Annotated in this window: 56 protein-coding genes, 4 tRNA genes and 1 pseudogene (1 of these 61 cut by a window edge); 24 read left to right on the top strand and 37 right to left on the bottom strand. The window is 61.5% G+C overall.

The features are described 5' to 3' along the window. The 5 genes from QWZ03_RS01680 to QWZ03_RS01660 all read left to right on the top strand — a co-directional run. Positions 1-9: the final stretch of a DUF4398 domain-containing protein gene (locus QWZ03_RS01680; RefSeq protein WP_290331135.1), read on the top strand. 369 nt of this gene lie to the left of the window's left edge; the window shows 9 of its 378 coding nt (coding positions 370-378); its start codon lies beyond the left edge, outside the window; its stop codon occupies positions 7-9. Positions 10-91: 82 nt separating this feature from the next. Next, entirely contained in the window at positions 92-982 is an 891-nt protein-coding gene (locus QWZ03_RS01675) for an OmpA family protein (RefSeq protein ID WP_290331134.1), read from the top strand. Positions 983-1,021: 39 nt separating this feature from the next. Then, complete coding sequence (locus QWZ03_RS01670; RefSeq protein ID WP_290331133.1) at positions 1,022-1,312, top strand: ElaB/YgaM/YqjD family protein; 291 nt, start codon at positions 1,022-1,024, stop codon at positions 1,310-1,312. 9 nt (positions 1,313-1,321) lie between these two features. Continuing rightward, the gene (locus tag QWZ03_RS01665; RefSeq protein ID WP_290331132.1) at positions 1,322-1,720 is read left to right on the top strand and encodes a phage holin family protein; all 399 of its coding nucleotides are present in this window, start codon (positions 1,322-1,324) and stop codon (positions 1,718-1,720) included. 25 nt (positions 1,721-1,745) lie between these two features. Continuing rightward, on the top strand, positions 1,746-2,108 hold the full coding sequence (locus tag QWZ03_RS01660; RefSeq protein WP_290331131.1) for a hypothetical protein: 363 nt from the start codon (positions 1,746-1,748) through the stop codon (positions 2,106-2,108). On the opposite strand, the gene QWZ03_RS01655 is transcribed toward QWZ03_RS01660, so the two are convergent. Next, on the bottom strand, positions 2,105-2,920 hold the full coding sequence (locus tag QWZ03_RS01655) for a DUF429 domain-containing protein (protein WP_290331130.1): 816 nt from the start codon (positions 2,918-2,920) through the stop codon (positions 2,105-2,107). The two genes, QWZ03_RS01660 and QWZ03_RS01655, sit on opposite strands and share 4 nt — an antisense overlap. Positions 2,921-3,121: 201 nt before the next feature. On the opposite strand from QWZ03_RS01655, the gene QWZ03_RS01650 reads away from it, so the two are divergent. Next, the gene (locus QWZ03_RS01650) at positions 3,122-4,306 is read left to right on the top strand and encodes a branched-chain amino acid ABC transporter substrate-binding protein (protein WP_290331129.1); all 1,185 of its coding nucleotides are present in this window, start codon (positions 3,122-3,124) and stop codon (positions 4,304-4,306) included. Between the two features lie 82 nt (positions 4,307-4,388). Here the strand turns inward: QWZ03_RS01650 and QWZ03_RS01645 are convergent, their stop codons facing one another. Continuing rightward, the gene (locus QWZ03_RS01645; protein ID WP_290331128.1) at positions 4,389-5,633 is read right to left on the bottom strand and encodes an EAL and HDOD domain-containing protein; all 1,245 of its coding nucleotides are present in this window, start codon (positions 5,631-5,633) and stop codon (positions 4,389-4,391) included. A 103-nt stretch (positions 5,634-5,736) separates the two neighbouring features. Here QWZ03_RS01645 and QWZ03_RS01640 point away from each other — a divergent pair, with 103 nt between their 5' ends. Further along, positions 5,737-7,245, top strand: a complete 1,509-nt coding sequence (locus QWZ03_RS01640; RefSeq protein ID WP_290331127.1) for a mechanosensitive ion channel family protein — start codon at positions 5,737-5,739, stop codon at positions 7,243-7,245. 60 nt (positions 7,246-7,305) lie between these two features. On the opposite strand, the gene prmB is transcribed toward QWZ03_RS01640, so the two are convergent. Further along, entirely contained in the window at positions 7,306-8,211 is a 906-nt protein-coding gene (prmB, locus tag QWZ03_RS01635) for a 50S ribosomal protein L3 N(5)-glutamine methyltransferase (RefSeq protein WP_290331126.1), read from the bottom strand. Between the two features lie 203 nt (positions 8,212-8,414). Here prmB and QWZ03_RS01630 point away from each other — a divergent pair, with 203 nt between their 5' ends. Further along, entirely contained in the window at positions 8,415-9,827 is a 1,413-nt protein-coding gene (locus tag QWZ03_RS01630; RefSeq protein ID WP_290331125.1) for a DEAD/DEAH box helicase, read from the top strand. Between the two features lie 100 nt (positions 9,828-9,927). Beyond that, complete coding sequence (locus QWZ03_RS01625; RefSeq protein ID WP_290331124.1) at positions 9,928-10,377, top strand: YiiD C-terminal domain-containing protein; 450 nt, start codon at positions 9,928-9,930, stop codon at positions 10,375-10,377. 414 nt (positions 10,378-10,791) lie between these two features. Here the strand turns inward: QWZ03_RS01625 and QWZ03_RS01620 are convergent, their stop codons facing one another. Both QWZ03_RS01620 and QWZ03_RS01615 read right to left on the bottom strand, forming a co-directional pair. Further along, positions 10,792-11,025: a hypothetical protein gene (locus QWZ03_RS01620; protein ID WP_290331123.1), complete on the bottom strand. Its 234-nt coding sequence runs from the start codon at positions 11,023-11,025 to the stop codon at positions 10,792-10,794. A gap of 358 nt (positions 11,026-11,383) precedes the next feature. Next, positions 11,384-12,859, bottom strand: a complete 1,476-nt coding sequence (locus QWZ03_RS01615) for an inorganic phosphate transporter (protein ID WP_290331122.1) — start codon at positions 12,857-12,859, stop codon at positions 11,384-11,386. A 413-nt stretch (positions 12,860-13,272) separates the two neighbouring features. On the opposite strand from QWZ03_RS01615, the gene QWZ03_RS01610 reads away from it, so the two are divergent. After that, positions 13,273-13,683 (top strand): hypothetical protein, encoded by a 411-nt coding sequence (locus QWZ03_RS01610; RefSeq protein ID WP_284194422.1) that lies wholly within the window; start codon positions 13,273-13,275, stop codon positions 13,681-13,683. 73 nt (positions 13,684-13,756) lie between these two features. Here QWZ03_RS01610 and QWZ03_RS01605 read toward each other — a convergent pair whose 3' ends face one another. After that, positions 13,757-14,110, bottom strand: a complete 354-nt coding sequence (locus QWZ03_RS01605) for a hypothetical protein (protein ID WP_290331121.1) — start codon at positions 14,108-14,110, stop codon at positions 13,757-13,759. A 126-nt stretch (positions 14,111-14,236) separates the two neighbouring features. Here QWZ03_RS01605 and QWZ03_RS01600 point away from each other — a divergent pair, with 126 nt between their 5' ends. Continuing rightward, on the top strand, positions 14,237-14,626 hold the full coding sequence (locus tag QWZ03_RS01600; protein ID WP_284194420.1) for a DUF2185 domain-containing protein: 390 nt from the start codon (positions 14,237-14,239) through the stop codon (positions 14,624-14,626). 79 nt (positions 14,627-14,705) lie between these two features. Further along, on the top strand, positions 14,706-15,713 hold the full coding sequence (locus tag QWZ03_RS01595; protein WP_284194419.1) for a nucleoid-associated protein: 1,008 nt from the start codon (positions 14,706-14,708) through the stop codon (positions 15,711-15,713). Between the two features lie 36 nt (positions 15,714-15,749). Here QWZ03_RS01595 and QWZ03_RS01590 read toward each other — a convergent pair whose 3' ends face one another. From QWZ03_RS01590 to QWZ03_RS01580, 3 genes are all read right to left on the bottom strand, one after another. Continuing rightward, positions 15,750-16,172 carry a BLUF domain-containing protein gene (locus QWZ03_RS01590; protein WP_290331120.1) on the bottom strand — a complete coding sequence of 141 codons (423 nt, stop codon included), beginning with the start codon at positions 16,170-16,172 and terminating at the stop codon, positions 15,750-15,752. Positions 16,173-16,182: 10 nt separating this feature from the next. After that, on the bottom strand, positions 16,183-16,902 hold the full coding sequence (gene folE, locus QWZ03_RS01585) for a GTP cyclohydrolase I (RefSeq protein WP_290331119.1): 720 nt from the start codon (positions 16,900-16,902) through the stop codon (positions 16,183-16,185). A gap of 229 nt (positions 16,903-17,131) precedes the next feature. Beyond that, entirely contained in the window at positions 17,132-17,776 is a 645-nt protein-coding gene (locus QWZ03_RS01580) for a YceH family protein (protein WP_284194416.1), read from the bottom strand. A 160-nt stretch (positions 17,777-17,936) separates the two neighbouring features. Here QWZ03_RS01580 and QWZ03_RS01575 point away from each other — a divergent pair, with 160 nt between their 5' ends. Next, the gene (locus QWZ03_RS01575) at positions 17,937-18,302 is read left to right on the top strand and encodes a hypothetical protein (RefSeq protein ID WP_284194415.1); all 366 of its coding nucleotides are present in this window, start codon (positions 17,937-17,939) and stop codon (positions 18,300-18,302) included. A gap of 336 nt (positions 18,303-18,638) precedes the next feature. Here the strand turns inward: QWZ03_RS01575 and QWZ03_RS01570 are convergent. The 16 genes from QWZ03_RS01570 to QWZ03_RS01495 form a co-directional block, all read right to left on the bottom strand. Further along, positions 18,639-18,712: transfer RNA gene (locus QWZ03_RS01570), tRNA-Cys, on the bottom strand. A 52-nt stretch (positions 18,713-18,764) separates the two neighbouring features. Continuing rightward, positions 18,765-18,840 (bottom strand) — tRNA-Gly (locus tag QWZ03_RS01565). Between the two features lie 24 nt (positions 18,841-18,864). Continuing rightward, a tRNA-Gly gene (locus QWZ03_RS01560) sits at positions 18,865-18,940 on the bottom strand. A gap of 30 nt (positions 18,941-18,970) precedes the next feature. Then, a tRNA-Gly gene (locus QWZ03_RS01555) sits at positions 18,971-19,046 on the bottom strand. Positions 19,047-19,226: 180 nt separating this feature from the next. Beyond that, positions 19,227-20,240 (bottom strand): GTP 3',8-cyclase MoaA, encoded by a 1,014-nt coding sequence (gene moaA, locus QWZ03_RS01550; protein ID WP_290331118.1) that lies wholly within the window; start codon positions 20,238-20,240, stop codon positions 19,227-19,229. Positions 20,241-20,463: 223 nt separating this feature from the next. Then, a complete protein-coding gene (locus QWZ03_RS01545) occupies positions 20,464-21,033 on the bottom strand; it encodes an NTP transferase domain-containing protein (RefSeq protein WP_284194413.1) in 570 nt (189 codons plus the stop codon). Between the two features lie 136 nt (positions 21,034-21,169). After that, on the bottom strand, positions 21,170-21,916 hold the full coding sequence (gene cobA / locus QWZ03_RS01540; RefSeq protein WP_290331117.1) for a uroporphyrinogen-III C-methyltransferase: 747 nt from the start codon (positions 21,914-21,916) through the stop codon (positions 21,170-21,172). 20 nt (positions 21,917-21,936) lie between these two features. Beyond that, positions 21,937-24,654 carry a nitrate reductase gene (locus QWZ03_RS01535; protein ID WP_290331116.1) on the bottom strand — a complete coding sequence of 906 codons (2,718 nt, stop codon included), beginning with the start codon at positions 24,652-24,654 and terminating at the stop codon, positions 21,937-21,939. Between the two features lie 4 nt (positions 24,655-24,658). Further along, complete coding sequence (locus QWZ03_RS01530; protein WP_290331115.1) at positions 24,659-25,120, bottom strand: GNAT family N-acetyltransferase; 462 nt, start codon at positions 25,118-25,120, stop codon at positions 24,659-24,661. Continuing rightward, positions 25,117-25,437 (bottom strand): nitrite reductase small subunit NirD, encoded by a 321-nt coding sequence (nirD, locus tag QWZ03_RS01525; protein WP_290331114.1) that lies wholly within the window; start codon positions 25,435-25,437, stop codon positions 25,117-25,119. Before nirD ends, QWZ03_RS01530 begins: the two co-directional genes overlap by 4 nt. A 76-nt stretch (positions 25,438-25,513) precedes the next feature. Next, positions 25,514-27,940 (bottom strand): nitrite reductase large subunit NirB, encoded by a 2,427-nt coding sequence (nirB, locus tag QWZ03_RS01520; protein ID WP_290331113.1) that lies wholly within the window; start codon positions 27,938-27,940, stop codon positions 25,514-25,516. 3 nt (positions 27,941-27,943) lie between these two features. Continuing rightward, the gene (locus tag QWZ03_RS01515; RefSeq protein ID WP_290331112.1) at positions 27,944-29,722 is read right to left on the bottom strand and encodes a bifunctional protein-serine/threonine kinase/phosphatase; all 1,779 of its coding nucleotides are present in this window, start codon (positions 29,720-29,722) and stop codon (positions 27,944-27,946) included. A 4-nt stretch (positions 29,723-29,726) separates the two neighbouring features. After that, on the bottom strand, positions 29,727-30,938 hold the full coding sequence (locus QWZ03_RS01510; protein WP_290331111.1) for a nitrate/nitrite transporter: 1,212 nt from the start codon (positions 30,936-30,938) through the stop codon (positions 29,727-29,729). Positions 30,939-31,347: 409 nt separating this feature from the next. Then, complete coding sequence (locus QWZ03_RS01505; protein WP_290331110.1) at positions 31,348-32,139, bottom strand: ABC transporter ATP-binding protein; 792 nt, start codon at positions 32,137-32,139, stop codon at positions 31,348-31,350. 162 nt (positions 32,140-32,301) lie between these two features. Beyond that, positions 32,302-33,192, bottom strand: a complete 891-nt coding sequence (gene ntrB, locus QWZ03_RS01500; protein WP_290331108.1) for a nitrate ABC transporter permease — start codon at positions 33,190-33,192, stop codon at positions 32,302-32,304. A 10-nt stretch (positions 33,193-33,202) separates the two neighbouring features. Further along, complete coding sequence (locus tag QWZ03_RS01495) at positions 33,203-34,465, bottom strand: CmpA/NrtA family ABC transporter substrate-binding protein (protein WP_290331107.1); 1,263 nt, start codon at positions 34,463-34,465, stop codon at positions 33,203-33,205. 711 nt (positions 34,466-35,176) lie between these two features. Between QWZ03_RS01495 and QWZ03_RS01490 the strand changes: the two genes are divergently transcribed. From QWZ03_RS01490 to QWZ03_RS01480, 3 genes are all read left to right on the top strand, one after another. Next, the gene (locus tag QWZ03_RS01490) at positions 35,177-35,428 is read left to right on the top strand and encodes an ACT domain-containing protein (protein ID WP_284194402.1); all 252 of its coding nucleotides are present in this window, start codon (positions 35,177-35,179) and stop codon (positions 35,426-35,428) included. Positions 35,429-35,640: 212 nt separating this feature from the next. Then, positions 35,641-36,915 (top strand): hypothetical protein, encoded by a 1,275-nt coding sequence (locus tag QWZ03_RS01485; protein WP_290331106.1) that lies wholly within the window; start codon positions 35,641-35,643, stop codon positions 36,913-36,915. A gap of 13 nt (positions 36,916-36,928) precedes the next feature. Further along, a complete protein-coding gene (locus tag QWZ03_RS01480; protein WP_290331105.1) occupies positions 36,929-37,351 on the top strand; it encodes a hypothetical protein in 423 nt (140 codons plus the stop codon). Positions 37,352-37,393: 42 nt separating this feature from the next. Here the strand turns inward: QWZ03_RS01480 and QWZ03_RS01475 are convergent, their stop codons facing one another. After that, the gene (locus QWZ03_RS01475; RefSeq protein WP_284194397.1) at positions 37,394-37,978 is read right to left on the bottom strand and encodes an ANTAR domain-containing response regulator; all 585 of its coding nucleotides are present in this window, start codon (positions 37,976-37,978) and stop codon (positions 37,394-37,396) included. Positions 37,979-38,261: 283 nt separating this feature from the next. Here QWZ03_RS01475 and QWZ03_RS01470 point away from each other — a divergent pair, with 283 nt between their 5' ends. After that, a complete protein-coding gene (locus QWZ03_RS01470) occupies positions 38,262-38,672 on the top strand; it encodes a low affinity iron permease family protein (RefSeq protein ID WP_290331104.1) in 411 nt (136 codons plus the stop codon). 71 nt (positions 38,673-38,743) lie between these two features. On the opposite strand, the gene QWZ03_RS01465 is transcribed toward QWZ03_RS01470, so the two are convergent. From QWZ03_RS01465 to QWZ03_RS01455, 3 genes are read right to left on the bottom strand one after another with little or no spacing between them, the layout of a single operon-like run. Further along, positions 38,744-39,658, bottom strand: a complete 915-nt coding sequence (locus tag QWZ03_RS01465) for a ribose-phosphate pyrophosphokinase (protein WP_290331103.1) — start codon at positions 39,656-39,658, stop codon at positions 38,744-38,746. After that, a complete protein-coding gene (locus QWZ03_RS01460; protein WP_290331102.1) occupies positions 39,645-41,165 on the bottom strand; it encodes a thymidine phosphorylase family protein in 1,521 nt (506 codons plus the stop codon). The genes QWZ03_RS01465 and QWZ03_RS01460 overlap by 14 nt, the downstream gene beginning before the upstream one ends. Next, the gene (locus tag QWZ03_RS01455; protein WP_308447498.1) at positions 41,162-42,529 is read right to left on the bottom strand and encodes an MBL fold metallo-hydrolase RNA specificity domain-containing protein; all 1,368 of its coding nucleotides are present in this window, start codon (positions 42,527-42,529) and stop codon (positions 41,162-41,164) included. Before QWZ03_RS01455 ends, QWZ03_RS01460 begins: the two co-directional genes overlap by 4 nt. Before the next feature lie 292 nt (positions 42,530-42,821). Here QWZ03_RS01455 and QWZ03_RS01450 point away from each other — a divergent pair, with 292 nt between their 5' ends. From QWZ03_RS01450 to QWZ03_RS01425, 6 genes and pseudogenes are all read left to right on the top strand, one after another. Beyond that, positions 42,822-43,001 (top strand): hypothetical protein, encoded by a 180-nt coding sequence (locus QWZ03_RS01450; RefSeq protein WP_290331101.1) that lies wholly within the window; start codon positions 42,822-42,824, stop codon positions 42,999-43,001. A 9-nt stretch (positions 43,002-43,010) separates the two neighbouring features. Then, positions 43,011-43,217 (top strand): hypothetical protein, encoded by a 207-nt coding sequence (locus tag QWZ03_RS01445; RefSeq protein WP_290331100.1) that lies wholly within the window; start codon positions 43,011-43,013, stop codon positions 43,215-43,217. A gap of 566 nt (positions 43,218-43,783) precedes the next feature. Further along, complete coding sequence (locus QWZ03_RS01440) at positions 43,784-44,227, top strand: hypothetical protein (protein WP_290331099.1); 444 nt, start codon at positions 43,784-43,786, stop codon at positions 44,225-44,227. Positions 44,228-44,796: 569 nt separating this feature from the next. Further along, positions 44,797-45,270, top strand: a complete 474-nt coding sequence (locus QWZ03_RS01435; protein WP_290331098.1) for a polymorphic toxin-type HINT domain-containing protein — start codon at positions 44,797-44,799, stop codon at positions 45,268-45,270. Positions 45,271-45,508: 238 nt separating this feature from the next. After that, positions 45,509-45,988 (top strand): annotated as a pseudogene (locus tag QWZ03_RS01430) (IS5 family transposase); the annotation flags it as partial. A gap of 174 nt (positions 45,989-46,162) precedes the next feature. Next, positions 46,163-46,999 carry a universal stress protein gene (locus QWZ03_RS01425; protein ID WP_290331097.1) on the top strand — a complete coding sequence of 279 codons (837 nt, stop codon included), beginning with the start codon at positions 46,163-46,165 and terminating at the stop codon, positions 46,997-46,999. A gap of 141 nt (positions 47,000-47,140) precedes the next feature. Here QWZ03_RS01425 and QWZ03_RS01420 read toward each other — a convergent pair whose 3' ends face one another. The 8 genes from QWZ03_RS01420 to dnaX all read right to left on the bottom strand — a co-directional run bounded on the left by QWZ03_RS01420 (position 47,141) and on the right by dnaX (position 54,279). Further along, positions 47,141-48,865 carry a Sel1-like repeat-containing protein kinase family protein gene (locus QWZ03_RS01420; RefSeq protein ID WP_290331096.1) on the bottom strand — a complete coding sequence of 575 codons (1,725 nt, stop codon included), beginning with the start codon at positions 48,863-48,865 and terminating at the stop codon, positions 47,141-47,143. Positions 48,866-48,954: 89 nt separating this feature from the next. Next, positions 48,955-49,215: a cell division topological specificity factor MinE gene (gene minE, locus QWZ03_RS01415; protein WP_284194383.1), complete on the bottom strand. Its 261-nt coding sequence runs from the start codon at positions 49,213-49,215 to the stop codon at positions 48,955-48,957. Positions 49,216-49,218: 3 nt separating this feature from the next. Further along, the gene (gene minD / locus QWZ03_RS01410; RefSeq protein WP_284194382.1) at positions 49,219-50,028 is read right to left on the bottom strand and encodes a septum site-determining protein MinD; all 810 of its coding nucleotides are present in this window, start codon (positions 50,026-50,028) and stop codon (positions 49,219-49,221) included. Between the two features lie 31 nt (positions 50,029-50,059). Then, positions 50,060-50,791, bottom strand: a complete 732-nt coding sequence (gene minC, locus QWZ03_RS01405; protein ID WP_290331095.1) for a septum site-determining protein MinC — start codon at positions 50,789-50,791, stop codon at positions 50,060-50,062. A gap of 282 nt (positions 50,792-51,073) precedes the next feature. After that, a complete protein-coding gene (gene recR, locus QWZ03_RS01400; RefSeq protein ID WP_284194380.1) occupies positions 51,074-51,670 on the bottom strand; it encodes a recombination mediator RecR in 597 nt (198 codons plus the stop codon). Next, positions 51,667-52,128 (bottom strand): Rv1443c family protein, encoded by a 462-nt coding sequence (locus QWZ03_RS01395; RefSeq protein WP_290331094.1) that lies wholly within the window; start codon positions 52,126-52,128, stop codon positions 51,667-51,669. Before QWZ03_RS01395 ends, recR begins: the two co-directional genes overlap by 4 nt. A 2-nt stretch (positions 52,129-52,130) precedes the next feature. Beyond that, the gene (locus QWZ03_RS01390) at positions 52,131-52,460 is read right to left on the bottom strand and encodes a YbaB/EbfC family nucleoid-associated protein (RefSeq protein ID WP_290331093.1); all 330 of its coding nucleotides are present in this window, start codon (positions 52,458-52,460) and stop codon (positions 52,131-52,133) included. A 37-nt stretch (positions 52,461-52,497) separates the two neighbouring features. Next, positions 52,498-54,279, bottom strand: a complete 1,782-nt coding sequence (gene dnaX / locus QWZ03_RS01385; RefSeq protein WP_290331092.1) for a DNA polymerase III subunit gamma/tau — start codon at positions 54,277-54,279, stop codon at positions 52,498-52,500. A 57-nt stretch (positions 54,280-54,336) separates the two neighbouring features. On the opposite strand from dnaX, the gene QWZ03_RS01380 reads away from it, so the two are divergent. Continuing rightward, positions 54,337-54,537 carry an oxidoreductase-like domain-containing protein gene (locus tag QWZ03_RS01380; RefSeq protein WP_290331091.1) on the top strand — a complete coding sequence of 67 codons (201 nt, stop codon included), beginning with the start codon at positions 54,337-54,339 and terminating at the stop codon, positions 54,535-54,537. Positions 54,538-54,766: the final 229 nt, after the last annotated feature.

Raw genomic sequence — 54,766 nt, 5'->3', positions numbered from 1 at the left:
GCCAAGTAGGCCATGCGTAACTTCTGTTTACCTACTACTGCGACCGCTGCAACGCCACATGGGGCTGCTGCAATTTTATAAGGACAAGATCATGAAAGCATTCCACCTGAGCCCTGCCTTGCTGGGGGTGACTTTACTCATCGGCGCTTGTAGCAGCATGCCGACCACCACCAGCTTGCTGGAACAGACGCGCAGCGATTTTCTAGCAGCGCAGAGCAACCCGGATGTGGCGCGCTATGCCAGCCTGGAACTGACGCAGGCGCGTGATGCCCTTGGGCTGGCCAATGATGCGGCCAGCCGCAACGACAGCACAGAGGCTATCAACCTGCAGGCCTATATGGCCAAGCAAAAGATTGCCCTGACGCAGGAAGTGGCCAAGCAGAAAGCGGCTGAGGCCGATGTGACCAATGCCGGCAAACAGCGCGACCAGATGCGGTTGGATCAACGCACCATCGAAGCTGACCAGGCCAATCTGAGCGCAGCCCAAGCCAGAGCGGCGGCACAACAGGCACAGGATGCCACCAGTGCCGCACAGGGCCAGGCTTTGGCAGCCCAGTCGCGCAATGCTCAGCTGGAGGCCCAATTGGCGGAACTGGCCGCCAAGAAGACCGAGCGCGGCATGGTGATTACCTTTGGCGACATGTTGTTTGGCACCGATCTGGCACGGCTGAACGCGGAGGGTATGCGTACTGCGCAGAAAGTAGCCTTGGTATTGCAACAAAACCCCTCGCGCTCGGTGTTGGTGGAAGGTTTTGCCGATAGCACCGGTACAGCCATGCACAACCAGGCTTTATCCGAACGACGGGCCGCAGCCGTATGGGGCGCACTGCAGGAGATGGGCGTCAGTAGTAACCGGGTGATCGTGCGTGGCTATGGTGAATCCCACCCCGTGGCTGGCAACGATACGCCGGAAAACCGGCAACTCAACCGGCGGGTAGAGATAGTCCTGTCAGATGAAAACGGCAAGGTCAGCCAACGCTGAGCTTGTACTTGTATTACCCAACCACCCTAGGAGTCAATCATGAATGAAGTTCGCTCGAATGCGGTAGACCACGACCTGAAGACCTTGGTAACGGACGCACAGGCGTTGTTTCAGTCTGCTGCCGCCCTGACTGGCGAAAAGGCAGAAGAGGCGCGCACTCGCGGTATGCGCCTGCTTGATAGCGCCTTGACCAAAGCCCAGGAAGTGCAGGCCGGTGGCAAGAAGATCATTGCGTCGACCGATCACTATGTGAAGGAAAACCCATGGCGTGCCATCGGCATGGCAGCCGGCGCAGGCTTGCTGGTAGGTGTGTTCCTGGGCCGGCGATAAGCCATCCTGGTGAGCGATCTCGTGGATACGCCCACAACAACCAGGCCGGTGGCGGGCTTGCTAGCCGGCCTGGCTGGCCTGGCCCGCAACAGCCTGGGCCTGCTGCTTACCCGCCTGGAACTGGCCGCATTGGAGCTGTCTGAGGCACGCAATCAGCTATTCAAGCTGACTATGGTGTGTGCGCTTGCGCTGATGTCGGGCTGGTTTGCCATCGCTTACAGTACGATGCTGATCGTGTACCTGACCTGGGCCCAGTTGAGCTGGGTGATACTGGCCGTCATGGCGTCCGTGTTTGGCTGCCTGACGGTTGCATTGCTACTGTATGCCCGCAATATGTTGCGCCAGGGAAAACTGTCGCTGCCGGCAACCATGGTAGAGCTGAGAGCGGATAGAGAAACCCTGCTGTAGCACAGCGTTGCACAAGGAGTTGGGCATGTCGTATCCCGCTATCGCGGTGATGAATGTGGCGGAGCGCAAAGCTCGCCTGCTACGTGATGGCGCAAACTACCGCAGCGCCATCATCGATGCCAAGGCTGGTGTCGTGGCGAGCTATGCTGCCGGACCGTGGCAGCAGCTTGCCATGGTCACGCTGGTGGGCTGGGTTGGTGGGCGGGTGCGGCAGCTTGCCGCCCAGCCTGGCGGTGGCGTGCGCAGCGTGGCGCCCTTGGCGCTATCGGCCTGGACGCTATTGCGCCAGCGGCGATGGCTCAGGCAGGGGGTGCTGCTGGGTTTGAGCGGAGTCCTGCTGTGGATGGTGGTGAACAATGGTCCTAGGTTTGGCCGCGAAGCGGATTAGTCCGGCGCTGCGCTGACGATCCACCCCTCCAATACATCCATATCCGCAGGTAGGCCGTAGTGCGCACGTTGGCTGGCCCAGCCTGCCTGCATCAGGCATAGCACGGCGTCGAGCAGATCGGCGGTGGGGTCTTCCACCAGGGCGCTCAGCAGGCCAGGGTCTGCGCTGGCCAGGCGCAGCCCCAGGCTGGGGTGGCCTTGCTGTAAGGCTTGCACGATATCCAGCCGGCGAGCACGGCGCTCGGCGGTCTGCTTTTGCTTGCTGTCGCTCTTGTAGCTGGCGTTGCCTATGACGGTGCGGGCGGCGAGGGCGGGGTAGCCCTCCACGGCGATGCGTGCCGGGTCGCCCATGTGCAGACCGGCGACGGTGATGCCGGATTGCCGCAGGCGCACGGCGCCTTCATGCAACATGTAGAGCACCGGGGGATTGACCCATTTCATCGACGGACTGGAGCGTGCCTGCAGATCGGTTGCCCGGTGGGCAAACTTGCTACCGGCCGGGCGGGCGTCGCAATAGGCTTTGCAGATCTCGCGCAAGCGGGCTCTATCGAGCGTGGCAAGGTGGTTCATTAGACTGGGCCAATCAGTGGGCCAGCCCTGATTGACCACCAGCGCCCTTGGCAGGCCGAAGGGGAAATCGCAAGCGGCCAGCCACGGGCCAGCTTGGGCCAGCAGGGCTTCAAATGCGGCGAAGTCGGGCAGGCGCTGGATGGCGGTCAGCCTCAGCACGGTGCCCTCACGTTGGCCCAGGGCGACGGTAATGGGCTTGCGCCTGGTGGGGCGGCTGGTGAAATCGATACCGAGCAATTGCATGGGTGTTTTTCAGCGATTTGAGTTCATGACAAGATCTAAGGTGTTGTCTTGACGAGGAAAATATCCCGGCTGCTAGGGATATCCCCGAGATGTAGCGTTGCCGCACAGGCATACAATCCTGGCCGTTACTGCCGCGATCCGGCACGCGACACCAGCCGCTACTACCCACGCAGCCTGGCGGACTGCACAAGCATAACGAGGATGACTGTGAACAAGACCCGTGTATTTGCCCTTTCCGCTGCTGTTGCAATGGCACTGAGTGCCTGTGGCAAGAAGGAAGACGCCCCCGCCGCCGAGGCAGGCGCGCCTGCTGGTGCTGAAGTACAAGTCGTCAAGATCGGCTTTGCCGCCCCCTTGACTGGACCCCAGGCCCATTATGGCAAGGGTTACCAGAACGGTGTGCAGATGGGCATAGACGACGAGAACGCCCTCAACCCCGAAATCGGCGGCAAGAAGGTGAAGTTCGAATTGCTGGCAGAAGACGACCAGGCTGACCCCAAGGCCGGTGCGCAGGTGGCACAGAAGCTGGTGGACAGTGGTGTGGCTGGGGTGATTGGCCACTTCAACTCGGGTACCTCCATCCCGGCCTCCAAGGTGTATTCCGATGCCGGTATTCCACAGATTGCCATGGCAACGGCACCCGCCTATACCCAGCAAGGCTTCAAGACCACCTTCCGTTCGCTGACCAACGATACCCAGCAGGGCGGTGTGGTGGGCAAGTACGCGGTGGAGAAGCTGGGCGCCAAGAAGATCGCCATCATTGACGACCGTACCGCTTATGGCCAGGGCCTGGCCGATGAGTTCGAGAAGGCCGCCAAGGCAGCGGGTGGCGAGATCGTGAAGCGCGAATTCACCAATGACAAGGCCACCGACTTTGCCAGCATCCTGACCGCCATCAAGGGCAGCAATCCGGACATCATCTTCTACGGCGGCGCTGATGCGCAGTCCGGCCCCATGGCCATACAGCTCAAGCGCCTGGGCCTGAAGGCGCCACTGGTGTCGGGCGAGATGACCCGTACCGACAACTTTGTGCAACTGGCAGGCAAGGACGCGGAAGGCAGCATTGCCTCGCTGGCGGGGCTGCCGATGGAGCAGATGCCCGGCGGCAAGGACTTTGAGACCCGCTACAAGGCCAAGTACCAGGAGATGGAAATCTATACGCCCTATGGCTACGACTCCACCCGTCAGCTGATCAACGCCATGAAGAAGGCCAATTCGGTGGACCCCAAGGTCTACCTGCCGGTGCTGGCCAAGGAAAGCTATGCCGGTGTGACGGCTGCCGCCATTGCCTTTGACGACAAGGGCGATCTGAAAGACGGTGGCATCACCCTCTACAAGGTTGTGGGCGGCAAGTGGACGGTGCTGGAGACGGTGGGCGCCAAGTAAGCACTTGGCCTCACAACAGTACGAAAAACGCGAGGCATGGACCTCGCGTTTTTCATGGTACATGGCCTGAGGAGGGGGTGAGTCAGGCTTCTTCGTCGCGGCCCAGGCGGCCGGCCCAGCTCATGGCTTCAATCTGCAGGCGATTGAGGGTATCCAGGCTCAGGTTTTCCAGCCCGCCCAGCAGGGTGAGGGTCACATTGCGGTCGGCCAGTTCTATGCCCTCGACCAGACGCAGTAGATAACCTATCCAGCCGCCGCGGTTGAGCAAGGCCTCGTGTACGGTGTCTTCCAGGTTGAGCGGCTTGAGCACGTCTTCCATGGGCTTGCCGAACAGGGCATCGATCAGGCTCAGCATGCCTACCATGAAGGCGCGGTCGGCCAGCAGCTCGTCGCCGGGCCGCAGGGTCTGGGTCAGGCGTTCCATCAGGTGGCCGCGCACGGCGGCGGTTTGCACCAGCGGGTCTGCCGCAGTGTGGGTGGAGGATTGCTGGGCGAACACCATGATCTGCACCCAGCGGTGCAATTGCGCACGACCCAGCAGGGTCAGCGCGGTGCGCACGCTGGATATCTTGCGGGGCAGACCAAATGCCACCGAGTTGACCAGGCGCAACAGGTGTACGGTCAGGTCGGGCGCATGCTTGAGGGTGTCTTCCAGATCCTGCGTATCGGCATCGGCGGCCACCTGGCTCAGCAGCTTGAGCAGCAGCATGGCCGAGGGCTGCACCGGCTTGCCGCTGAGTATGGTGGGGCGGGCAAAATAGTAGCCCTGGAACAGATCGCAGCCCAGCTCGTGGCAGAAATCGCGTTGCAGGGTGGAATCCACTTTCTCGGCCAGCAGTTTGACGCCATAAGGTTTGAGCGCACGAACCAGTTGCTCGGTCTCGCGCGCCTGCATGGCCAGCACGTCCAGTTTCACTACTTCGACTAGCGGCAGGATGGCCTTCTGGGCTTCGTCAAACCGTATCACATCGTCCAGCGCCAGCCGGTAGCCGGCGGCCTTGAGGGCACGGCAGCGCTCGATGACGGCGGGGGTCAGCTCCACAGTCTCCAGTATCTCCAGTACCACCCGTTCACGTGGCAGTATCTCGATGACATCGCTGCACAGCAGGGGGGCGGACAAGTTGATAAAGCCCAGCTTGTCTTCCAGCACCGATTGCAGGCCCAGGCCTGAAAACGCATGTTGCATCACAGCGGCGCTGGCGACGACGTCATCCTCTACGCTGGCGCTGTTTTCGTGGCTGGTGCGGAACAGCAACTCATAGGCCACCAGTTCACGCTGGCGGCCGACTATGGGCTGACGTCCGAGAAAGAATTGGGGGGCTGGCATGGCATCTGTTTGGCGGGTGTCATTTCATCCTAGCAAATTACGCCGCACTCGCCGGGCCATTGCATGGCCTATCCTGAGTACAGAACACCTGCTTGTCGCAAACATGCTTACGCTCGAACACCTCGCCCGCCAGGAATGGCCTTACCTCTTCGTTATCTGCTCGGGTCTGCTCCTGGCGCTGTACCGCTTTCGGCCGGACGAGCGGCGCAATGTGGGATTGACGCTGCTCTACCTGATGCTGGGGGCGATGGGCCTGTGGTTCAGCAGCGGCCTGGCCGGCATGGGTTTTCCGCAGGGTGGGGCAGTGCTGCGCGAGATATTTACCATCCTGCTGGGGCTGATCATCATCCGCCTGTTTGGCCTGGCCTTGTTCCGCCTGCTGCTGAGGGCGCTGGGCGTAGAACCGCCGCGGATACTGGAAGACGTGCTGGTGATGCTGGGCTACCTGGCCTGGGGGTTGGTGCGGCTGCGCTATGCAGGGCTGGACCTGTCGCAACTGGTAACGACCTCGGCGGTGATCACGGCGGTGGTGGCCTTTGCCATGCAGGATACCCTGGGCAATATCCTGTCAGGCATCGCCCTGCAGCTGGATGACTCGCTGCAACTGGGGCAGTGGGTGAAGCTGCATGACTACTCTGGCAAGGTGTTGCAGGTAGGGTGGCGCTCCACCCTGATCGAAACCCGCAATGGCGAGACGGTGGTGATACCCAATGCCTGGCTGATGAAGAACAGCTTCCAGGTGATAGGCAAGCGCTTCAATGGCCATGGCCTGGAGTGGCGCCGCTGGGTGTGGCTGGATATCGCCTGGGACCATCCGCCCAGCATGGTGATTGCCCTGATGCAGCAGGCCGTGCAGGACGCGCATATCGCTGGCGTATCGACCGAGCCGCCGCCCAGCGCGGTGCTGATGGAGGCCAGGGACGGCATAGCGCGCTATGCCATGCGTTACTGGATGACCGATTTTGCCCAGGATGACCCGACCGATTCGCAAGTCCGGGCGCATCTGATCACTGCCCTGGTGCGCCACGGCATACCGTTGGCCAGCCCCAGCCACAACGTGCTGATGACCAAGGACAACGACAAGACGGCGGCGCAGCGGCAGGAGACCGATATCAGCCGGCGCTTGCGGGCGCTGGAGTGTGTTTCGCTGTTCAATGACTTTACCGACGAGGAACGCAGGCACCTGGCAGAGCAACTGCGGTTTGCGCCGTTCGAGAGTGGTGATGTGATCAGCCGGCAGGGGGCCGTTGCGCACTGGCTGTATATCCTGACCCTGGGCGAGGTGGATGTCTGGCGCAACTACCAGGCACCGGGTGCGGATTTGCTGGGCCACCTCAAAGCGGGCGGGTTCTTTGGCGAAATGGGCCTGATGACGGGGGCACCGCGTACGGCTACGGTGGTGGCGGCGACCTATGTGGAATGCTATCGGCTGGACCGCGCTGGCTTTGAGGCCATACTGACTGCGCGGCCAGCGCTGGCCGATGCCTTGTCACGGATACTGGCGGAGCGCCTGGCGGAGAACCAGCTGCATGCCCGCGACCTTGCTACTGTGCCGGTGGTGCCGCATCAGGCCGAAGTGCTGGACCGGATACGGCGGTTCTTTGGCCTGTAGCCGTACCGGCTGGCTGGTGCTGCCCGCGCGCCAACGGCCAGGGCGCTGCTGGGGCCAGAATCAGAACCCGGCTTCGACCAGTTGCTCGCGCGTCAGCAGAAAGACAAAACCATCGCCGCTGCTGGTGGCCAACCAGTGGAACGCCAGTGCCGGGTACTGCGGCTCCAGCGCTTCGCGATTGTGGCCCATCTCCACCACCAGCACGCCATGCGGATTGAGCAGGCGGCTGGCGTTTTCGATGATGGCGCGGGTGGCATCCAGGCCATCTTCGCCACTGCCCAGCGCCAACTCGGGCTCGTGCAGGTATTCATCGGGCAAGGCCGCGACCGATGGGGCATCGACATAGGGCGGGTTGGAGACGATCAAGTCGTATGTCTCACCCTCGACCGCGGTGAACAGGTCGGATTCCAGCAGGCGCACGCGGTCTTCCAGGCCATACTGTTCGACGTTGATGGCGGCCACTTCCAGTGCCTCGGTGGACAGGTCCACGCCATCCACCTCGGCGTCGGGGTAGTGCTCGGCCAGCAGGATGGCCAGGCAGCCCGAGCCGGTGCAGAGATCCAGGGCACGGTGGACCAGCTCGGGATATTCGATCCACGGTTCCAGCGCATGGGGCAGCAATTCCGCTATAAAGGAACGTGGCACGATGACGCGCTCATCCACATAGAAGCGGTAGTCGCCCAGCCAGGCCTCCTGGGTGAGGTAGGCTGCCGGTTTGCGGGTGGTGACGCGTGCCTCGATCTGCTGCAGTACGGCGTCTATCTCCGTCGGCAACAGGCGTGCATCCAGATAGGGATCGAGCTGGTGCAGGGGCAGGTGCAGGGTATGCAGGGTCAGGTAGGCCGCCTCATCCCAGGCCGTGGCATTGCCGTGACCAAAGAACAGCTCGGCCTCCTGAAAGCGCGATACGGCAAAGCGCAGCAGGTCTCTAACGGTGTGCAGATGGGCGCGTGCGGCGTCGTACATGGTGGGGCTTTGCAGTAGCGTAAAAGCAGCATTCTACGCGAGCCCAGGCGACAGATCGCGGCAAACCGGCTACCCAGGTCGGATTTTCCTTTGAAATGCGTGGCTTAGCGGTTTCATTGCGGCCATGACAGGCGTATAGTTCAGCCCTCACGGGCGTCCGAAGCATTCGGCCACCCGCTTTTGTCATTGGAGATTTATCCGCAATGTCTTTCGACACCCTCGGCTTACATGCCGAGATTCTTCGCGCCGTACTCGATTCCGGCTATACCGACCCGACGCCGGTGCAGGCCCGTGCCATTCCTGTGGTGCTGAGTGGCCGCGACGTCATGGCGGGCGCCCAGACGGGTACCGGCAAGACGGCCGCCTTTACGCTGCCCCTGCTGCACAAACTGCAGCCCTACGCCAATACCAGCGCATCGCCGGCCCGGCATCCGGTACGCGCTCTGATACTCACGCCCACCCGCGAGCTGTGCGACCAGGTGTTCGAGAGCGTCACCACCTATGCCAAGTATCTGCCGCTGCGTGCCACCGCCGTGTTTGGTGGCGTGGACATGAAGCCACAGACCGAATCGCTGCGCCGTGGTTCCGAGATTGTCGTGGCCACGCCTGGCCGCCTGCTGGACCATGTGCAGGGCAAGTCCATCGATCTGTCTCAGGTTGAGATGCTGGTGCTGGACGAAGCCGACCGCATGCTGGACATGGGCTTTATCCTGGATATCCGCCGCATACTGAGCCTGCTGCCGGCGCGCCGGCAGACACTGCTGTTCTCGGCCACGTTTGCGCCCGAGATCAAGAAGCTGTCGGAAGACTTCATGCGCCAGCCCGAGTTCATTGAGGTGGCACGTCGCAATGCCGCCAATGAATCGGTGGAGCAGCATCTGCATGCGGTCGAACCCGAGAAAAAGCGCCGGGTGCTGGCCCACCTGATACGCCATCACGATATGGGGCAGGTGATCGTCTTTACCCGCACCAAGCTGATGGCCGAGCGCCTGGCCCGCGAGCTGAAGCGCGATGGCTTCAATTGCGAAGCCATCCACGGCGATCGCACACAGCAATCGCGGCTGGAAACCATGGCCGCCTTCAAGGAAGGCACCCTGCGCGTACTGGTGGCGACCGATGTGGCCGCTCGTGGCCTGGATATCTCGGAGCTGCCCTTTGTGGTGAACTTTGAGATGCCGACCAACCCGGAAGACTATGTGCATCGTATTGGCCGTACCGGCCGTGCGGGCGCCAGCGGCATCGCTATCTCGCTGGTCGGGCCGGACGAGGAAAAGTCGGCCGTACTGATACGCAAGCTGACCAACAAGGCCATGGAAGTTACCCCCGTGCCCGGCCAGTTCTCCACCAGCGAAACGCGTGAGCGGCCACAGCGGGAATACCGTGAAAGCCGCGAGCCCAGGGCCGAGCGCGAGCCGCGTACGCCGCGTGAAGGTGGCCGCCGCAGCGATATCATGCAGATAGAAACGCCGCTGGTGGAAGGCCGCAACCGCGAAGCCCCTGCTGCCCTGGGTGGCAGAGTGGGTGGCGTAGGCCATACCCACTTCCATCGCGGGCCCAATGTGGTGCGCGAACTGCCGGCGCTGCTGTTGCCACCGCGCTACGCCGTGCAGAAGTAAGTCCGTTGTACCCAACCGGGGCGCCGAAATGGCGCCCTTGGTTTTTCTGGTGGCTGGCAGCGGGTAGACTGCGTGTGGTTAATGACTTGGCCCGCACCCCATGATTCGAGATTGGCACGCCCTGCTGCACAGCTCCATCCCCCTGGCCACCGCCATGCAGGTGAGCGTCACCCCGCTCGCTGATGGCCGCCAGCAACTGCGTGCACCGCTGGCGCCCAATGTCAACGACAAGGGCACCGGCTTTGGCGGCAGCGTGGCCGCGCTCGCTACCCTGGCAGGCTGGGTTGAGACCCAACGGCAGTTGGATAGGGCAGGCGTGACCGAGCAGGTTGATATCATGGTGCAGCGGGGCGAAACACACTACCTGCTGCCCATCACCGCAGACTTTTCTGCCGAGGCGCAACTGCCCGACACCAACGAACTGGAGCGCTTCCAGCGCATGTACGCCCGCAAGGGGCTGGCACGCTTGGCAGTTGGTGTGACGCTGCACTGCAATGGCGTGCTGGTTGCCCGCTATGAGGGTGAATACGTGGCACGCAGGGCGGGGTAATGACCAGGGGCTAGCCAGCAGGACAGCCGGCGTAGTGGCGAGCCCGGTCTAGTGTGGTACTTGTACAGATAACTTCAGCGGCACTTCTAGCCCCAAGCACAGTCCTATCTCATGGCTAGGGCTTGTTTTCTCCTTGCAACTGCTTGCAAGGGAAGCGATGCCCGAATTGGCGCCGCCATCGTGGGCTTGCTGCCCAACTCCCTTTCGAAAGATCGATGGCGGCGCCATGTGCCAACGGAGCAATAAACTCAAGCATGGCGCATGAACTGGTTCATCCCCCCGGAGCGAGGAACACAGGTTCGTGCAACCCCGGTCTAACAGGGGCGGTTCAAATTTACCCAGTACGCTGCTTCTTGCTGCGTTGCAGGGTATGTCTATTCTTCAACGGGCTGCGATGTGCGGCCCATTCTTGCTTTAGGGCTGCGGGACCGCCATCAGTATCGGCGCGCTCGCTAGCTCGGTGCCGGAGGCGGCAAGACTGCCCATGGACACCGGCGCAAACCCTGCCATGGCACCGATCAGCATATCCAGTTGCTGCACGGCTGCGGGCGCCGGGCTGGCCGGATCGCTGCCGTTACTGGTCGCCGTGCTATCGGTAGCCGGAGTCGATTGGTCTTCTTGGCGGGGTCTGTTGATAACCTGTGGCATGGTTGTACTCGTGTGGATGGAATCAAGTTGGGCGCACGGGCGCGACCCAGCCAAGGATAGCCGACCAAGTGCTACGAGCAAACACCTGCAGGCCTCGCTGTGCGAATCCGGAGCGGGCAGGGCTACCCCCTTCGTCGCGTAAGCAACAGGCTAATAAAGAGCGACATACTCGTGGCGGCTAGATCGCCAACACTGACGCCCAATGGATTCAGCTAACCTGCGCTACGACAGGGTAGCTCGGGTACGGTTGAGTGCGACTGAGCAACTGCGGCGGGTTTACCTGGCTGGGCACAGAGAGCTGGAGGCCAAGAAAAAGCCCACCGCGCACGGTGGGCTCTTCATTGCACGGCAATGCGTATTACTTGACGAACAGCGTGGTCGCCAGCCAGAACAACCCGGCCGACAGGCAGATGGACACAGGCAGCGTCAGCACCCAGGCGATCAGTATGTTGCGCACCGTACCGCCTTGCAGGCCGGAGCGGTTCGCTACCATGGTGCCCGCCACCCCGGATGACAGCACATGGGTGGTAGAGACGGGCAGGCTGAATACATTGGCCATGCCGATGGCGATCACGGCGATGATCTGGGCGCTCATACCCTGGGCATAGGTCATACCCTGGCGACCTATCTTCTCACCTACGGTTTCCACCACGCGCTTCCAGCCCACCATGGTGCCTATGCCCAGGGCCAGGGCGACGGCCACGATAACCCAGACAGGGGCGTACTCAGTGGTAGTGGTCAGATCCTTGCGCAGCTTGGCCAGATCGTTCTTTTCGTCACTACTGAGGCCGGGCAGCTTGGAGATCTTCTTGGCGGTATCGTCCAGGCACAACAGGTAGCGGCGAACCTGCGAGCGGGTCTCGGGGGCCAGCTCGTCATAGCTGCGCACCGTGCCGATAATGGTCAGCAGGCTGCCTATGGTCTGCTGGGTTGCGGCGGGTTCGCACTTGAACTTGGCGGGCATTTCGCTGCCATTGACCTGGCCGGCGCTGATGCGTTGGGTCAGTCTGGTTTCATTGGCCTGGTAGAACTTCTGCAGGTAGACGGCGGCTTCGCGGGTACGTTCTATCTCATACTTGGTACTGCCCACATCCAGCGAGAAGTGCGCCGGGACGATGCCGATCAGCACCAGCATCATCAGGCCGATGCCTTTCTGGCCATCGTTAGAGCCGTGTACAAAACTGACGCCCATGGCCGACAGCACCAGAGTGAGGCGGCTCCAGAACGGAGGATGCTTCTTACCGTCCACCATCTTGCGGGTGTCGGGCGTCTTGTGCATCTTGGATCGAGGCAGGAATTTCAGGAAGCCCAGCAGCAGGAGTGCTGCCAGGAGAAAGCCGGCGGTCGGTGAAAGCACTAGGGAGACGGCGATATCTATGGCCTTCTTCCAGTTGATGCCCTCGGCCAACGGAATGCCCGAGATCAGGGCATTGGCCATGCCAACACCCAGCAAGGAACCGATCAGCGTGTGCGAGCTGGATGCCGGGATGCCGAAGTACCAGGTACCCAGGTTCCAGATGATGGCGGCGCTAAGCAGCGAGAACACCATGGCAAGGCCCTGGCCGGTGTTCACATTGATCAGCAGGTCTACCGGCAGCAGGTGCACGATGGCATAGGCCACGCCCACACCGCCCAGCAGCACGCCAAGGAAGTTGAATATGCCGGACATGACCACCGCCTGCTTGGGCGGCATGGCCTTGGTATAGATGACGGTGGCGACCGCGTTGGCGGTGTCGTGGAAGCCATTGATGAACTCAAAGGCCATCACGAAGGCGAAGGCGAGTACCAGGCTGGCGGCTACCCAGAAATCCAGCCCTGTAAAGAAATCGAACATGACTATTTGGTGACAATTTGATGACGGGCCGGATTATCGCAGGTATGGCCTTGTTCCGCTTAGCATACTCAACGCTGGCACCACTGGAGCGTGGGACCGGGGGCGCCAACAGGCATGGTTGACGGGCAGAGGTAGGTTAGTTCCTGGTGCATGGGGGCGTGACTAGTCTATACCCCACCACCGCTAGCGATTGCGTTGTGCTGGTTGATCTGTGCACTTGCGGGGCTAGACGACCTTGCTGCAGCCTGTCTGGGTGGCATTGGCCCCTACGCCTGTCCGGTCTGGCGGTATTTCATCCTGCGAATTCTGCGCCGTGTCGTGACCCGCTCGTTAAGGCTGCAGGCCAGGCCTAATCTCTGGGGCATGGAGACCGGCCAGCAAGGCCAGTCTGGGGACAAGATCAGGAGAACAAGATGAGCGCAGCAACCATGCAGTTTGATAACGATGCCGATGCGGCCAGCGTGCCACCCGCCAAGAAGCGCGGCAAGATGCGCCTGGTGATGTTGCTGGCACTGCTGTGTGTGGTATTGAGCGCCGCCATATTGGCCTTGGGGGCGAGTGGCAATACCCAGTTCAGCATGGATATCAACGGAGAGCCCCTGGGGGGCGTGGCTGCCGTCTCGCTGGGGGTGCTCGGTGTCATCGTTGGTGCCCTGGCTGTGGCTTTTGCCATTGTGGCTGCCCTGGTGGTGGTGGCAGGCGCGACCGTAGTGGCGGTGCTGGCCGTGGCCGTTGCGCTGGGGGCGGTGCTGCTGGCGTTCTCGCCGTTGTGGTTGCCGGTGGTGGCGGTAGTGATGTTTGCGATCTGGAATGCGCGACGCTGAGGTAATCGTGATGGTTAGTCAGCAAAAAGGCCAGTCTGGTGGACTGGCCTTTTTGCTGTTGGGCTAGCGTCGATCAGCGTCCCGTACCGTAGAGCATGGTGCGCCAGCCGAATAGTTCGTCGGCCTGGGCCTGGCGTGGCTGCATGGCTTGTTCGCGCTGGGCCAGCTGGCGTTCGCGCTCAGCCAGCAGGCGTTCCTGCTCGCGCAGGGCGGCTTGCACTTCGGCCAGGGCGCCGGTGCGGGCCATGGCATCTGCCAGGGCGGCCTGCCAACCTGGGTTGGTGGCGGCCTGAAGGGCTGGTTGGCGTGAAGGATGGTCTGCGGCAGTGGCGGGCGGCAGTTCGCTGGCGGCGATGCTGCGGCCATAGTGGCTTTGCACCTGCTCCTGCATATTGCTGCCTTCGCCTAATTTGCGCACCACCAACACGTCGCGCTCCTTTGTCTGTCGATTACCGGTTGTGCCGGCCCATGCTGTGCAGCGATAAAGTGCTGCCTGCTGAGTGACTTATCGGAAACTGGCTGGAAAACTTTAGCGCGATTGCCAGTGGGGAGCATGACGCGGTCGCGCCGCTTGCGTATCCTGAGCCTGGACATAACAGGAAAGGCCAATGCCATGAAGCACTACAAGCTGGACAAGAGCCAAATCCGTGACCTCGCAGTGGGCTATGGCCTGGCCATGGTGACGGACATGATTACGGTAGAGGGTTACCCGGTTGGCTATATGTATCGTGATGAGCCAGAGGATGAGCACGACAGCGGCTGGCGTTTTTTTGCGGGCAACGAGAGCGATGCCTATATCGATAATCCCAAGAATTTCAGCCTGCTCGACGTCAATGTGATCGCCAACTACGACGAGACCATCATTCCCTTGCTGGCTTCGCCGGCAGGTGCGGCTTTCGACAAGGGTGATGAGGGCGATACTTTCTATGATGTGAGCGAATAGCCCCCTTTACGCGCATCGTGCTGCCGGCCCAGGCCGGCGCATGCGAAAATGCGGCTCGCTACAGACCTGAGCCGCCTGCATGACCCTCCTCCAGCACACCATCACCGACCTGATCGTCCACAAGCTCAACAAGGATCCCCACGGCCCCGCCAGTGTGGCCTTGCGCCACGCGACCGTGCCGGTGACGGAATCGGTGCAGCGCCTGGTTGATCACCTCTGCCAGCACTATGCCGAGCGACCGGGCAAGGGCTATGGGCGTTTTGAGGATGATGAAGACAACTTCCCCATGGCGCGTTTCGTGCGACAGCATGTGGTGGAGCACAGTCTCGACTTTGTCGGCCTTTCGCACCTGATGATGCAGCACCTGCAGGTGCGGGCAGACCAGGAACAGCTGGCAAGCGGGGGATATGTCCTGATTGCCCGCATCAACAACAGCATCTCGGACTGCCTGCTGGTGGTGCTGATCACTGAGGCGGTAGGCTCGGCCATTACCGATGGGCTGGAGATTGTCGACAATATCCATCTGGACCTGGCCAACGTACGGGTGGCAGGGCGGGTGGACATGACGGCCTGGCTACGCGGGGCGGAGCGCTATATCAGCTTTCTGAAAGGCCGTGGCGACGTAGCCCAGTACTTCAAGCTGTTTCTGGGCTGCAACGATGTGGTGATCGCCTTGAAGGAGACCCAGAAGCTGGTACTGGGCCTGAACCAGTTTGCCGATGCGCAGAAGCTTGAGCCTACGGTACGCGACCAGTTGATGGAGCGGGCCCACGGTTACCTGGATGAGCTGGGTGAGCAGAGTGAGCCAGTCAGCCTGGATGTGATCGCGCAGCAGGTTTGGCCAGACGCACCCGAACGTTTGCGCGACACCCTGGGGGGAGAGGCGCTGGAGCTGGCCAGTGGTTTTGTGCCGGATCGCCGGGCCATCAAGCCCCTGGTGCGCTTCAAGGCCAATGCGCCCAAGTGGAAGATAGAATTCGACCGCAGCAGCCTGCGCTCGGGCGCCGTGATCTACGACAAGAAGACCGATACGCTGGTGCTCTATGACATCCCCGAGCAGCTCCGGCGCGCCCTGCTGGAAGAGTAGGCACTGCTGGCCGGCAGTGCCTGATTTACGCTTCGCTCAGCGCCCGACGATGGCGGCCGTGGCAATCAGCTCTTCCAGCAAGGCCAGCGAGACCTTCCCGCTGACGCTGAAGGGGTCCAGGCAGGGTTTCTCGGAATACTTGAGCAGGGTGCAGGGATTGACCTTGGCGAGGTTGACCTGGCCCATGGTCCAGCCCGAAAAACGGCGTTCGGTGATTTCTTCGAAATCCAGCAGGACCACATCATGATGCCGCTTGTCCCTGATGATGGCGTTGTAGAGATCGGAGACGGGCTGGCGGCCTCCCTCCAGCACCTGCATGAAGATGTCACCGCTAAAGCAGAGTATGCCGGTCACGCCGCTGTCGTTATTGTGGGCGCGTGATTTGGCCAGTATGGATTCGGTCATCTCTGGCGTAAGCGGTTGGGAAGCGCGGCTGGCGTAGAGCAGGCGGACGAGCATGGTGGTTACCTCAGGGACGCTTGTTATTGAGCAGGGCCAGGAATTCGCGGCGCAGGTTGGGGTCCTTCAGGAAGGAGCCACGCATCACGCTGTTGATCATCTTGGAATCCATGTCCTTCACGCCGCGCCAGGTCATGCAGAAGTGGTCGGCTTCCATCACGATGGCCAGGCCATCCGGATTCATCTTGTCCTGTAGCAGGTCGGCCACCTGGGTGACTGCTTCTTCCTGTATCTGCGGCCGGGTCATGATCCACTCCGCCAGCCGGGCGTACTTGGACAGGCCGATCAGGTTGGAATGCTGGTTGGGCATCACACCTATCCACAGCTTGCCGATGATGGGGCAGAAGTGGTGGGAGCAGGCGCTGCGTACGGTGATCGGGCCAACGATCATCAGCTCGTTCAGGTGCTCCACATTGGGGAATTCGGTCACCGGCGGCTGCACCACGTAGCGCCCCTTGAAGACCTCGTTCAGGTACATCTTGGCGACCCGGCGGGCAGTGTCCTGGGTGTTGTGGTCGCTCTCGGTGTCGATCACCAGGCTCTCCAGCACCCCCTTCATCTTGCCTGCTACTTCATCCAGCAGGGCTTCCAGTTCGCCGGGCTCGATATAGGCGGCGATATTGTCATTGGCGTGAAAACGCTGCTGCGCATTGCGCAGACGCTCGCGTATGCGGCTGGATACTGGGGTGTATTCGGTGATGACCGGAGTCTTGGGGGCGTCTTTGCTCACGCGTTTTTCCTCTTGGTTTGCCTGCTGTACTTGGGCGGCACTAGGCGAGTCTGCTCTTGTTTGTTGTGCTGTATGAGAGCCGCTAACAAAACCCTGCTGGCGTTGTTGTGCGAGCTTGTGGCACCTACGTATTGTCTGCTGCGCGCGCCATCGCTCACACGCCTAGTCATAACCAGCCACGCTGGGTTTTGCTAGTGACTCTTATTGTACTATACAAAAATAGGTCTAATCAGTTGCCTAGCGCCGCCTGCAGTTGCGCAAGCGCCGTACGCAACTGGGCGACTTCGTCTTCCAGCCGGCTGACGCGGGCTTCCAATCCGTTGCTGCCTGCAGTATTGCCGCTGGCGACGGGGGCCGCCAACTGCTCTGCACTGGGCTGGCCCGATAGCAGGTGGGCCCAGCGATTCTCGCGGGCACCCGGCTGGCGTGGCAGCTCGGTGACCAAGGGGCCTTCGGCACGTTCGGCCAGCTCCTGCAGGAAGGCCTCTACCGTGCCGATATCGGCAAACTTGTGCAGGCGTTCGCAATTGATGCGCAGCTCGCCAGCGGTTTGCGGTCCCCGCAGCATCAGTATCGTCAGCAGGGCGGCCGCCTGGGTGGGCACGCCTATCCCCCGCTCGAAGTTGTGCGCGTAGCGGGTGACGCGGCCGCCGCTGCTTTCCATCACCAGGCTCTGCCGCTTGAGATTGACGATGGCTTCGGCCACATCGGCCTCGCTGGCGTCCAGCACCGGATCGCGGCTGGTCTTCTGGTTGCATCCTGCGGTGAGCGCATTCAGCGAAAGCGGGTAGGTATCGGGTACGGTGCGCTGTTTTTCCAGCAGCACACCCAGCACGCGGGTTTCCAGTAGCGACAGTTCGGTCAGGGCAGGCATGGGTCATCCAGTAAAGGCACAGCCCATCATTATGCCAAGCTGGCGCAGCAATATCAGCGCTCGTTTGCCAGTTTGCAGCTTTCCGCCGAACGGCCATGCAAACGGTGCCGGCGTGAGCCATGTTGATAGAAAACACCTCGCCCCTTCTGAGGACACGGCCATGGCCACTACCACTTGCGATGCAGAAGAGAGCATTTCGCTGAGCGCCTTGCTCTATCTCTACTTCTGGCCTTTCTGGATGTTCAAGGATGTCAGCAAGGGCAACCTGCTGGAGCAAGCGGCAGCCTATCGCTATAACCGCGAGCACAGGGTGTACCTGCCTGCTTATATCATCAAGTGGTCGATGATCTTTTTCCTGCTGCTGGGCGGCATCTTCCTGATCGAGCAACTGGGCCATGCCGGCGTGATGCTACCGCTGGCGTCCAGTCTACTGGCCGGGCTCACCGGCATGATTGCCAGTGGTGCGCTGGTGGTGACCATGCAGATTACCGTCGCCTACCTGTTTCTCTGCCACTGGCGCTACTAGGCGCGCATTCTGCAGTGTAGGAAAGGCTACGCGGTCGATGCACTCAAGCGCTTGGTCAGTGAAACAGGGCAGGCTGCTGACCCATACTGCATTCCGAGTGCGGTTTGATAAGGCTGGAAAGGTAGTGGCAACAACAAGTGGCAGCTTGGTCATGCAAACCTTGGCATGGCCGACCACTATGTACGGGACCGCAAGGGCGATCTATCGGACCCAACACAGTAGCTTTGCGGAGCAAGCCGCAGAATTGCGGAGCAAAGGATCGCTGTCACCGATGTATTGGCCAGGCACGGACAAAGGAAAAAGCCCGCTATAGCGGGCTTTGTCTTTGATAATTTTTGGAGGCGGGTACCGGAATCGAACCGATGTAGACGGATTTGCAATCCGCTGCATAACCACTTTGCTAACCCGCCGTGACTTGCAGACGAAAAAGGGAAAGTCGCTGCTTTCCCTTCTTGCGGTATCTGGAGCGGGAGAAGAGTCTCGAACTCTCGACCTCAACCTTGGCAAGGTTGCGCTCTACCAACTGAGCTACTCCCGCATTGTATCGCAAGCATAAGTGCACTGGAGCGGGAGAAGAGTCTCGAACTCTCGACCTCAACCTTGGCAAGGTTGCGCTCTACCAACTGAGCTACTCCCGCTTTGCACCTACCACACACGCTTAAACAGTTTGGAGCGGGAGAAGAGTCTCGAACTCTCGACCTCAACCTTGGCAAGGTTGCGCTCTACCAACTGAGCTACTCCCGCTTTGTTTTTCGCGTTGTGTGTTGCGAAGGCCGCAATTATAGGGGGTGTTGTAACCATGTCAAGCGTTTTGGATGCATTTTTGCCCAGTTTGGTGCGGTGCAGCGCTAAGTGCTTGTTCCCAAAAGGGCTGCTTTGGGCCGGTGGTTTTGGGGTGGATTTCTTGCTGCTGCGGCTTTTGTTTCAGCCACCGGTGGCGGACATAAAGCGGATGATCTTGTCCGGCTGCTCGCGGAACTCGTGGCGTTCGGGCTTGCGGCCAATCGCCCCCAGGATGGCGGCCTCCAGCCCGGCGTCGTCTATGCCGGTGCGCAGCAAAGGGCGCAGGGCCAGTTTGTCATCCTGGCCCAGGCAGAGGTAGAGCGTGCCGTCCACACTCAGCCGCACGCGGTTGCAACTGGCGCAGAAGTGCTGGGATATGGGGGTGATGGCACCCAGTGTGAAGCGGCCATCCTGGCTGCGCCAGTAGCGTGCGGGGCCGCCGCCCAGCTCGGTGGCGCTGGCAGTCAGGCCCAGCCGTTGGGCCTGGTTGACCACCACGGCTTGCAGATCGAGATACTGGGCGGTACGGCCAGTATCGCCCACCGGCATCAGTTCGATCAGGCGCAAGATAAAGCCGCGTTCCATGCAGTAGGCGACGATGGCGTCGATTTCGTCGTCATTGACGCCGGCCTGTACCACCATATTGATCTTGACCGGGGCGAAGCCGGCAGCGGCGGCAGCGTCCAGCCCGGCCAATACGTCGGCCAGAACATCGCGGCCGGCAATGCTGGCCAGTCGCTCGCCCTGCAGGCTGTCGAGGCTGACATTGAGGCGGGTGATGCCCGCTGCCTTGAGCGCCAGTGCATGCCTGGCCATCTGGGTGGCATTGGTGGAGAGCGAGAGGTCCTGAAGGCCGGGCAAGGCGCTCAGCTTGCCTGCCAGGATGGGGAGATCACGCCGCAGCAAGGGCTCGCCGCCAGTAAGCCTGACCCGCCGCACGCCGAGGCGGGTGAAGGCGCCCACCACCCGCTCGATTTCGTCAAAGGTCAGCCAGTGATCCGGCTCTTCAAAGCCCTTGAAGCCCTTGGGCAGGCAGTAGTTGCAACGCAGGTCGCAGCGGTCGGTCACGCTCAGGCGCAGGTAATCGATGCGGCGGCCGTAGCTGTCGATCAGTACCTTGTGTGCCGTGGCGGTAGGAGTGTCCGATGGGTTCATGCTGGCTTGGTCGGGCAAGAGTGCCTTCTATGACGTTAGTGTAGGCCTGCTTGGCGCTGTTGTGCGAGCCCTGCCTTGGTGTCGATGAACAATCATTTTGCCGTGTCGTTCGCAGTCTGGTCGGCTGAAGGGCCAGGCGCACGCCGCCCATCCAAAGGCTGATACGACTCAACCAGACGGCGAGCAGGCTAGCCCCCATCTGCTTGCTGGCCGACCGCGTTGATCAGGCAGCCACCGGGCAGAAAGCGGCGCCATCGGCAAAGGCGACGGCGACACCGCCGGGTTCGCGCAGCCATTCCACCAGTTCCACCCTTGGGCCATCCAGCCGGCGGCGCAGCTGAGGCAGAACGCGATGGGTCAGCAGGCACACGCCCGAGGGCTCGGCGCCATCGCAGACGGCATAGGCATAGGGGGCATCGCTGAGGGCCAGGGGGCGCCATAGCTTGGCGGCAGCATCGGCCGGCAGCTCGGGCAGGTCGCAGGGGATGACCAGCAAGCAATCGGCATCGCTGGCTGCCAGCGCCGCCTCAAGGGCGGCGAGGGGGCCGGGCCAGCCCTCGTAGTTGTCGGCCAGCGGCTCGAAGCCCAGGCCCTGGTAGACCTCGTGCTGGCCGTTGGTGCTGGCATAGAGGGTATCGGCCGGGCAGCTCTGCCGTGCCAGCCGCTCGCGGGCGTGCACCACCAGTGGTTTGCCGCCATGCAGTTTCAGGCCTTTGTCACCATGAGGGCGCTGTGCGCTGGCGCAGAGGATAAGTGCATCGAGTTCGGGCTGCCAGGGTACCGATATGGTCATGATGAAGCCTCTGTTGCACTAGGGTGGTGCGTCGGCGAGGCCGACGGGGTAGGTTATGGTGCAGAAATCAGCTGCTATTTATATTTTGGTGCACTGCACGATCATAGATCGCAATGACCGTGCCCGGAAGTACAAATCAGGCCGCCAGCATGCTTACAACAGTTTGCGGCAAGGCCAGGCCGGCTACCTCGCCGATCACCACGATGGCCGGGCTGTCCATGCCATGGCGGTGGGCATCGTCAGCCAGCCGTGCCAGCGTTGTACTGAGGCGCTGCTCCTGCGGCAGGGTGGCGTGGGCGATGACGGCGGCAGGGGTATGGCCAGCCCTGCCGGCCTGCAGCAGGCCCTGCACCATGCTGTCGAGGTGGCGCATGCCCATATAGATCACCAAGGTGGTATCCAGCCTGGCGTAGCCGGCCCAATCGGGTTCGCCACCCTCCTGCGTGTGGCCGGTCAGCATGGTGACGCCACGGCAGCAATCGCGGTGGGTGAGCGGGATGCCGGCAGCCGTGGCAGCAGCCAGCCCGGCGGTGATGCCGTTGATGACCTCGTGGGTCACGCCAGCCTGGCGCAGGGCTTCAATCTCTTCGCCACCCCGGCCGAAGATGAAGGGGTCACCGCCCTTGAGCCTGCCCACTATCCTGCCCTGGCGGGCATGGCGCAGCATCAGCCGGGTGATGAAGGCCTGCGGCGTCGAGACGCAGCCCCCCCGCTTGCCGACTTCAATCAGCCTGGCATCGGGACGGGCATGGGCCAGCACCGCCCGGTTGACCAGGTCATCGACCAGCAGCACGTCGCATTCACCCAGTACGCGGGCGGCCTTGAGGGTAAGCAGTTCGGGATCGCCGGGGCCGGCGCCGATCAGGTAGACCTTGCCTTGCATGGTGTCACTCCTGGAAAGGGTCAAACGGTTGCCGCCGTCGCCGTGCTGGCGACCATGCGCTTGAGTTCGGGCAGGCAGGAGCCGCAACGGGTGCCGCAGGCCAGCTTGGCTTGCAGTCCTTTCAGATCGCAGCCTTGGTTCAGTGCGGCGCCGATCTCATCGGCCGATACATTGAGGCAGTTGCAAATGACCTTGCCGCGGCTGTGCTGGCCCTGCGGTGGGGCGGCCAGCGGGGCCAGCAGCCAGGGCCGCAGGCTTGCGGCGTCGGCGCCAGCGGCGATCAGCTGCTTGAGCCAGTCGCGTGCGGCGGTCTCGCCGGTGAGCCGTATGCCAGTCAACCTGCCTAGGCGGATCTCGGCGTGCTTTTCCACGCCACGGCGGGGGTCGCGGTAGCTGAGTGTGGCCATGGGGTCGTCAAAGCCGAATACGGCATCAAGCCGGGCGATAAACTCGGCGGAGGGGGCGTTGCGGTGGGCCAGTTTCAGTATCACGGCCGGCTGGTCGTGGCCGAACAGGCCCACGCTACCGTAGTCGAAGCCCGCCAACAGGTCGGCCGCGCGGTGCATCAGCTGCACTGCATCGGGGCTTTGCTTCATGGCGACCATCTGCCAAGGCAGTTCTGCCCGTTCCAGCTTGATGGCGGCGTGTTTCAGCTCGGGCTGGCGCGATTGCGGGTCCAGCTTGGGCAGGGTAAGGGCGTTGCTGCCCTGGCCGGCCATAAAGCGTCCGGACCAGTGCATGGGCAGGAAGACCTCGCCACGACGCTGGCGGGTGCTGGCTTCCACCCGTATCAGCAGTTCTCCCCGCCGGCTGCGTACACGGGCCAGATCACCGCTGGCCAGCTTGGCCTGTGTCAGGTCGTCAGGGTGGGCCGTCAACAGGGGCTCTTCCACCTGGTTGTACAGCTGGGCGACCGTACCGGTGCGGCTCATGCCGTGCCACTGGTCGCGCAGCCGGCCAGTGTTCAGGTGCAAGGGGTAGCGGGCATCGGTCTTTTCGGCCACAGGGTGGTAATCCACCGCCACAAAGCGCGCCCGCCCGCTGGTGGTGGGGAAGCGCCCATCGGCATAGAGCCGGGCCTGGCCAGTACGCGCACCGGTGGGATAGGGCCATTGCTGCGGGCCTTGGCTATCGAGCAGGGCATAGCTCAGGCCGCTGATGTCGAGATCGCGGCCTGCCGTGCTGCGCTTGTGCTCGTCAAACACGGCCTCTGGCGTGGCATAGGGGAAGAGCGGTACCGCTGCGCGGGGGGGCAGCAGGGCTTCCAGCCGGCGGGCAAAGTCCACCGCCATCTGCCAGTCATGCCTGGCTTCGCCCGGCGCCGGTACGGCAGCGTGCAGCCGGGTGATGCGGCGCTCTGAGTTGGTGACCGTGCCGGTTTTCTCGGCCCAGCTCGAGGCCGGCAGCAGCAGATCGGCATAGGCCGTGGTGTCGGTATGGGCATAGGCCTCCTGCACCACCACGAACTCGGCCTGCTGCAGGGCGCGGGCTACCTGGGCGGTGTCGGGCAGGGAGTGCGCCGGATTGGTGCAGGCTATCCATACGGCTTTGATCTGGCCCGCTTCCAGGGCCTCAAACATTTCGACTGCCGTTTTGCCGGGTTGGCTGGGTACCTCGGACACCTGCCACAGCGCGGCGACTTCGGCGCGGTGTGCCGGGTTGGCCAGATCGCGATGGCCGCTGAGCAGATTGGCCATGCCGCCTACTTCACGCCCGCCCATGGCATTGGGCTGGCCGGTCAGGCTGAAGGGGCCACAGCCGGGCTTGCCCAACTTGCCGGTGGCCAGGTGCAGGTGGATCAGGGCGGCATTCTTGTCGGTGCCCCGCGCCGACTGATTGAGCCCCATGCACCAGAGCGACAAGGCCCTGGGTGAACGGCCAAACCATTCGGCGGCCTGCAGGATCTGCTCAGGCTTGATACCGCAGATATCGGCAGCGAAGCGCGGGGTGTATTCGCGGATACGGCGCTTGAGTTCGGCAAAGCCTTCGGTGTGGGCGGCGATATAGGCTTCGTCTATCCAGCCCTCCCAGACCAGCACATTGAGCATGGCGTGGAACAGCGCGACATCGGTGCCAGGGAGGATGGGCAGGTGCAGATCGGCCAGTTCGGCGCTGTCGGTACGCCTGGGGTCGGCCACGATGATCTTCATGTCAGGCCGGGCAGTCTTGGCGTCCTCGATGCGGCGGAACAGCACGGGGTGGGCATAGGCGGGGTTGGCGCCGGCGATGAACAGGCAGTCGGCCAGCGCCAGGTCTTCGTAGCTGCAGGGCGGGGCGTCGGCCCCCAGAGTAGCCTTGTAGCCGGCTACGGTGCTGGACATGCACAGGCGTGAATTGGTGTCGATATTGTTGGTACCGATCAGGCCCTTGGCCAGCTTATTGAAGACGTAGTAGTCCTCGGTCAGCAACTGGCCGGAGATATAGAACGCCACGGCATCGGGGCCGTGCTCGGCAATGATGGCGGCAAAGCGCTGAGCTGCGTGGTCCAGCGCCGCATCCCAGGTCACCCTTTGCCTGCTGGCGTTACGCTGCTGCCGCAACTCGGGATAGTGTGCCCGGCCCGTGCGCATATCGGTCAGGTGCAGGGTAGCGCCCTTGGTGCAAAGCCGGCCCAGATTGGCCGGGTGCGCGGGGTCGCCTTCCACCCGCAGTACCTGCTGGCCGTCAGTGTGTATCAGTACGCCGCAACCGGTACCGCAGTAGCAGCAGGTGGATTTGACGATATGGGGCTGGACCATGGCCTTACTCCAGGGGTTTTTCCATGAACAGGCTGAGTGGGTCGGCGGCATAGCTGCCAAAGGGTGTGCGCTCGGCAAAGCCGCAGGCGCGATACAGAGCGATGGCCTCGGCCTGATGGATGCCGGTCTCCAGCCGCGCCAGCACCTTGCCGGTCTCGCGGGCCGTTGCTTCCAGCGCTGCCAGCAGGGCGCGGGCTATGCCCTGGCCACGGTGCTGCGGGTCGACATACATGCGCTTGAGTTCGACATAGCCGGCATGGGCCACGATGGCGCCGCAGGCCACGGCCTTGTCGCCCAACCAGCCCAGGTAGAAGCTCACGCCCGGCTGCTCCAGCGCGGCCACATCCAGCAGATGGTTGGACTGGCCGGGGTAGAGGCTGGCCAGGTAGTCGTCCAGCGCCCTGATCAAGCGGCGCGCCTCGGGCAGGCTGGGCGAGGCAGGCGTCAGCCGCAGCCCTGTGCTCATGCTGCGGCCTCGGTGTTCAGCAGCACGGCGTTGCCTTCCAGCCTGACTGCATAGCGGCGGGCGCAGCCCTCGTCAGGTGCTGCCGCAGTGCCGCACTCGAGGCCTATCTGCCAGCCATGCAGCGGGCAGGCCACGGTCTTGCCGTAGACAATGCCCTGCGACAATGGCCCGCCCTTGTGCGGGCAACGGTCTTCCAGGGCAAAGACTTCGTCATCGGCGTTCCGGAATACCGCGATATCGCCCTGCGGGTGCTGGATCACGCGGGCGCCCAGTGGCGGGATTTCGGTCAGCAGGCAGACTTTTTTCCAGTGGGACATGAGATGGTTCCTTGTAGGGTTGGCTGTGTTTTCCGTGGTGCGGCGGCCCGTAAGGGCACGGAAAACCAGGTGGGGTTCAGGCCGGCAAGGCTTCGAACTCGTGCTTCTGCTCGCCCTGGATGCGCTCTGCCCAGGGGTCCTGCTCAAAGCTCAGGGCGTACTTGAGCCGGGCATACAAGGCCTTGCGGTTGTCGGCATCTGCCACCACGCGCTGCTTGGTGTGCTCCAGGCCCACGCGGTGCAGGTAGTGCACCGTGCGCTCCAGATAGAAGGCCTCCTCGCGGTACAGTTGCAGGAAGGCGCCGCTGTATTCCAGCACCTCGGCATGGCTGGCCACCTTGGCGAAGAATTGGGCGACCTCGGTCTTGATGCCGCCGTTGCCGCCCACATACAGCTCCCAACCCGAATCCACACCTATCACGCCAACATCCTTGATGCCGGATTCAGCACAATTGCGGGGGCAGCCACTGACGGCCAGCTTGACCTTGTGCGGGCTCCACATGCCGAACAGGTCGTGCTCCAGGTCTATGCCCATCTGGGTGGAATCCTGCGTGCCGAAGCGGCAGAACTCGCTGCCCACGCAGGTCTTGACCGTGCGTAGGCTCTTGCCATAGGCGTGGCCCGAGGGCATGTCCAGGTCGCGCCAGACATTGACCAGGTCCTCCTTCTTCACGCCCAGCAGATCGATGCGCTGGCCGCCGGTAACCTTGACCAGCGGGATGCGGTACTTGTCGGTCACGTCGGCAATGCGGCGCAGCTCGCTGGCGTTGGTGACCCCACCCCACATCCGGGGCACGACCGAATAAGTGCCGTCCTTCTGGATATTGGCGTGCGCCCGTTCGTTGATGAAACGGCTTTGCGGATCGTCGCGGGCTTCGCCGGGCCAGGTGGCGATCAGGTAGTAATTGAGCGCTGGCCGGCAGGTGGCGCAGCCGTTGGGTGTACGCCACTCCAGGAACTGCATGGTCTGCGGAATACTGACCAGATGGTGCTCGCGGATGGCATCGCGCACTTCCTGGTGGTTGCGGTCGGTACAGCCGCAGACTGTCTTGGTCTTGGGCGTGGCATCGAAGCTGGAGCCCAGCACGTTCATCAATATCTGCTCGCACAGGCCAGCGCAGGATCCGCACGAGCCACTGGCCTTGGTGTGCTTCTTGACCTCGTCCAGGGTAGTGAGGCCTTTCTCGCGTATGGCTTTGACGATGGTGATCTTCCTGACCCCATTGCAGCCACATACCTCGGCTTCGTCGGCCATGGCGGCCGCCTTGTTCTCGCCAGCGTGGCCGGTGTCGCCGAGATTGTTCTCGCCCCACATCAGGTGGTCGCGTATCTCGCCTATGGGCTGTTCATCCTTCAGTAGCCGGAAGTACCAGGCACCATCGGCAGTGTCGCCATACAGGCAGGCGCCTACCAGCTTGTCACCCTTGAGCACCAGCTTCTTGTAGACGCCGCCTACCGGGTCGGACAGCGTGATTTCCTCGTGCCCGTCGCCACCCATGAAATCGCCGGCCGAGAACAGGTCGATGCCGGTGACTTTGAGCTTGGTCGACAGCACCGAGCCCACATAGCGGCCATAACCCCAGCCCGCCAGATGGTTGGCGCAGACGCGGGCCTGCTCGTATAGCGGCGCCACCAGGCCATAGGCGATGCCACGGTGGTTGACGCATTCACCGACGGCGTAGATGCGTGGGTCGAAAGTCTGCAGGGTGTCGTTCACCACGATGCCCCGGTTGCAGTACAGGCCGCAGGATTCGGCCAGTTCGGTATTGGGGCGTATGCCTACGGCCATGACAACCAGATCGGCTGCCAACTCGGTGCCATCCTTGAGCTGCACGGCGCTTACCCGGCCCGATTCGCCAGCCAGCAATGCCGCTGTCTGGGCCTGCAGCGCAAAGCGCAAGCCACGCTGCTCCAGCGATTGCTGCAGCAACTGCCCGGCCACCTTGTCGAGCTGGCGCTCCAGCAGCCATTCGCCCAGATGCACCACGGTGACACTCATACCTTGCAGCATCAGGCCATTGGCCGCCTCCAGCCCCAGCAGGCCACCGCCTATCACGACGGCGTGGCGGTATTGCCGGGCAGCCGCCAGCATCTGCTCGGTGTCGTGGATGTCACGGTAGCTGATCACACCAGGCAGATCCTTGCCGGGCACGGGCAGGATAAAGGGCTTGGAGCCAGTGGCCATCAGTAGCCGGTCGTACTCCGCCTCGGTGCCGTCGGCGGCATAGACTACCCGCTTCTTGCGGTCTATCTTCACGACCTTCTTGCCCAGATGCAGGGTAATGCCTTGCTCGGCATACCATTCCAGCGGGTTGAGTATGATGTCCTGCACGGTCTGCTCGCCGGCCAGCACGGGCGAGAGCAGGATGCGGTTGTAGTTGGGGTGCGGCTCTTCGCCAAAGACCGTGATGTCGTAACGGCTGGGGGTGAGTGCCAGCAGCTCTTCCAGGGTCCGTACACCGGCCATGCCATTGCCGATCATGACGAGTTTTAGCTTTTGCATGGTTTAGCTCCGTGGTGTTGCCATAGGGGATGGGGGGGTAGGGGTGGCAGCTGCACCGGCGGCCTGCTGGCGCATGCCGGTGGCGGAGTCGGGCGTGCCGACCAGCAGGACAAACAACAGCAGCAGATTGAAGCCCAGCGAGCACAGCGCCAGCGCCATCCAGAGCCGGCCGGGTGAGCGGCTGGCCAGCGGGCTGCGCCGTGCCACGCGCAAGGGGCGGGCTTCGCCCAGTTCCAGTGCCAGCCGCAGCTCTTCTGTCGTCTCGAAGCGGTGTGCCGGTTCGCGCGCCACCAGCTTGAGCAGCACGCTCTCCAGCCATAGCGGCAGATCAGGCCGGTAGCGGCTGGGCGGAACAGGGTCACCAAAGCCCGGTGTCTGGAATGGCTCGATCTCGCCATAGGGGTAGCGGCGCGTGAGGGCGTAGTACAAGGTGACGCCCGCCGCATACAGGTCGCTGACCGGGCTGGCAGCGTGACCGGTGTATTGCTCGGGTGCGATATAGCTGGGCGTGCCTGGCGTGGCACTGTCGGCCGGGGTGATGCCGGGGCACTGCGCCACGCCCAGGTCCAGCAGGCGCAAGCGGCCTTCATGATCCAGGTGCAGGTTGTCTGGCTTGATATCGCGATGGACGATATCCAGCCGGTGCAGTGCCCCCAAGGCACGGCTCAGGGCCAAGCCCAGCCGCACGGCATCCTGTGGGCTGAGGGGCTCGTTGCGGGCCAGCCGTTGAGCCAGGGTCTCGCCGGGATACCAGCGCATGGCCAGGATCAGCCAGGGGCTGTCGGCGGTGTCGACGACTTCGGGCAGGTGTTGGCTGGCGGCACGCTTGAGCAACCAGCCCTCGGTCAGCAGGCCCTGGGCCAGTTCGGTGTCCTTGCCAGCCAGCTCGGTCAGGGTCTTGATGACCACCCTTTGCCCGCGCTCATCGCGGGCGCGGTACACCAGGCTGGCGCGGCTCTCGGCCAGCAATTGCTCTATCTGGAAGCCGGCGATGAACTGGTCCGGCCGCAGGCGTGGCGGGATAGGCAGCGTGGCGGCCTGGGCCAGTTCGTCCAGCAACTGGCCTTGCGGCAGGGCCTGTACCCGCACCACCACGGCCGTGACATTGTCCTGGCTGCCCGCTGCCAGGGCGGCAGCCAGCAGCGCGTCGGCGGCACGTTGGGGCTCATCGTGCAGTTCCAGCAAACGGTGCAGGGCCACATCGCCCAAGGCTTCCCAAACGCCGTCGCACACCAGGGCAAACAGGTCGCCGGCCTGCAGTTCTCCCTCGCAAAAATCCACCATCACATGCTGATCCAGGCCCACGGCACGCTTGAGCACATGGTGGTAGCCAGGCTGCTGCCAGGTATGGTCTGCACTCAGTTGCACAAAGCCATCAGCATTCAAGCGGTAGGCACGGCAATCACCGACATGGGCCAGGGTGTAGCGGCGACCCCGCAGCACCAGTGCCGTCAGGGTGGTGGCCAGCGGCTGGCTCAGCTTGTCGCGCTGGGCCTGACCGTTCAGCCACAGATTTTGTGCGGTGATGATACGGTCCATGGCATGGGCGGGTTCCCAGGTGTCGGGCGTGGCGTAGTAGTCGGCCGCCAGGCCACGCACGGTGGCCTGTGCGGCCAGCTTGCCATCGGCCGAGTGGCTGATGCCGTCGGCTATCGCCAGCAGCCAGCCCTTGGTAGCAACCATGTCGGCTGGCGGTTCCACCGCTGCAAGGGCATCCTCGTTGCGCGGTTTTTTGCCGGCCAGGCTGGCGGTGCCGATGGCGAGATCAAGCAAGGCGTGCATGGGGTCAGACCTTGGCGCCAGCGATATGGGCGGCACCCCAGGTGGTGCGCCAGCGCTGCTTGACAGACAGCAAGCCTACCCAGGCAAACAGGGCTAGTGCGGCAAACAGGCTCAGGCCCAGCGAATAGCTGCCGGTCAACTGCTTGGAGTACCCCAGGCCGGTTGCCAGCAGAAAGCCGCCTATGCCGCCGGCCATGCCCACCAGGCCGGTCATCACGCCTATCTCCTTGCGAAAGCGCTGCGGCACCAACTGGAACACGGCACCGTTGCCCATGCCCAGCCACAGCATGCCGGCCACCAGCGCCATCAATGCCATCCAGGCATGTGGCAGATCGAGAGAGACCAGATAGAGGCAGGCTGCAGCCAGGGTATACATCACCAGCAGCGAACGGATACCGCCCACCTTGTCAGCGACCGTACCGCCTATGGGGCGCATCAGCGAGCCGGCGAACACGCACATGGCGGTATAAAACCCCGCCTGCACCGGCTCCAACCCGTATTGGTCGTTGAAGTAGACGGTGAGCGAGGAGGCCAGACCAGAGAAGCCGCCGAAAGTGACGCAATAGAAAAACATGAACCACCAGGCATCACGGTCGCGCAGTACGCCCAGGTATTCGGACAGCTTCTTGGCGGGTGGGCAGTTGGGGCTGTCCTTGGCCATGGCGAGATACAGCACGAATACCAGCAGCAGGGGAATCAGCACCAGCCCGAACACGGCATTCCAGCCAAAGGCCTTGGCCAGGCTAGGGGCAAACAGGGCGGCAATGGCCGTACCCGAGTTACCGGCGCCGGCTATGCCCATAGCCGTACCCTGGTAGTGCGGTGGATACCAGCGCGATGCCAGCGGTAGCGCCACTGCGAAGGAAGCGCCAGCCACGCCCAGGAACACCCCCAGCACCATCACTTGGGAAAAGCTGTGCACGCCGGCCAGCCAGGCCACCAGCAGGGCAGCCATCACGATCACTTGGCCCACGGCGCCGGCCAGGCGAGGCTTGAGGTGATCGACCAGCACGCCCATCAGCAACCGCAGCAAGGCGCCGGCCAGCAGTGGCGTGGCCACCATCAGGCCCTTCTGCGCGGGGCTGAGCCCCAAATCGCGGGCGATATAAACAGCCAATGGTCCCAGCAGCACCCAAACCATGAAGCTGAGATCGAAATACAGGAAGGCCGACACCAGCGTGGGCGTATGGCCCGCTTTCCAGAAACCTTTGTCCATTTGCTACTCCCCTGTGCCCGCACGCTGCGCGGGCCTAGAACGCAAAAAAGGCGTCCTCGCTGCCCTATCGGTCTTGCATGACCGATAGGGTGCGGGGACGCCTTTGTCCGAAATCTGTAGGTTCGACCTTGAACCGTTGTCTGCCTCTGGCGCTTTTTAGGGCTCCGTCCACCGCTGCGCCGTTGCAACGATGGGTGCTGCTTATTACAGGCTGGTCGCTATCAGCAAATGCCGTGCCATTGCCTTGTTTTTATATTAATCAATGGCTTGTGTTGGGCTTGATATGGTGTGGATGGAGCCGCGCATGAAAATTGTGCGGTGCGGCAAGGGGTGTGCACTATGCAGGTGCGCGGAGAGAGGCCATACCAGTCATTGCTATGGCCCATGGCCTGCCCTGCGATGCTGGCAGCTAGGCAGCCTGCCGTATCTCGCGCCGGTACAGGAAATCCATCACGACATTGCGGGCAGCGTGATAGGCCGGGTCGCTGGCCAATGCCAGGCGTTCGCGCGGGCGGGGCAGGCCTATGGCGAGTATTTCGCCCACGGTGGCGGCGGGGCCGTTGGTCATCATCACGATACGGTCGGACAGCAAGACAGCTTCGTCCACATCATGCGTCACCATCACGGTGGTGGTGCGGGTCTGTGCGACGATGCGCAACAGTTCGTCCTGCAGGTGGGCGCGGGTGAGGGCGTCGAGGGCGCCGAAGGGCTCGTCCAGCAGCAGTACCTTGGGCTGCATGGCCAGTGCCCGGGCGATGCCTACACGCTGCTTCATGCCGCCAGATATCTCGTGCGGGCGTTTGTGACTAGCGTGGCTGAGCCCGACCATGGCCAATGCGTCGTGCGTGCGCTGCTTGAGCATGCTGCGGTTCTCCTTGGCACCAAATACCCGCTCCACTGCCAGGTAGACGTTGCCGTAGCAGCTTAGCCAGGGCAGCAGCGAATGGTTCTGGAACACCACGCCGCGATCGGGGCCTGGGCCGGCGATTTCGCGGTTATGGCAGAGCAATACGCCGGCCGAGGGCCGCAGCAGGCCTGCGATCAGATTGAGCACGGTGGATTTGCCACAGCCGGAATGGCCTATCAGTGCCAGGAACTCCCCCTCGCGTATATCAAGATTGACATTGCGCAGGGCCACAAAGCGCCCCTGCCGGGTATCGAAGGCCATGCCGACGTCTTGCAGTTGTACGAATTTGTCCATGTGTGGCTCCTGATTCTGGGTAAAGGGTCTTAAGGGCCGCCAGCAGTGGGTTTGTTTAGCTGCCCCAAACAGGCTCATAGGGTTGGGGAGCGCTAACCGGCCGTCCCGGTGACGCGGCCAGCGCTCCCGCCCAGTCTTGCTCCATGCCTGCTTCTTGTTGTCCTAATACTCGAAACGCCGTGCCAGCAGCACCAGGGCCTGCTCCAGCAGCAAGCCGACAATGCCGACCACAAAGATGGCGATCAGGATGTGTGCGACATTGAGGTTGTTCCATTCATCCCATACCCAAAAGCCCAGGCCGACGCCGCCTGTCAGCATTTCTGCAGCGACGATGACCAGCCAGGCCACACCTATGGCCAAGCGTATGCCGGTAATCATGTGCGGCAGCACGGCTGGAAAGAGGATGCGGGTGAATACCTTAGCTTCAGGCAACTTGAGTACGCGGGCGACGTTGAGGTAGTCCTGCGGCACCTGCGCTACGCCTGCTGCGGTATTTAGCACCATGGGCCAGATGCTGGAGATGAAGATGACCCAGATGGAGGCCGGCCCGGCGGCCTTGAACACCAGCAGGCCTATGGGTAGCCAGGCCAGTGGTGAGACCGGCCTGAGCAGGCTGATAATGGGTGCCGCCATGCGGCCGATAAAGGCAAAACGGCCAATGATGAAACCGGCGGGTATCCCCACCAGTGCGGCCAGGCCGAAGCCGATGCCGACGCGGGCCAGCGAATGCAGGATGTTCCAGCCTATGCCTTGATCGTTGGGGCCGTTGTCGTAGAAAGGGTCGGCAAACAACTCTACTGCGGCAGCCCAGGTGGTGGCAGGGCCAGGCAGGCTGGTGTTGTGCAGCGACAGCAGTTGCCATCCCAGCATGAACAGCGCCAGCCCCAGGAGGGGCGGCAGGCCATGAAAGGCCAGCCAGTGCAGGCTGCGATTGAAACGTCCGGGACCAGGGGGGAGGCCGTCCAGGGTTTGCAGCCGTGGTGCGGCTGGCCGGCGTGGTTTGCGCCTGGGTGGGTCTTCGGCAAGGGGTGTGCTCAGTGCGTGGGTAGACATGATGGGCTCCTCAGGCGCGAATCTTGAAACTGGCGGCGTAGGCAGCCGGGTGCTTGCCGTCCCAAACGGTGCCGTCCATCAGCTTGGTGCTGCGCAGGGCTTCCTTGGGGACGGCGATGCCCAGCGCCCGGGCGGCATCGCTATACACATCGATGCGGTTGACTGACTTGGCTACGGCCAGGTAGTCGGGGTCGGTCTTGAGCAGGCCCCAGCGGCGATGCTGGGTCAGGAACCACATGCCGTCCGACAGGTAGGGGAAGTTGACCTTGCCGTCGTTGAAGAACTTCATGTAGTTCGGGTCCTGCCACTTGCGCCCCAGGCCGTTGTCGTACTTGCCTTCCAGCCGCTGGTCGATGATGTCGACCGGGCAGTTCACATAGCTCTTGTCGGCAATGGTTTCGGCAACCCGCTGGCGGTTGGCCATGGTGTCTATCCAGCGCGAGGCATCGAGTACGGCCATGACCAGTGCCCGCGCAGTATTGGGGTACTGGGCGACGAAGTCGGCAGTGGTACCCAGCACCTTCTCGGGGTGGTCGGTCCAGATGTCCTGGGTGGTGGTGGCGGTGTAGCCTATGCCGTCGGCTAGGGCCCGGTTGTTCCAGGGCTCGCCCACGCAGAAACCATCCATATTGCCTACCCGCATATTGGCCACCATCTGCGGCGGTGGCACCACAATGGTCTTGACGTCCTTGAGCGGGTCTATGCCCTGGCTGGCCAACCAGTAGTACAGCCACATGGCGTGGGTGCCCGTGGGGAAGGTCTGGGCAAAGGTGTATTCACGGGGTTCGGCCTTGACCAGACGCGCCAGGCTCGCGCCGTCCTTCACACCCTTGTCCTTTAGCTGGTTGGACAAGGTTATGGCCTGGCCATTGTTGTTCAGCGTCATCAGGACATTCATGTCCTTCTTGGGGCCGCCTATACCCAGTTGTACGCCATAGATCAGGCCGTACAGCACATGGGCGGCGTCCAGTTCGCCGTTCACCAGCTTGTCGCGTACGCCGGCCCAGCTGGCTTCCTTGCTGGGTACGATCTTGATGCCATATTTCTTGTCGAAGCCCAGCACGGCGGCCATGACCACCGAGGCGCAGTCGGTGAGCGGTATGAAGCCTATCCTGACTTCGGTCTTCTCCGGTTTGCCGGTCTGGCTATTGGCTGCGGCGCGCACCTGGGGCGGCACGACAGAGAGTATGGAGCCGGCACCGGCGAGGCTGAGTGTCTTCATGAAATCGCGGCGGCTGGCGGACGGTGTGCTGTTGTTTGCGGGTTGGTCCATGCTGCTTCCTTGGTCAAAACGCGGGCGCAAAAAAAACGGCGTACCTCGACCGGTAAAACCGGTCAAAGGACGCCGTTGTCCTTGGGCCGGCAGCAAGGCTGCGCGGCCCGGAGCTATCCGCTTGCATGCAAGCTTGGGCTCCCAGTCAGACTCCCCAACGAATCTGGAGTGATCCGGTTCGACATTGAACCGGGTAACGCCTATCACTATGCAGCAAGCGTGCCAGCGGGTATCTGCTGCCAGTTTCCGCCCGATTATTGGTGTTTATGTGATTGATATAAAACAGTAAATTATGGTGCTGTGGCTTGCTACCAAAGTGCTGCCACTCGGCTGGCGGGCATAAAGGCACGCTGTCGCAGATTGCACCATGCACCATGACGCAGCAGGCAGCTTGGCGCGGTGCACCAATCCGGTTGAGGCAGCTCCCTAGTTGGCGAAACAAGATGCTTGCCACTGCTTGCGGCTGCAGTTAGAGTGGGGGTGTCGAATCCATTTTGCATTGCAACAGCCCATGTTCCCTGTGCTTAACGCGCTGACCACTACCATGAAACGCACCATGATGATTACATCGTGGGGCGCGTTGGTGTTTGCGCGATCGGGAAGCTGAGCCAGAACCCGAACGACAAAGAATCCAGACGAAGCCCCCGAATCGAAAGATCGGGGGCTTCGTCATTTCAGACCCTATCCCCAGTCCCTGCAGGAGTAATCGAGATGGCACAGCAACTGACGTTGAACCTGGACAACAATAGCGATGCACTGGAGCGCGTGTTGCGCGTGGTACGCCACCGTGGTTACTCGGTGCGCCGTGTGGCCGCCGAAATGCCCAAGGGCCGTGGCTATATGGATGTATGCATCGAACTGGAAAGCAGCCGCTCAGTGTTCAGCCTGGTCATGCAACTGGCCAAGCTGGCCGAGGTGCGCTCACTCGCCATGCGCGGCGAAGGTGTGCGGGTGCTATTGTAGGCTCCCTGATCTTGCACCGTGTCGCAAGCAGTTGGGTCGCCCGCCGCTCCTTGTCTTGCCCGGTATGGTCAGCAACATTCCGCCTCAAAAGCCCCAGCCTTTGCAATATGTGGCTTGCCTATCCGACGCTCCTTACCTATCCCACATAGATGGCGTCGAGGGATGACGCATACATCTCGCCTCCAGTCTCTGGGGCGCAGGGCAGAGAGGGCATGATGGGACGCTGGGGTCTGGTAGCGCTTGCGCTATGCAACGCGATGGCAATGCAGGTTAGGGCGGAGGCCTTGCCCAACTGGGTGAAGCTTGATGGCTTTGGCACCGTGGGCGTCTACCATGCCGACGACCCCAATGCGACCGTGCGCTCTGACATACGCACCAGCACGGGGGCGCGCAATGAGACTCGCTTCGATGCCGACAGCCTGCTTGCTGTGCAACTCAAGCTAAGGCCGGCTGGACCATTCAACGCGGGCTTTCAGTTGATCTCGAAGAAGGAGGTCAACAGCAGCCACCGGCCCAGAGTGCAGTGGGCCTACCTGGGCTGGGAGCCCAGCAGCGAGATCAATATCAAGCTGGGACGGGCATTGGCGCCGGTTTTCCTGATGTCGGACTACAACGACCTCTACTACGCACAGATCAGTGCGCAGCCACCGGGACAGGTCTATTCCAATAACTCCATCACCTTCAACGATGGCGTAACCGGGCAGTGGGAGCGCCACTTTGGTGAGGGCGTGCTGGGTATCGAGGGCTATTACGGCAAAACCCGGGTGGATGTCTCGCTGGGCGAGATTGAAGTACCGAAGCAGATGGGGCTCTCCGCCAAGTGGACATCCGGCCCCTTGTTGCTGCGCTTGGGCTATTCCCGGCCCAAGGGCGGGCTGAAGCCTTTTGCCGGCAATAGCGTGGACCAGTTTTTGGGCCTGGTGCGTGACGCCCAGCAAATGGGCCTTTGCAGCAATTGCAACCAGGTTTATCGCGAGCGCTTCAAGTTGACGGATGTGGTCAACAAGATGGTCAGCCTGGGTTTCAGCTGGGACGATGATACCTATGTGGTGCAAGGGGAATGGGTAAGCCGCAAGTCCGACTCCGCGATCCTGAGCGGATCGGGTGGCTGGTATCTGCTGGGGGCCAGGCGCATAGGCGATTTCACCCCTTACATTGTGTTGGGCAGTCTCAAGCCGATTGCCGAGCCGGTTGACCTGAGGCTGACCACGCCGCCGCAGGCGACAACGGGCCAAATGGCGCTGCTGAGTGCGCTGGCTGCAGCCAATGCCACCAATGTGACTGGTCAGTACCACCGCGACCAACTCGCGTTGGGGCTGCGCTGGGAGCTGAGCAGCAATATGGCGCTCAAGCTGCAGTGGGATCATTACAAGGTCAAAAACCGTTTCTGGGGCAGTAGTAACAAGGTCGAGTTTCGCATGGGGCCGCAATCCCAGTTCGATGGCAAGGTGAATACCTATACCGCCAACCTCGACTTCATCTTCTGAGCGAGAGCCGACCATGACCCGCATGCATCGTCATCTCGGTCCCCTCATCTTATGCGCCATAGGGGTGCTGCCGGCCCAGGCAGAACCGGTGCTGGTGGCAGGCAGCAAGAGCCCGGCCGTGTCGTTTAGCCGGCAACAGGTGCAGGATATCTATTACCTGCGCCTGAAGGAGCTCCCCGGCGGTGGCGTCATCGTGCCATTGATGCTGGGGGCCGGGCCGGTGCGGCAGGACTTTCTGGATAAGGTGCTGAACAAGAGCGAAGCACAACTGAAAAGCCATTGGGCGCGGCTGAACTTCACCGGCAAGGGCGTGGCACCGCAGCAGGTTGCCAGCACCGCCGAGCTCAAGCGCCTGTTGGCGGCGAATCCCCATATGGTGGGGTATCTGGACCGGGCCGAGGCCGATGCAAGCGTGAAGATACTGTACGCGCCCTAGGCGGCCACCGCGACAGCCTGGCGCCGCTGCGTGGCTGACAGGCTAACCCAGCAATTCGGTCGCTTCCACCAACTGCCTGGCAACCTCGGCCAGCTTTTGCCCACGGGTCATGGCGGTCTTGCGCAGCAATTGATAGGCAGCATCCTCATCGATATTGCGGCGCTTCATCAGCAAGCCCTTGGCGCGGTCTATGATCTTGCGATCCAGCAGTTGCTGCCGGGTATCGGCCAGCTCATTACGCAGTTTGCGTTCTTCATCGAAGCGGGCAATGGCCACGTCCAGCACCGGTTTCAGTCGGGCGGGTGACAGCCCGTCCACCACATAGGCAGTCACGCCTGCGCGTATGGCCTCCTTGATGCGAGCTTCCGAACCATCGTCGGTGAACATGACGATAGGCCGGGGGGCATCCTGGTGCATGACGGCGATATGTTCCAGCACATCGCGGCTGGGAGAGTCGGTATCGACGATGACTGCATCGGGCTCCAGTCTGGCCACCACATCGGCCAGGGCAAAGGCGCTGTCGACTTCGGCGATGACCTCAAAGCCCGCAGCCAGCAATGCGTCGCGCAGCGCACCCAGCTCGCGCTCCGTATCGTCTACCAGTACCAGCCGCAATGCTTTGTTCATGGGCTTTCTTCCAGGTTGGGAAGAATATAAAGCAAGGCTTGTGCCGGTATTTTGTTGGCTTATTTGTTTAATGGAATCAATTGCATATGATACTTGCTTTGCCAGGTTTGCGTGGGGGCGATGCTATCCACGCACCATTTTGATGCTTGCCAGTCTGACTATTCGTTACGGCACTTTTCGGGTGCCACGGCTGGATCATGGGCTAGCCGTAGCGAAATTTCCCGTGGCAGGTAGGCAGACAGCGCCGTAGGGGTGCTCGAAATATGACTAAAAGGAGAAGGCGATGCGTGATGCTGCTTGGTACTCAAAATTTGCCAAAGAAGCTTCGCGTTTCTGTGGCCGTCCCAGAGTGTTTGTGTTTGCGGTGGCTATCATTGCGGCATGGATACTCACTGGGCCTTTGTTTGCCTTCAGTGACACCTGGCAACTGGTGATCAATACCGGTACAACCATCATCACCTTTCTAATGGTATTCCTGATCCAGAACACTCAGAGTCGCGATACAGAAGCCATACAGATCAAGCTCGACGAGCTCATACGGGCGACCCATGGTGCGCACAATGCACTGCTGGACTTGGAGGAACTGGAGGAGTCGCACCTGGATGCGTTCAGGCTCAAGTATCAGATGCTTGCGCGCAGTGCTAGGGCGGAACTACTGCGTGGTGGACTGGATACCGGTACACCGGAAGCATGACGGCTTGATCGCACACAACCCGCCTCCGACGTAGTCTTAGCCAGACTCGCAGCATTGTTTATCGCGCGGCGCTAGTTGGGTAGCTGGCATAGGGACCGGAGGGCACCTGCAATCAGCGGCATGACGTCGATGGCGTTGCTACTGTGGGCGATGGTGTTGCAGCTGACTATACTGGCGGCGCCTGCCGCCATGAGTGAGGGTAGGGCATCGCCGCTGAGTATGGGGTGGACGGCGATGCAGATGGGGGCGGCCAGGCCGGCTTCGCGCAAGCGCTGCACCGCCGCAATCATGGTGCGGGCGGTGGAGAGGATATCGTCCAGCAGGACGGGCGTGTGCTGTGCCCAGGCGCCGGCATCGATCTCCGAGACGCTGACATCTCGATCGCCTCGGCGGGTTTTCTCCAGTACCAGATAAGGCGCTCCCAGCCGCTTGGCGACTGCTGCGATCCACTGTTCACTCTCGCTATCGGGGCCGATCAGCAAGGGCTTGGGGACTGCCTGGGCAATCCAGTCTGCGATGGCGGGCGCAGCTGCTACGGCGGCACAGGGCAGCTTGAACAATGGGTCGAGGGCGTGGTTACGATGCAGATGGGGGTCGACCGTGGCCAGAAAATCGATATGCCGCGACAGCACTGCGGCAAAGGTACGCGAACTGACGGCCTGGCCGGGGGCAAAGCGGATGTCCTGCCGCATGTAAGCCAGATAAGGTGCAACCAGGCCCACCTTGCGGGCGCCCAGTTCGCGAGCGGCATCGGCGGCGAACAGCAGCGGGGCCAGCTTGCTGTCGGGGTGGTCCAGCGTGCATACCAGTATCACGCAACGGTTCTGCAAGCCCTCTGGCACGGTGACCAGCGTTTCGCCGTCGGGGAAAGTATGCAGTAGAACGGGGGCCGCGTTGCAGTTCAACCGCGTGGCCAGTGCCTCGGCTTGGGCTTCATTGCCAGGCAGGGTCAGCAGGACGATGTCAGTTTGATCAGTCTTGGCCATGGTCGGTGTCCAGGGTGATGACGCTGGTTTGTTCGGCGGCGTAGGCCTGGGCATAGCGTAGTTCGCCTGGGGCTTCGGCATGGATGGTGAACAGTGGCTGGCCGGTAATGACGGCATCGCCCAGCCTGACATGCAGATCCAGCCCTGCGGCTTTCGATTGGGGTGCACCCGCCAGCTTGGCAATGCGGGCCAGGGTACGGCTGTCTATGTCTTGCACCTGTCCGGCTTGCACGGCCAGCACCGGCTGGGTCAGTGGTGCCTGGGGTACTTGCCGCATACCGCCTTGGGCCTCGCAGATGGCCTGGAACTGCCGCCAGGCATTGCCGTTATCAAGGGTGGCCATGGCCAGCGCCATGCCTTGCCCCGGCGGGGCGGCGGCACCCATTTCCAGCAGCCTGGCGGCCAGCAGCAGGGCACGCTCGCGCAAATCAGCAGGAGCCTGGGGGGCATTCTGCAGCACCTGCAGCACATCGCGCGCTTCCAGCGCCGGGCCGATACCACGGCCTATGGGCTGCCGGCCGTCGGTGATCATCACCTGCACATGGATACCCAGCTGCGTGCCTACCGCAAGTAGTCGCGCCTGCAGCCGGGTGGCGGTCTCCAGCGTCCTGACCTTGGCGGTCGGGCCGACCGGGATATCGATCAGCACCTGATCCGATCCGGCGGCGAGCTTCTTGGAGAGGATGGAGGCCACCAATTGGCCGTCGCTGTCGAGGTCCAGCGGTCTTTCCACCTGTATCAGGATATCGTCGGCAGGGCTTAATTGCATGGCACCGCCCCAGACGACACAGCCTCCGGTATTGCCTACCACCCGGCGTATGCCGGCAAGGTCCAGATTGACGGGCGCCAGTACCTCCATGGTATCGGCCGTACCGGCGGGCGAGGTGATGGCGCGCGACGATGTCTTGGGCATGGTCAGGCCGCAGGCCGAGACGATGGCGACCACGATGGGGGTGGTACGGTTGCCTGGCAGGCCGCCAACGCAGTGCTTGTCGACGATGGGGTGGCTGTCCCAATCCAGGGTGGCGCCGGCAGCGACCATGGCGCGGGTAAGGGCAACGGTCTCATCGATATCCAGCCTTTCCCCCGCGCAAGCAGACACGAAGGCTGCTAGGTGCAGATCGGATAAACGGCCCGCAACGGTATCGTTGATGATGGCGCTGAGCTCGGCGGGGCTCAGCCGCTGGCCGTAAATCTTGGCACGCAGATAGCTCTCGGACTGCAGTACAGGTACATGGGAGAAGGCAAGATTATCGTGCTCGTGCAGATTGAGTGCACGTTGGGCCGATAGGCTCAGCGAGGCTTCGTCTATACCCAGCAGGTTGCCTTTGACGGTATTGAGCGTGACGATGATGCTGCGACCATTGGCGCTGACCACCAGCCTGGCCTGCGCAGCAAAGCCTTCGGAGCGGCAGATGTGACAGCCGGCATTCATGTAGACCACGTATTCGTGGGCAGTGTCGATACCCAGTGGCCGAAAGCGGAGTAGGGGTAGCGGGTTGATCATGCTTCGAGCTTGATGCTTTGCAGGTAGTCGGGAACGCAGACGTTCCAGTTCAGCTCAGTCGCGATGCGCTTGCGCAGGGCATCGGCTGCATCTGGCTCACCATGGACGACAAAGGTTTGCTTGGGGGGCGTCAGAAAGCCTCGCAGCCAGCCCAATATTTCATCGGCATCGGCATGAGCCGAGAAATTGGGCACGTTTTCGACGCGGGCTCGGATGGGGATGTCCTCGCCAAAGATGCGGACATGGCTGGCGCCGCCCAATATGGCGGCGCCGCGTGTTCCGCCAGCCTGGAAACCGGAAAACACGATGGTGTTACGTGCATCGGGCGCGAAGGCCTTGATATGGTGCAGCACCCGGCCACCGGTCGCCATACCGCTGGCCGCCAGGATGATCATGGGGCCATGACGCCGGTTAAGTGCCTTGGATTCTTCCGGGGAGGAGACCACGGTGACGTTGCGGCACATGGCAGCGCATTGCGCCTGCGTGAGCCGGTGTTCGCCCTGGTGGCGTAGGAATATCTCGGTCGCATCGACCGCCATCGGGCTGTTCAGAAATACCGGCACCTGGGGTATCTCGCCCGATTCGCGCAGCAGGTGCAGCAGGTACATCAGGTTCTGGGCGCGGCCCACAGCAAAGGTAGGGATCAATACCACGCCAGCCTGGGCGACGGTGCGGCGGATGATTTCCCCCAGTTGCACGCGAGGGTCTTCCTGCTCGTGGCTGCGGTTGCCATAGGTGGATTCCACCAGCAGCCAGTCCGCCTGGCCGACGGTGGCAGGGGGCTTCATCACCAGATCGGCGGGTCGACCCAGATCTCCCGAGAACACGATGCGACCGGTGCTTGATGTCAGTTCGACGGTCGCGGCACCCAGGATATGCCCGGCCGGCCGGAAATGCAGTTTCAGCTTGGGGTTGAGCGCAATATCCTTGCCATAGGGGCAGTGCTGGAGTTGCTTGAGGCAGCGCTGGGCGTCCGACTCATCATAGAGCGGCAGCGCAGGATCATGCCGGGATGAATGGTGGCGGTTGGCATAGCCGGCTTCTTCCTCCTGCAGTCTACCGCTATCGGGCAAGAGCACCTCGCACAGCTCCCGCGTGGCCGAAGTGCAGTACACCGGACCGCGATAGCCTTCGCGTACCAATAGTGGCAGGTAGCCGCTGTGATCGAGGTGGGCATGGGTCAGGATGACGGCATCGATGCTGGCCGGGTCGACCGGTAGCTGGGTCCAGTTGCGCAGCCGCAGTTGCTTCCAGCCCTGAAACAGGCCGCAGTCCACCAGCAGGCGCATCCCCTCGGCTTCCAACAGGTATTTGGAGCCGGTAACCGTGCCGGTACCGCCGAGAAATTGCAGCTGCATGCTCATGTTTCCCTCCTCTAGTCCGCCCATGTCAGATCACATCCAGTATGTGACACCGAATGGCGCGGGTCTTGATGTGCATCAAGCATAGATGGCAGTTGGCGTAGTTTGCTTCCTGCTGCAGGGGAAACCCGCACGGGTAACAACCTCACAGCGCCCGCCGATATCCTCCTGACCCCCACCACGGGTGGCAGCTCCGCCATTGCCCGTGACCACGACGGCATCAGCAAAACTTCCAGTACCATAAAGCTCGCCGTCAATTCCAACAGAAACCTACGAACCACTGATCGCGCGCTTTATGAGTGTGGACCCGTTGATCAGCTTGGGGGCGCGGAAGGGGGTGGACGTCACGCCAGCCGCCGGCGATCTGATTCATCCGTTGGGTAAAAATGGCAAGCCGCAAGGATTGTCGGTCAACCTCGATCCAAACAATAAATTCTATCGGCTACAAGTGCGCCTGGGTGGAAATGAAATCTAGAGGACGGACATGAAAACTCTTGACGCTGAGCTGGCCTACATGGCAATGGTCAGTTTTTTGGAAAAGTACTACGAGTTGACACACGCGGATGAGATTGGCGACCTGCTAAGTAGTATGACGATTTGGGGGGACGGTAAGCCTGCGGATGCTGCGATATGGAGCGATTGGCTGGAAGCGATTGAGCAAGTGTTAGCACAACATCCCGAAAAATCTTAGTTGGTACAAACAATGGAGAGGGTGCGGCAGAAGGCCACAACAATGAAGTCCCCAGTAATGTAGGGTGCCCCGTCCGCTCGTCCGCAACAGCTAGTGGGGAAACCGCGCCTGACTGGCTTGCTGTCAAGCCCTTGTTGGCGTGTTTCGGTGAGGAAATTAACCAAGCCCGCGAGCGTTATTGTCACTTCGTTGCACAAGGAGTTGGCCGCAGCTCACCGTGGGGAGAGTTACGGGGCCAGGTATTCTTGGGTAGTGATGCATTCCTTGATCAGATGCAGATTCGTCTGAGCCAGCAGGCGTCTGCAGCAGCCAGTCTGCGAGAGATTCCCCGCGCCCAGCGCCGGCCCGTGGCCAAGCCCTTGGGCTGGTATGCAAGCCTGTATCCGGACAGGAATACGGCGATAGTCGAGGCCTACCGGAGTGGTGGTTATACTTTGCAAGAGGTGGCTGAGTATTTTGGATTGCATTACGCATCGGTAAGTAGGATTGTATCTAGGAGTGCAAAATGAAAGACCTGACCCCATTGTTTTGTATTAGCATTTGCCTTTGGGGAGGAGGAAGAGTCTATGAATATTGATTTCCGCTTGAAAGCGAAAGAGCAAGTAATCAGTGGTTTGGTGATGGAATTGGTTCCAGGGCCATTAAGTGAACCCGAGTCGCGTAAGGAGAGCATTTTCTTAGATGAGGATGCATTCGGATTTTTAGAGCCTTGTGTGGTAGTCGCTTGGCCTGGGTATGCGAAATACGGTCACTGGGGAGACACCGAGATTCCCGTAGAAGTGTGGGGTGATATAATTACACTCCTCAGTGAACTACACGGAAGTCTTGAACGATCCTCAGCTCCTGAAGAGGTGAAGGGGCTCGGATTTATTTTTGATGATGTTGAAAAATATTTCATCGAGAATTTTAGTAATCTCAGATCGAAGATATTGATTTTTATTGATGAATTGATTTGCTGGCTGAAGAGTAAGATTGTGCGGTGCCAGTACATCTCTATCATTGGCGTGTAAGACTGTATAACACCAAAGCTTTTTTGCACAACTCAACGGCGGCTTCAAGGCGCCAGCACAACTGACAAATCAAGGGTTGAAAGTAGGATGAGGTGAAGGTACTTCACCGATTTTGGATCGTGGGGTCAAGTCTCAATATTGTTCGGTTAGATTGATTTCAGCGTCTGCTGCCGTGGATGAATCAACCTGGGCTCAACCATGGCGACAGTGCAATCCAGTGGCTGTCGTCGTGGATAGCGGTGATCGTGCGAGGCGTACGGGGAATTGCGCCCTTTGACCTGTCGTGGCGCTCGTTGTCCCAAGGTGCGCACAGCCCGCAGCTTCGCCTCAGCGGTGCCCCGTCCGCTCGTCCGCAACAGCTAGGGTACCCATAGTGAGCGGGCTTTTCAGGCCACCAAACCGACAGCTTGTCAGTGCCAGCCGCGCCATAGCTGCCGGATTGCTTAAATTTTGTGCAAATCGGCAGAGCTGGACGCGCTCGTTCCCGGGCCGCCTTCCGTTGCCTGTGCTGCTTCCAACGGCTGTGGTGCTCTATCTGCGCAAATAGACGCCTGCCAGCAAGCCATCCCATGCCTGGAACAGATACGCCCCCTTGGGTATCTGCTGGTGGGTATCTATCCCTTGCCAGGCTTCGAGTGGCGTACGCCCGTTCAAATGCTGATGGGGCCGTATCGCGTTATATAGAGAACGGCCCGGTCGCGATCGAGCAACTGCAAGTGGGCCAGCTCGTCTATGCCCGCGATGAAGCAACGGGTGAGACCCAGCTCAGGCCGATTACCCAGCTGATCCTCACGCCGGGCAAGTCGCTGTACGCCCTGGTGACGCAAAGCGCGACCGGCCAGCTGGACCGGATGGAAGTGACGGACAACCATCCCTACTGGGTGAAGGGTCAGGGCTGGGTGGAATCGGCCCAGCTCAAGCCGGGGATGGTGCTACAGAGCCTGGATCACAGCGAGCTGAAGGTGCTGACGTTGAATGCGCTGGAGCGCGTGGAGACCACAAGGCGCGGGGTCAAGTCTTGTACTTTGCGCGGCAGCCCGTAGCGAGTAGCCCATTGGGCTGCATGGCATAGTGCACAAAGCTGGTACCGGTTTACGCCGTACCGGCTTTCTGCTACCTACACTGTTCTATGCCCGTTCTATCTCTGTTCGTGGCCTGTTTCAGGCTGTTCTAGATGCGTTCTACGAACACCCCTAGAACAGCCCGACCCGTAAAATCCTGCCGCCTACTAAAACCGTCGCCAGATCAAGTACTTGGTGACTATGTGAGAGTAAGGTGCGGGGCATCGACGCGGAGATGCTGGAAATCTGCGCGATTGAAGTGACGGGGAACAGCGTCGGCGACACACCGGTGCTGCCTGATCTGCTGGCGCCGATCCCGGCCGACCAAGCCATCACCAGCGTGGTGACCGATGGCGCGTACGACACCAAGCGCTGCCACCGTGCGATTACCGAACGCGGCGCTGAAGCGATCATCCCGGTGCGGACGAACGGCCGGCCTTGCAAGGTAAATCAAGCTGGCGCCGCAGTGCGCAACGAAGCATTGCGCGCGATGCGTCGGCTGGGTCCGGCGATCTGGAAACGTTGGGGCGGTTACCACCGTCGGAGTTTGGTCGAAGCCAAGATGCGCTGCTTCAAGTTGCTGGGGGAGCGTGTGAAGGCACGCACCTTCGAGGACCAGTTAGCGGAGCTGCAAGTCCGTGCTGCCTTGCTCAACCGCTTCACCCAACTGGGCAAGCCGCAAACGGTGGGGGCGGCATAAATCCGTCTGGGGTTTGGGGAAACTCAACTTTCAGCTGCATTGTGCAACAAAGCCTAGGGGAAACTAAGTTTTCTGAGGGCGCACTTGATCCCAATCAAATGCAGGAGGTCAAAACAGGCATAAAAACGAACTTGAGCAAGGTTTTTATCTCGAATGCCACAGGAGGAACACAACATGAGCTATCGCAATATCCTGGTCCAGGTGGACAGCGGCCCACACGCCGCCGCCCGCATACGCTTTGCCCTGCATCTGGCGCAGGCTCACGAGGCCCATCTGACAGGGCTGTTTGTGGCGCCATCGCCCTATATCAATGTGATGGAACCCGGCGGCGGCGCCGGTTCGGTCTACTACGCCATACATGAAGACATCGAGCGCGCGGCGATACAGGCGCGGGAGTTGTTCGAGCGTCTGACCCAGCAGCATCCCAATCAGTCGAGCTGGCATCAGCAGATCGGCGTGCCGGCTGAAGCCATCTGCCTGCATGCTCGATATCAGGATCTGGTGGTGATGGGGCAGCACGATCCAGCCTCGCCTGCGGACGGTTTGCCAGCAACGCTGCTGCAGGATGTAGCGATGGCTTGCGGCCGCCCCGTACTGGCGGTGCCGCATGCGGGCAGTTTCCCTACTCTGGATCAGCATGCCATGGTGGCCTGGAATGGCAGCCGGGAGGCAACCCGAGCCCTGACCGACGCCTTGCCCTTGTTGCGCCGAGCCAAGAAGGTGACTGTGCTGATCGTCAATGCCAGCATGGATCCCGGCGTACACGGCCAATTGCCGGGTGCAGACGTGGGTTTATACCTGGCCCGCCACGGCGTGGAGGTCGAGGTGGTGAAGGACACGGCGTTCAGCCGCGATATCGGTGAGGTCTTGCTAACCGTGGCTGCCGACAGGCAGGTCGATCTGCTGGTGATGGGACTCTATGGTCACTCTCGCTTGCGCGAAATGGTGATGGGTGGGGCAAGCCGTACCATGCTGGAGGCCATGACGGTGCCGGTGCTGATGTCGCATTGAGCAGTGCCGGGAGGCATGCCCCGACATCGCCTCCCAGGCACGCCCAGCCAGCCTAAGGTGCTGGATCGGGCTGGTGCACCAAAGTGCGTAGGTACGGCAAGCCACTGGCAGCTGCCGTACCGCTAAGCGCCTTGTACTACCTCATGGGTTGGTGTCGGCGTCGGCCAGTTGTGCAGCGCTCAACTGCTGCCGGACATCGGCCAGTCTTGCCCTGGCTGCGTCATCCTGCTGGGCAGCTTGCTTTAACAGGCGGTAGGCGGCGACCTTGTCCAGCGGTACGCCGCGACCAGCCAGGTGCATCAGGGCGAGGTTGTATTGGCCCGTGGCGTTGCCTTGCTCGGCTGCCAGGCGCGAATAGCGTACTGCCTCCAGGTCATCCTTCCGGACACCGCGTCCGGTCATGTACATAAAACCCAAGTAGGCCTGTGCATCGGCATGTTGTTGCTCAGCAGCCTTGCGATACCACTCTACCGCTTTGATATTGTCTGCGGTCACTCCCTGGCCTTTGCGATAGCGCAGGCCCAGCTGTGTCTGCGCAGCCGGGTCGCCTGCTTCAGCAGCCCGCTGCAGTTCTGGCAAGGCTAGCCCTGCCAGTGCCGTGGTATCAGCCAGCTGGGGCGGGTTGGCGCTATTGTCGGTCAGCACGGGCGGGGCCACCTCGACGCTGGCAGTTTGTGCTGTGTCGGCTGGCGCGGGTGCAGGTTCATTGGGGCTGGCGTGCTGTTCTTTGGAACTGAGCAGGGCGGCACCCAAGGCGGCCACGATGATCAGGCCGACACCGATACCCAGCAGCTTACCGCGACCGCTGGGGGCCTCAGGCCGGCTGTCACGGCGCGTCATACCTATGGGGCTGGGGGAGAATTCATCATCCTGCAACGGTACGGCCACCGGGCGCTGGGCCGCGCTGGGGTGCAGCACGGGCGTGGGCTGCATGGTGAACACACCGGCTGTTTGCGGTGCTTCGGCAATGGCCAGAGCGCGCTTGTCGACCTCCAGCGCCTCGAAGGCCTTGATACAGGCATCCAGGCTGGTGAAGCCACCTTGCAATACCGGCTTTTGCATCTTCTTGATCAACGCCGGCAACGTTTCCTGATGTGCATCCTTGTAGTAGTCGATTCGGTGCAGCGAGATCTGCTTGAACCAATGGCCCAGTGCGTACAGGTCGACACGCCAGTCCAGGGTGTTGATGGCGAGGTCCGGTATCAGCACGCTGGCGTACTGGTGCCGTGCCGACTCCGATAGCTCGTACCAGCTGGACTTGCCGCTTTCGCCCACCAGCTTGGCGTAGGTCTGCCAGTCACGCAGGATGGCATCGCGCATGGCGGGGGCAAGGTAGGTGGCGTCCGGGCTGGCGAGATCGATGAACAGGGGTTTTTCAATGCGATGCTGGGCGCTGCGGGCTACACCGAAGTCGATCAGCGTCAGGCTGTCGTAGTCGATCTCCTGCTTGTCGTTCTGGTGCAGGACGATCAGGTCCGGCCGCAAGCCCCCGTGGACAAGGCCGGCACGGCTCAGGTGGGAGAGGGCACGCAGGCTGGCCAGTACCAGTCGCACCAGGTCACTGGAGCGCTGGAAGGGGTGTTCCAGCTCTCCCACCGGGGTGGCCAGCCAATGGGTAAGCGGGTGGCCGCTTGCCTCGCTGATCAGGGCTTGCCGGTCCAGATCGACAGCCACAAAGCGGGCAGCATGCCGTTGGTCACGCTGGAAGCCTTGCAGTATGCGGGCTTCGTGGCATAGCCAGTAATCGGCTGCAGGATAATCGGCGGACAGGCGCTTGCACCAGCGCTCGGTATCGCGCTGGCTCAGGAACTTGTCGAGTTGTATGGGCCGCTCTGGCGGTAGGTTGTCTTCTATCTTGTCGGTCATGGCGGTGGATCATGAGGCCCAGCTCTGTTGGCGGGCTTGGCGGCGATTATGGCAGCAAAAAGCCGGGTTGGAACCCGGCTTTACCATGATCAGCGTTTTGCACCTTCCGGCAAGACGATGTTGACCTCCAGAACGTCGTAATCATCCTGACGCTCCAAGGATACCTTGATGTCATCCTGGCCAACCGAAACATACTTGGAAATGACGGCGATCAGCTCTTGCTGCAAGGCTGGCAGGTAGTCTGGACCACCCCGCCCGGCGCGCTCGTGCGCCAGGATGATCTGCAGCCGCTCGCGGGCCACAGAGGCCGATTTCTTCTTGGTACCGAGCAGGTAATCGAGGAAAGACATGGATTAACCTCCGAACAGGCGCTTGAGCCAGCCTTGCTTGGGCGCTTCGATAAAGCGCAGGGGCTTATCCTCACCCAGAAAGCGGGCCACAACATCTTTATAGGCCTCGGCGACCTCGGAACCCTCAAGGTGTACGGCAGGGGTACCACTGTTGGATGCTTGCAACACCGACTCGGATTCGGGGATGACGCCGATCAGGGGAATGCGCAGCAGGTGCTGTATGTCGTCCAGCGACAACATTTCGCCGGCATCCACACGCTTGGGGGCGTAGCGGGTGATCAGCAGGTGTGCCTTGAGTGTCTGGCCTTCCTCTGCCTTGCGCGACTTCGCATCGAGTATGCCCAGGATGCGATCGGAATCACGTACCGAGGACACTTCGGGGTTGGTGACGACCAGGGCTTCGTCAGCAAAGTAGAGGGCCAGCAAGGCACCTGTCTCGATACCGGCAGGCGAGTCGCAGATGATGTAGTCAAAGCCGTCTGCAGCCATCTCCTTCAGCACTTTTTCTACGCCTTCGCGGGTAAGAGCTTCCTTGTCACGCGTTTGGGATGCGGGCAGTACGAACAGGTTGTCGCAGTGCTTGTCCTTGATCAGTGCCTGCTTGAGCGAGGCTTCGCCTTGGATGACATTGATGAAGTCATAGACCACGCGACGCTCGCAACCCATGATGAGGTCGAGGTTGCGCAGGCCGACGTCAAAGTCGATGACGGCGACTTTCTTGCCGCGTAGCGCCAGGCCGGAGGCGAAGCTCGCACTGGTAGTGGTTTTACCTACTCCCCCCTTGCCGGAGGTGACGACGATGATTTTTGCCACGTTAGGTTTCCCGTGAATTTGAGTAAGGTTTTCAGTCCAGCTTCAAGGCTTCGATGACCAGTTTGTTGCCGTCGAGCCTGACTTGCGCGGCACGACCCTTGATACTTTGTGGCAGTGGCTCGTCCAAGGAGCGATACACGCCAGCTACCGAGAGCAACTCGGCTTCCATGCAATGGGTGAAGATGCGGGCCTCGCTATTGCCCCGTGCGCCGGCCAGTGCGCGGCCACGCAGGGGGGCATAGACATGGACATTGCCATCAGCGATGACCTCGGCACCATGGCTGACCAGCGCCAGTACGATCAGGTCGCCGCCACGGGCATAGACTTGCTGCCCGCTGCGGACAGGCTTGTCTATGATCAGCGATTGCTGTGCAGGCGCAGCGGCGGGGGGGTCACGCGGTTCAGCCGGCAGATCGCGCGCGGCAGTATCGGGCATGACCACCAAGCCAGCGTTGCTGGCTTCGCTCAGGATGGCAGCAGCGCCCCCACGGACGGCGATAGGCTGCAAACCGGCCCGGCGGAGCAGGGCGACCAAACCGGACAGATCCAGCGCTGTGGCTGTGCTGGGCCAGTCGGTCAGATCCAGGATAGCGGCGTCGCCCCCAAAAAAATCGCTGCGCCCCGCAAGCTTTTTCTCCAGCGCAGCATCAAGCTCGGCCAGATTGGCGGTTTTGGGGGCAAAGGCGATCAGGTTGAGCGCGGCGCTCTTGATCTCGAAGGGCGCAATACTGCGTTGGGGGGCCGGCTTGACGGAGGCGGTCATTGAAGTCGCTCGGCGGCGGCGGTCAGTGGAAAAATTGATGCCGAGTTTACTCGTTTCGCGGTGCTGCGTTCAACAGATGGTGCTGTGGATAACTTTGTGGGTAAAAACACCCGATATGCGCTGTCAAGCCGAACTTGCATGAAAAAAGCACCGGTTATCGAATTTTCCGTAAAATCGTCCATATATATCAATGGCTTGTGATGGTTTTGGGTGCGGCGCCCGTGTTGCGCCGCGTTGACTCAACATCTATGACCAGTGGATAAGTGATGGCGCATGTACTGATCAGAGCGTGCGTCTTTCCAGCAATGCCTGTGCCAAGGTGCTGCTATCAACATGCTCCAGCTCCCCCCCCGAGGGCAGACCGCGCGCGATGCGGCTAACCCGCAGGCCCTGAGCGCGCAGGAACTCGGACAGGTAGTGGGCGGTAGCTTCGCCTTCGACGGTAAAGTTGGTGGAGAGGATGACTTCCTCCACCTTGCCATCCTGGGCGCGGGCCAGCAGCTTTTCGAAATGGATATCACCAGGCCCTACGCCATCCAGCGGCGAAAGCCGCCCCATCAGGACAAAGTACCGACCCTGGAAAACCTGAGTCTGTTCCATGCGCAACAGATCGGCCGGCATCTCGACGACACATAGCTGGGCTTCGTTTCGCACAGGGTCGCTGCAGAGTTCGCAGATGTCGAGTTCGGTAAAGGTATTGCAGTGCTGGCAGTGTTTGAGCTTGGTCAGGGCATCGGCCAGCGCATGGGCGAGCTCGGCTGCACCGGCCTGATTGCGCTGCAACAAGTGGTAGGCCATGCGCTGAGCAGATTTCGGACCAACGCCTGGCAGGACCCGCAGGGCATCAATAAGCTGGTTGAGGGAAGAGGGGGTTTTCATTGGCGGTATAGCCTGCGTAGCTGTCGATGGCGCCAATTGAACAACTGACGGATGATCAGAAGGCTCAGCCAACCCGTACCGGGCAGGCGAGGGGTAAAGCGCAATTCGTCGGATAACTCGCAGCCCTGGGGCAGGGGTGTAACAAGGCGGGTATGCGCCCATAGCCGCTGACTGAACAGCACCGAGTTTTCCTCAAAGCCATCGTGATGGATAGCATTGAAACTGAGGTCGTCGTAATCCACCGGGATCAAGCCGAACATCAGTAGCCAGCATCGACCCAGACGGGTGTGCAGCGGCAACTCCTGCAACTGCGCTGGCAACGGTGCAGGGAAGCGCATGCTCAGCCAGGGGTGCAGTTCGGCATTGACGCCTGCTGGCGTGAGCACACCAGCCAGCACCGTGCTGGCACTGGCCGGTAGGTAGGTGCGGAACGCCAGCTGATAGCGTCCTTGCTTCATGCTTAGAAGGGCAGCTTCATGCCTGGTGGCAGATTCAGGCCTGCGGTAAAGCCTGCCATCTTTTCCTGCGAGGTTTGCTCGGCCTTGCGCAGGGCGTCGTTGAAGGCCGCTGCGATCAGGTCCTCCAGCATTTCCTTGTCATCATCGACCACACTCTGGTCGATGCTGATGCGACGAACCAAGTGGTGGCAGTTCATCACGATCTTGACCATGCCGGCGCCAGACTGGCCTTCGACTTCGACGTTGGCCAGCTCTTCCTGGGCCTTTTTCATATTGTCCTGCATTTGCTGGGCTTGCTTCATCAGATTGCCCAGGCCGCCTTTGTTGAACATTGGCTACTCCTTGATACGTATGGGTGAAAGGGCGCGCTTAGAGGGGATCTGAGCGCGGCTGTATGGAATCGGGTAGAACGATGGCGCCGAAATCGGCAATCATTGTCTGCACGAAAGGATCGCTATTGATGGCGCTGGTTGCCTCAGCCAGCCGGGCCTGCTTTTCGCGCTGCTGCATGGCTGCAGGAGTCGCTTCACTGCCACCGCCTACGCTGATGCTGACATGGGCTGGCTGGCCGAAGTATTGACTTAAGGTGTGCTCCAGCCGTTCGCGATAATCGGGACCGGCAACCACCTTGTGCTCATCCGGCACGATCAGCTTGAAGCGCAGGCCATCGTACTCTGCCAGTTGGGCGTGATGTGCCAGCATGCCGGCTTTGCCGCCCAAGGTCAGGCGCGTTACCAAGCTGGCCCAGTCGCCGTCGAAGCTGATGGGGGCTGTAGCGGCCTGGGGAGGCTGGGCAGCCACCGCTTCATCAGGAAAGGGGGCGGGTGGCGGCGGCTCGTCTGCCGGTGGGGCATCCTGCCAAGGCGTCGTGTCGGTTGCCGGAGCAATGGGCTTGGGTGTGGCGGGCTCGGGGACTACCTGCGCTTCGACCTTGGCTGACGGGTTTGCCGGCGTGGGTGCCGTTGCCTGTTTCTGCTGTATGGCCGGAGCGACTTGCGTGGACATGACACTTGCCTGCGGCGTATCTGCTACTTGCGGCTTTGCAGGCCGGGCGGCAACGGTTTTGTTGCTGGGCGCAAAGGCCAGCATACGCAGCAGTGTCATGCTCAGCCCGGCGAATTCATCGGGGGCGAGGCCTAGGTCGCGTCGGCCTTGCAGGGCGATCTGGTAGTAAAGCTGGATGTCCTCGGGGGTGAACAAGCTGCTCAAGGCGTGGAGGGCAGCATGCTGAGGATGATCGGCTGGGATGGCGGCCGGCACGGCCAGCAGTACAGCGAGCTGATGCAACAGTGAAGCGAGCTCCTGCAGCGCGGCATCACTGCCCACGCCACGGGTGGCCAGTTGCTCGGTTGCGGCCATCAGGCCGGGGCCATCCTGCGCTGCCAGATGTTGTAGCAACTCGTGTAGATAGGATTGGTCCACAGCACCCAGCATGGCGCGTACGCCGGCTTCCTCGACCTTGCCACCACCATAGGCGATGGCTTGATCCAGCAGCGACAGGGCATCGCGCATGGAACCGGCGGCAGCATGGCCCAGCAGGGTCAGTGCGCCGGGCTCATAGCTTATGGGCTCCGCTTCCAATACATGCTGCAGGTGGCTGCTGACCTGTTGCGGCAGCATTTGTCGTAGCGAGAACTGCAAACAACGGGACAGAACGGTAACAGGCACCTTCTGCGGATCGGTGGTGGCCAGGATGAACTTGACGTGTCCTGGTGGTTCCTCCAGTGTCTTCAGCATGGCATTGAAGGCACTCTTGGATAGCATGTGCACTTCGTCGATGATGTAGACCTTGAAGCGTCCCTGGGTGGGGGCATACTGGGCGTTGTCCAGTACTTCGCGGATATTATCTATGCCGGTGTTGGACGCAGCATCGATCTCCAGCAGATCAACAAAGCGTCCAGCATCGATTTGCCGACAGGCGTCACAACTGCCACAGGGCGTGGCGGTAATGCCGGTTTCGCAGTTAAGCGATTTGGCCAGTATGCGGGCAATGGTGGTCTTGCCCACCCCGCGGGTGCCGGTGAGCAGGTAGGCGTGATGCAGGCGCTGGTTTTCCAGTGCATTGCTCAGGGCCTTTACCACATGCTCCTGGCCGACCAGCGTGGCAAAGGATTTGGGTCGCCATTTGCGGGCGAGAACTTGATAGGTCATGTCGGCGATTCTAGCAGATGCGTACCGGCAGGCTGATTGAAGGAGTGCAGAAGTTACATGACTGAGACCTCACCACCACGCCAGGATGACGATCCTGAGCCATTGCCCCCTATCGCACCGGAGCCGGAAGCCTGTTGCGGCAGTGGTTGCGATCCTTGCATCTTCGATTTCTATAGCGAGGAGCTGCAGGAGTATCGACTCAAGCATGCGCAATGGCTGCTGCGGCAGAATGAAAGGACGGGCACTAAACTTATATAGCAAATTTCGACCACCACACCCTCGAACGCCCCGCTTGCGGGGCGTTTTGCCTGGTTTTTGAGGTTTTCTCGGTTTTTTTGCAGGGCGTGATGTTCCGCCGCACGCGAGTTGGCGCGGGTTTTGGCTGGGAAGCGATAAAAAGAGGGTGTTGCGGAGATATTACAGATCAGCGACTTAGGCGTGTTGGTGCGGAAAGTAGCGGAATTTTGCGGAGGAGGTGTTGACGGGT

Origin of the sequence: Chitinimonas viridis, assembly GCF_030409555.1 — a bacterium.
Lineage (GTDB): Bacteria > Pseudomonadota > Gammaproteobacteria > Burkholderiales > Chitinimonadaceae > Chitinimonas > Chitinimonas viridis.
This window is presented reverse-complemented; position numbering and strand designations above follow the sequence as displayed.

Coding starts and splice junctions, on each gene's coding strand:
- QWZ03_RS01675 (WP_290331134.1), top strand. CDS start 92: ATGAAAGCATTCCACCTGAGCCCTGCCTTGCTGGGGGTGACTTTACTC.
- QWZ03_RS01670 (WP_290331133.1), top strand. CDS start 1,022: ATGAATGAAGTTCGCTCGAATGCGGTAGACCACGACCTGAAGACCTTG.
- QWZ03_RS01660 (WP_290331131.1), top strand. CDS start 1,746: ATGTCGTATCCCGCTATCGCGGTGATGAATGTGGCGGAGCGCAAAGCT.
- QWZ03_RS01655 (WP_290331130.1), bottom strand. CDS start 2,920: ATGCAATTGCTCGGTATCGATTTCACCAGCCGCCCCACCAGGCGCAAG.
- QWZ03_RS01650 (WP_290331129.1), top strand. CDS start 3,122: ATGACTGTGAACAAGACCCGTGTATTTGCCCTTTCCGCTGCTGTTGCA.
- QWZ03_RS01645 (WP_290331128.1), bottom strand. CDS start 5,633: ATGCCAGCCCCCCAATTCTTTCTCGGACGTCAGCCCATAGTCGGCCGC.
- QWZ03_RS01640 (WP_290331127.1), top strand. CDS start 5,737: ATGCTTACGCTCGAACACCTCGCCCGCCAGGAATGGCCTTACCTCTTC.
- prmB (WP_290331126.1), bottom strand. CDS start 8,211: ATGTACGACGCCGCACGCGCCCATCTGCACACCGTTAGAGACCTGCTG.
- QWZ03_RS01630 (WP_290331125.1), top strand. CDS start 8,415: ATGTCTTTCGACACCCTCGGCTTACATGCCGAGATTCTTCGCGCCGTA.
- QWZ03_RS01625 (WP_290331124.1), top strand. CDS start 9,928: ATGATTCGAGATTGGCACGCCCTGCTGCACAGCTCCATCCCCCTGGCC.
- QWZ03_RS01620 (WP_290331123.1), bottom strand. CDS start 11,025: ATGCCACAGGTTATCAACAGACCCCGCCAAGAAGACCAATCGACTCCG.
- QWZ03_RS01615 (WP_290331122.1), bottom strand. CDS start 12,859: ATGTTCGATTTCTTTACAGGGCTGGATTTCTGGGTAGCCGCCAGCCTG.
- QWZ03_RS01610 (WP_284194422.1), top strand. CDS start 13,273: ATGAGCGCAGCAACCATGCAGTTTGATAACGATGCCGATGCGGCCAGC.
- QWZ03_RS01600 (WP_284194420.1), top strand. CDS start 14,237: ATGACGCGGTCGCGCCGCTTGCGTATCCTGAGCCTGGACATAACAGGA.
- QWZ03_RS01595 (WP_284194419.1), top strand. CDS start 14,706: ATGACCCTCCTCCAGCACACCATCACCGACCTGATCGTCCACAAGCTC.
- QWZ03_RS01590 (WP_290331120.1), bottom strand. CDS start 16,172: ATGCTCGTCCGCCTGCTCTACGCCAGCCGCGCTTCCCAACCGCTTACG.
- QWZ03_RS01580 (WP_284194416.1), bottom strand. CDS start 17,776: ATGCCTGCCCTGACCGAACTGTCGCTACTGGAAACCCGCGTGCTGGGT.
- QWZ03_RS01575 (WP_284194415.1), top strand. CDS start 17,937: ATGGCCACTACCACTTGCGATGCAGAAGAGAGCATTTCGCTGAGCGCC.
- moaA (WP_290331118.1), bottom strand. CDS start 20,240: ATGAACCCATCGGACACTCCTACCGCCACGGCACACAAGGTACTGATC.
- QWZ03_RS01545 (WP_284194413.1), bottom strand. CDS start 21,033: ATGACCATATCGGTACCCTGGCAGCCCGAACTCGATGCACTTATCCTC.
- cobA (WP_290331117.1), bottom strand. CDS start 21,916: ATGCAAGGCAAGGTCTACCTGATCGGCGCCGGCCCCGGCGATCCCGAA.
- QWZ03_RS01535 (WP_290331116.1), bottom strand. CDS start 24,654: ATGGTCCAGCCCCATATCGTCAAATCCACCTGCTGCTACTGCGGTACC.
- QWZ03_RS01530 (WP_290331115.1), bottom strand. CDS start 25,120: ATGAGCACAGGGCTGCGGCTGACGCCTGCCTCGCCCAGCCTGCCCGAG.
- nirD (WP_290331114.1), bottom strand. CDS start 25,437: ATGTCCCACTGGAAAAAAGTCTGCCTGCTGACCGAAATCCCGCCACTG.
- nirB (WP_290331113.1), bottom strand. CDS start 27,940: ATGCAAAAGCTAAAACTCGTCATGATCGGCAATGGCATGGCCGGTGTA.
- QWZ03_RS01515 (WP_290331112.1), bottom strand. CDS start 29,722: ATGCACGCCTTGCTTGATCTCGCCATCGGCACCGCCAGCCTGGCCGGC.
- QWZ03_RS01510 (WP_290331111.1), bottom strand. CDS start 30,938: ATGGACAAAGGTTTCTGGAAAGCGGGCCATACGCCCACGCTGGTGTCG.
- QWZ03_RS01505 (WP_290331110.1), bottom strand. CDS start 32,139: ATGGACAAATTCGTACAACTGCAAGACGTCGGCATGGCCTTCGATACC.
- ntrB (WP_290331108.1), bottom strand. CDS start 33,192: ATGTCTACCCACGCACTGAGCACACCCCTTGCCGAAGACCCACCCAGG.
- QWZ03_RS01495 (WP_290331107.1), bottom strand. CDS start 34,465: ATGGACCAACCCGCAAACAACAGCACACCGTCCGCCAGCCGCCGCGAT.
- QWZ03_RS01490 (WP_284194402.1), top strand. CDS start 35,177: ATGGCACAGCAACTGACGTTGAACCTGGACAACAATAGCGATGCACTG.
- QWZ03_RS01485 (WP_290331106.1), top strand. CDS start 35,641: ATGATGGGACGCTGGGGTCTGGTAGCGCTTGCGCTATGCAACGCGATG.
- QWZ03_RS01480 (WP_290331105.1), top strand. CDS start 36,929: ATGACCCGCATGCATCGTCATCTCGGTCCCCTCATCTTATGCGCCATA.
- QWZ03_RS01475 (WP_284194397.1), bottom strand. CDS start 37,978: ATGAACAAAGCATTGCGGCTGGTACTGGTAGACGATACGGAGCGCGAG.
- QWZ03_RS01470 (WP_290331104.1), top strand. CDS start 38,262: ATGCGTGATGCTGCTTGGTACTCAAAATTTGCCAAAGAAGCTTCGCGT.
- QWZ03_RS01465 (WP_290331103.1), bottom strand. CDS start 39,658: ATGGCCAAGACTGATCAAACTGACATCGTCCTGCTGACCCTGCCTGGC.
- QWZ03_RS01460 (WP_290331102.1), bottom strand. CDS start 41,165: ATGATCAACCCGCTACCCCTACTCCGCTTTCGGCCACTGGGTATCGAC.
- QWZ03_RS01455 (WP_308447498.1), bottom strand. CDS start 42,529: ATGAGCATGCAGCTGCAATTTCTCGGCGGTACCGGCACGGTTACCGGC.
- QWZ03_RS01450 (WP_290331101.1), top strand. CDS start 42,822: ATGAGTGTGGACCCGTTGATCAGCTTGGGGGCGCGGAAGGGGGTGGAC.
- QWZ03_RS01445 (WP_290331100.1), top strand. CDS start 43,011: ATGAAAACTCTTGACGCTGAGCTGGCCTACATGGCAATGGTCAGTTTT.
- QWZ03_RS01440 (WP_290331099.1), top strand. CDS start 43,784: ATGAATATTGATTTCCGCTTGAAAGCGAAAGAGCAAGTAATCAGTGGT.
- QWZ03_RS01435 (WP_290331098.1), top strand. CDS start 44,797: ATGCCTGGAACAGATACGCCCCCTTGGGTATCTGCTGGTGGGTATCTA.
- QWZ03_RS01425 (WP_290331097.1), top strand. CDS start 46,163: ATGAGCTATCGCAATATCCTGGTCCAGGTGGACAGCGGCCCACACGCC.
- QWZ03_RS01420 (WP_290331096.1), bottom strand. CDS start 48,865: ATGACCGACAAGATAGAAGACAACCTACCGCCAGAGCGGCCCATACAA.
- minE (WP_284194383.1), bottom strand. CDS start 49,215: ATGTCTTTCCTCGATTACCTGCTCGGTACCAAGAAGAAATCGGCCTCT.
- minC (WP_290331095.1), bottom strand. CDS start 50,791: ATGACCGCCTCCGTCAAGCCGGCCCCCCAACGCAGTATTGCGCCCTTC.
- recR (WP_284194380.1), bottom strand. CDS start 51,670: ATGAAAACCCCCTCTTCCCTCAACCAGCTTATTGATGCCCTGCGGGTC.
- QWZ03_RS01395 (WP_290331094.1), bottom strand. CDS start 52,128: ATGAAGCAAGGACGCTATCAGCTGGCGTTCCGCACCTACCTACCGGCC.
- QWZ03_RS01390 (WP_290331093.1), bottom strand. CDS start 52,460: ATGTTCAACAAAGGCGGCCTGGGCAATCTGATGAAGCAAGCCCAGCAA.
- dnaX (WP_290331092.1), bottom strand. CDS start 54,279: ATGACCTATCAAGTTCTCGCCCGCAAATGGCGACCCAAATCCTTTGCC.
- QWZ03_RS01380 (WP_290331091.1), top strand. CDS start 54,337: ATGACTGAGACCTCACCACCACGCCAGGATGACGATCCTGAGCCATTG.